The following is a 57671-nucleotide window of genomic DNA, read 5'->3' as shown; positions in this document are numbered from 1 at the left end:
CACCTTTTCCCCGCGCTGCCTTAGCCGTTCAAGCAACCATTGCCTGAGAACGCCGGCAACCGCAAGGCTGGACGCTGGCGGCGTGACCCAACCATCAGTCTTCCGAAGCAGTATATTGGTACGGGTACCTTCCACCAGGTTGCCCTCACGATCAGCCATGATGACCTCAAAAAGGGACGCTCCGAGCTCAGTAGCGGCCAATACCTGCTCAATCCGGTTCAGAGATTTGATACCTGCCAAAAAAGGGTTAACAGTCAGAGGAACTTTCGAAAAATCAATTACCTCTCCGTCAACATCCGGCATCGGAGGCAAGGGGGAAGCCGACACCAGCAGGTTTGGCTCCATTCCGGGAGAGGGCCGGTAACCCCGGCCACCACTCCCCCTGGTCAGAGTCAGTTTTAGAATCCAACCGCCTCCATTGAATTGACCGGCAAAGCGCTGCGCCGCTTCAATACAAACATTCGCGAGATCCCCGCGCGAAACCCCGATGTCCAATCGACCGGCATCACGAACCATGCGCTCCAGGTGTCGGGAAAGCAGGACTCCTTTCTGATCAGCCATGCGGATCGTTTCAAACAACCCGTCACCATAGGCCAACCCCCGGTCATCACCCGGGAGCCCGCCCTCATCGGCCCAGAATAAGCGAAACACGGGCAGGATCAGCCTTCGTAACGGCGGAAAATCAGGGTTCCGTTGGTACCGCCAAACCCAAACGAATTGGAGAGCGCTACCCGCACATCGGCCTGTCGGCTCTTGTGGGCAACGAAATCCAGGTCACATCCCTCATCAGGACTGTCCAGGTTGATGGTTGGCGGCAAGACTCCATCACGTATCGATAATACGGAGAAGATTGCCTCTACCGCACCAGCCGCACCGAGCAGGTGTCCGGTCATGGATTTGGTACTGCTCATAGCAAGCTTTTCAGCATGGTTACCATATACGCTGCGTACAGCTGCCACTTCCGCAATATCGCCCACCTGTGTAGAAGTGCCATGGGCATTGATATAGTCAATGTCTTCCGGTTTCAGACCGGCGTCCCGGATAGCGTTGGCCATGGAGCGGGCCGCGCCCTCTCCATTTTCCGGCGGCGCAGTAATGTGATGGGCGTCATCGCTCATGCCAAAGCCAACGACTTCGCCATAAATGGTGGCCCCCCTCTGCCTTGCATGCTCAAGCTCCTCCAGAACGACCACCCCGGCACCATCGCTGAGGACAAAGCCATCCCGGTCCTTATCCCATGGCCGACTGGCCTTCTCTGGCTCATCATTTCGGGTGGACAGCGCGCGGGCAGCTGAAAAGGCAGCCATGCCGGTCCGAGTGGTCGCCATTTCCGAGCCACCGGCAAGCATGACCTCGGCATCGCCGTAGGCAATAGTCCGGGCCGCATAACCGATATTATGAGTGCCGGTTGTGCAGGCGGTTACAATGGCAATATTGGGGCCGCGATAGCCAAAGCGAATCGCCGCATTACCGGAAATCATGTTGATAACCGAGGCCGGCACAAAAAACGGCGAAACCTTACGGGGCCCGGATTTGTCCATCGTGAGAACACTTTTCTCAATGTACTCGAGACCGCCGATGCCGGAGCCAATCGCGATACCCACGCGGTCCCTATCAAGCCTGTCGAACGATTCCAGTCCACTGTCGTCCACCGCCTGCTGGGCGGCAATCAGGCCATAATGAATAAATGCATCGAGTTTTCTGGCGTCCTTTGGCGAGAGGTAAGACTCCATATCCAGATCCCGGATGGCCCCTCCGATCCTTGTGTTATAGGCAGACGCATCAAAGCGGTCGATCATACCAATCCCGCTCCGTCCGGCCTGAATAGCTTCCCAGGACGACGCCACACTATTGCCGACTGGAGACAGCATACCCATACCTGTAATGACAACTCGCCGTTTAGCCATAACCTGTTGCACCTGAAATTGTCCGAATGAGTCTGAACGCAGATTGAAACTTATTTTCAGCCAATAAAAAAGCCGTCCCTCGATGTTTCACAAGGACGGCTTTTTGCCTAGCTTACTTAATTGCAGAGTATCAGGTGTGTGCGACGATATAGTCGATCGCGTCCTGAACACTGGCCAGCTTCTCGGCTTCCTCATCTGGAATCTCGGTTTCAAATTCCTCTTCCAGTGCCATTACCAGCTCAACGGTGTCCAGTGAGTCAGCGCCAAGATCCTCTACAAAAGAAGATGAGTTCTGAACTTCGGACTCTTTAACGCCCAGCTGTTCACAAACAATCTTCTTCACGCGCTCTTCAACTGTACTCATAATGTCCTCACTTTGTATGTCAACCAAGCAACTCTAGTGCTGGCAGTTTAGTTTAAACCCCACCTGCAAACAAGCAGGGATTCTGTTAAACATGTTGTGCGACAAGGAGTTGCGCACAAGCCCCTGTGCGGGGCCTTATCCCATGTACATTCCGCCGTTCACGTTAATGGTTTCACCCGTCACGTATCCGGCTGCATCTGATGCCAGAAACGCAACCACAGCTGCCACTTCGTCCGGCTCACCCAGACGACCCGCGGGTATGATTTCCAGCATAGCTCCGCGCTGCTTGTCGTCCAGTTTTTTTGTCATATCCGTATCGATAAATCCAGGAGCCACGCAATTCGCGGTAATCCCCCGATTCGACATTTCCTTGGCAAGACTTCTGGTAAAGCCTTCAACTCCTGCCTTTGCGGCACAGTAGTTGCCCTGCCCCGCATTGCCCATACCGGCCACAACGGAACTGATATTGATAATGCGGCCCCACTTAGCCTTTGCCATCCCCCTGAGTACCGCTTTACTGGTGCGATAGACGCTGGACAGGTTGGTTTCCAGAACCGAGGCCCAGTCATCATCCTTCAATCGCATCAAAAGATTATCACGGGTGATACCCGCATTATTGACCAGGATCAGGGGCGCACCGGATTTGTCCGAGAGCTCCTTCAGGCCCGACTCAATGCTCGACGGATCTGACACGTCCATGACCATGCCGTAGCCTTTGTAACCAGCCGACGTCAGATCGTTGGTAATAGACTCGGCACCGGCAGCACTGGTCGCTGTTCCGATGACTTCGGCACCCTGTGCAGCCAGCGCACGGGCTATCGCCTGGCCAATACCGCGGGTTGCACCGGTTACCAGTGCAGTTTTACCTTCCAGAGACATGAATAACTCCCTTTCGTTTCAGGACTGACTGAAGGCATCCAGCGCCTTCGCCAGCGAATCCGGGTCTTCGATACCATGAACCGTCAAGGCCCGGTCGATACGTTTGGTAAGCCCTGCCAACACCTTACCGGTGCCACACTCGACAGCAACTTCAACTCCGCTGGCAACCAGCGTGCGTACAGAATCCGTCCAGAGCACCGGCGAATAGAGTTGTTTGAGCAGATTGCTCTTCAGTGTAGCGGATTCAGTCTCGGCGACGGCGTTAACATTCTGTATAACAGGAATGACAGCATCATTAAAACGCACATCTTCCAGCGCTTTCGCCAGTTCCTCCGCAGCACCTTGCATAAGCGCGCAGTGAGAGGGCACGCTGACCGGCAACGGCATGGCCTTGCGAGCCCCTTTTTCCTTACAGATTTCGATGGCACGCTCAACCGCTACTGCCGAACCGGCAATGACCACCTGACCGGGGGCATTGAAATTGACGGCAGAAACCACATCACCCTGAGCAGCAGCCTCACAAGCTGCGATAACGTCATTGTCCTCCAGACCCAGGATAGCCGCCATTTTTCCCTCTCCGGCTGGCACCGCGTCCTGCATGAGCTCGCCGCGCAGACGAACCAGCTTTACCGCTTCCACAAAATCGAGGCTTTCTGCGGCGACGAGGGCGCTATACTCTCCCAGACTGTGACCTGCGAGGAAGCTCGGCGTGCCGCCACCAGCCACAAACCACTGCCGCCAAAGGGCCACGCTGGCCGTAAGCAATGCCGGCTGGGTAATCATGGTCTTATTTAGTTCTTCGGCCGGTCCTTTCTGGCACAAATCCCAGAGGTCGTAACCAAGTACATTGGACGCTTCGGCGAACGTTCTGTTGATAATGGGCCAGGCCTCCGCGGCAGCCGACAGCATGCCCACCGATTGCGACCCTTGTCCTGGAAAAATAAATGCTGATTTCATAAGCGGAATCTTATCGTCATTGGTTGGTTACGTGAGATTAGCCAAAAGTACAACTTAGGCCAATTATCAGGGAATGCGGGGCAAAACCGGGACAGACTTTAGTCTCAGGCTGTCAGAGCATGAGATCGTCGAGGCGCTCATTGATACGGCGAGGTACTTCCAGCTCTACCTCTCTGACGGCCTGCCGTATAGCTGATAACATGGCCCGATCGTTAGCATTTCCGTGACTTTTAATCACCACACCCTGGAGCCCGAGCAGACTGGCACCATTGTGACGGGAAGGGTCCATCAACTGCAGAAGCCGGCCAATAATCGGCTTTGCCAACAGTCCCACCAACCTGCTGTAAAGGTTTCGCGTAAATGCCTGCTCCATCAATTCCATGAGCAAACCCGCAACACCTTCACCGGTTTTGAGGGCAATGTTTCCGACAAAACCATCACAGACAACCACATCCGCCACATCGCGGAACAGGTCGCTACCTTCCACATAGCCGATGTAATTGACAGTGTCACACTGAGCCAGCATGTGAGAGGCCAGGCGGACCTGCTCATTGCCCTTGATCTCTTCCTCACCAACGTTCAGCAAGGCGACCCTCGGTTCCGCCTGACGGCAAATAGCTGATGCCATCAGGGAACCCATCAAAGCGTACTGATACAGGTTCTCGGCGGTTGAGTCGACATTGGCACCAAGATCGAGGACATGGCAACGCCCTCGTAACGAAGGAATCAATTTGGCAATGGCGGGGCGCTCAATGCCCGGATACATGCGGATGAGGGTACGACCGAAAGCCATCAGAGCGCCGGTATTGCCAGCACTAACACAGCCCTGAGCTTCGCCATCGCGAACAAGGCTCAGAGAGATGGCCATAGAGGAGTTTCTTTTATGGCGCAGGGCGTGTGACGGGCGCTCGTTCATACGAACAACATCGGCCGCCTCCACAATTCGGATTCTGGCGTGCCCCTCACGCAACAAGGCCTCAAGCTCGCTCCGGATTCCGACCAGAACGATGCTCAAGGCCTCGTTTTCTCGCACCGCCTGGAGCGACGCTGCAACCACCACAGCGGCTCCGCGATCGCCACTCATGGCGTCAATCGCGATGGTGACGGGATTCACCGTACTGCCATCCGATTCGGGGCGGTGCATAGCGGCAACGAGATTACTCGTCGCGTGCTTCGATTACCTGCTTACCACGGTAGAAGCCGTCCGGAGAAACGTGGTGACGACGATGAACTTCACCGGTGGTTGCGTCGGTGCTCAGAGCAGCAGTGCTCAGAGCATCGTGTGAACGGCGCATGCCACGCTTGGAACGGGTCTTTCGGTTTTGCTGTACAGCCATGATTATGCTCCTGACCTGTTAACGTAAACTTTGTCTTGCTGAATAAGTAACGTCTGTTCGTTGAATGTGCGCCGGCTTCCTGTGGGACACCCGCGCCCGGTTAATGTTTTGTCTTTTTGAGATCCGCCAGAACACTGAACGGGTTCTCACCCGACGTTCTCACCGGCTCGGCGGCAGAGCTGTCGGGCTCATAAGCTTCCAGATCTTCCCGGGCCGGACATTCGTCCCGATCATGAAGCGGAAACGGTGGCAGCACCAACAAAAGCTCGTCTTCCACCATCGACCAAAGATTTGCTGTGAAATCATTGGTCAGAAAAGGCTCAAGCTCTTTTGGTAGCTGCTGCGCCTGTTCATCGCTGGTTACCAGCCCCAGCGTAAACCGGGAAACCAATGTTGTACTCATGGCACCCATGCAACGCTGGCACTCTAACTCCACCGGCGCTTCCAGTTCACCCGAAACAACGCGGCGACGCTCGCCGTCCATAAAGAACGACAGTTTTACCCGGCACACAGCCCCTTCCGTGAACCCGAAGATGGCTTCGCAAAAACGGCCAAGCCCGCTGATGGGAACGACTCCCTCCAGTGTGCTGGCTTGCTCTGCCAACCGATAAGGGTCAACAGATTTGGGCAATTCGGCGTGTGACGCATTTGACATAGGCGCGCAATTTTAGGGGCGCAGCCCGCTACTGTCAAAGACTTCGTTGCTTTTTACACGGGGGTTCCGGTACAGATAGGTGTAATTTACGATAACCACCCCCCGGATACACTGCCCTAACCCTTACAGGATTCCATTGATGAACAGAAAACCAATTGTACTGGCTTCCTCATCACCGTACCGAAAAGCTCTACTAGATCGCCTGGAGCTGCCGTTCATTTGCGCCAGCCCGAACGTCGACGAGACAGCACAGCCGGGAGAGCCCGGAGAGGCGCTGGCCACACGACTGGCCGAAAGCAAAGCCCGTGCACTGGCACATCAATTCCCGGGTCACTGGATCATCGGCTCCGACCAGGTCGCTTGCCTGCCGGATGGCTCGGTTCTCAGCAAGCCAGGCAGCCACGAGCAGGCAGCAAACCAGTTGCGCCGGAGCAGCGGAAAAAGAGTAACCTTCCTGACCGGCCTCGCCCTGCTTGACGTGGATTCCGGGAGACTGGAACTCGCCTGCGAGACCTACAACGTCCAGTTCCGGGATTTAACCGCCGAAGAGATCGAAGCGTACCTGCTGCGGGAGACTCCCTATGATTGCGCAGGGAGCTTCAAGATGGAGGGCCTGGGCATTACGCTGTTCCGCGCACTGGAAGGTCGCGATCCGAACAGCCTCATAGGACTACCCCTGATCACCCTGAACGACATGCTGGTGCGGTGGGGCCGGAATCCTCTACTGGAACGCCGCCCCATTACCGAACAGGCCTAACGAAGCTCCAGGCGGGACTCGATCAGCTGGCTGGCGACACCTTCACCGAAAGCGACACCCAGCTGGTCAACAATGCCCTGAAAAGGTGACTCCCGACGACTGTAGTCGACCAACTCCTCCTGCCCGATTATCTGACGAGCCACATGCGATGCACTGCCAAGGCCATCGACCAGACCCATCTCAACGGCCTGCTCGCCACTCCAGACCAGGCCGCTGAACAAGCGCTCGTCATCGGCCAGGCGATCACCCCGCCCCTGCTTCACCGCTTCGATAAACTGCTGATGGGTATTCTCCAGCACACTCTGCCAGAACATCACCTCTTCTTCCTGTTCCGGAGAAAAAGGGTCCAGAAAAGCCTTGTTCTCACCAGCTGTATACAGCCGGCGATCCACACCAACTTTCTCCATCACATCCGTAAACCCGAAGCCACCGGCCACAACACCAATGGACCCCACCAGGCTCGCACGATTGGCGTAGATTTCATCCGCCGCAGCGGCGATATAGTAGGCCCCGGAAGCGCCGATATCCGAAATAACCGCATACACCTTCTTATCCGGGTACTCGCCCCGCAAACGCTTTATCTCATCGTAGACATAGCCCGACTGAACCGGACTACCGCCAGGACTGTTAATCCGCAGGATCACGGCCACAGAATTAGGCTCCTCAAACGCCGCACGCAAGGACCCTACAATATTGTCCGCACTTGCCAGCTCGTCCGAAGCTATCGGCCCCTCGATTTCCACCAGCGCAGTATGCTCACCTGCCATGCCGTCAAGGGAGTCGCCAAGAGGCACCTTGAACATGAACAGCAGTGCAATCAGATAACCAAAGGTCAGAAACTTGAAAAAGATCCCCCAACGCCGACTGCGGCGCTGCTCTGCCTGCAGCGACATAACCAGCTTTTCGATGAGCTTCCAGTCGCGACCGGACTCCGGTGGAAGTTTTGGCGATTTACGCCCCAGCAACGGCCGGCTTTCCTTTTCAGGCTCTACAGGCTTATCACCCCATTCCGGGGACTTATCAGATTCCCAGTCACTCATGCACGCATCCTGTCTGCAACGTCAACGAATTCGATCTGCTTACAACCCCAGAACTCGACGAAGGTCGGGCACAGAATCAACAATGGCGTGCGGGGAGTACTCGCCCAGCACATCCCGCTTATGCACACCCCACTCAACCCCGATGGATGGCATACCAATACGTTGAGCCATTTCCAGATCGTAACGGGTATCACCAATCATCACCGCCTCAGCCGGCTCAATGCCGTAGAAACGCATAATTTCTTCAAGCATGGTCGGATCAGGCTTGGAACGGGTTTCATCGGCGCATCGGGTTATTTCGAAATGAGCACCGAGCCCGCTGGAGGCCAGGGCAAAATCCAGCCCCCGCCGACTCTTGCCGGTGGCAACGGAACAGCTACGCCCGGAGCCTCGCAGGTCAGCAACCACATCGGCCATACCGTCAAAGATATTCTGTGGCGTGGTGACCTTGCTGAAAAAATAGCGACCGTAACCTTCCCGAATACTGTTCATCTCGTCCCGGCTGATCCCCGGATATAGCTTTTCGAGCGCTTCAACCATACCAAGGCCGATGATATCCCGGTAGGCCTCACGCTCCAGAGCCGGGTAGCCCAACTCGGTTGCGGCCTGGTGCAGACTGTCAGCAATGTGTTCTACGGAATCCACCAGGGTTCCGTCCCAGTCAAAAATAACCACTTTGACGTTCATTGACCTGTTCCTTTGCGACGCCCGGAAAGCTTCCGGATCACGTCGTTAAATGCATCGTCGTAAGGTGCCTCGAGGCGCATGGGCTCGCCAGAAACCGGCAAGCTAAACTCAAGCGCCCTGGCATGCAGCATTAATCGCTGACCGCCAATTGCCCGGAAAGCCTTGAGGCTGACATCATCCATATACTTGTCATCACCGGCAATCGGATGCCCCGCCCAGGCACTGTGGACCCGAATCTGATGTGTACGTCCGGTAATCGGGGAGGCTTCAACCAGGCTGTACCCCGCGTAACCATCGAGGCAGCGGAAGGTCGTCAGCGACGCCTTGCCGGACTCATCCACCTTGACCCGGCGCTCGCCGTTGGGCATTTCGTAACGCAGAAGGGGAGCATCAACCCGGTCGACACTTGCAGACCATTCGCCGGCAACCAGCGCATGATAGCGTTTCCGAATGCGCTTTTGGCGCAGTTCATCCTGCAGATAGCGCAGCGCTGATCGCTTTTTCGCCACCATAACCAGTCCAGACGTATCACGATCGAGACGGTGCACAAGCTCCAGAAATTTTGCCGACGGGCGGGCAGAACGCAACACCTCAATCAACCCGAAGCTCAAACCACTGCCGCCGTGGACGGCAATCCCGGATGGCTTATTGACGACCAGCATCTGATCGTTTTCGAAAACCACAGCAGACTCCATAACCCCTTGCACCCGCGAACCGGGAGCCGCCTGCTCAGGCTTTTCCTTTCGCGTTACAGGAGGAATCCGCACCTGATCCCCAGCCTTGAGCCGGGTGTCGGGTTTTACCCGCCCCTTATTGATCCGGACTTCGCCCTTTCTGACAATCCGGTAAATAATGCTCTTGGGCACACCTCGAAGCTGGGCCAGCAGGAAGTTATCCACTCTCTGCCCCTCATTGTCCTCATCCACAGTAACCCACTGAACACCCTGACGAACCTCGCCCCGCGGAGCCTCTTTCTCTCGCCCCCCTGCTCCTCTTGACCGGGCGGCACTTCCGGTCCTGACTTCAGCTGTTTTTTTGCTCACGGGCTTGCGCGACATGAAGTCCCCTAGGTGGTGGCGTAACTGCAGGATTGAACGGCTGCGTGAATACTGTTATATTCCGGCGTGATCTGCCGTTTGTCTACGGCCTGACCAACTCAAGTCAGAAGCCGGAGCGGCAGAAGTATACCGACACTATTCGAGAGTTTGAACGCCGTGCACCCAATCACTATCGGGATCGGCGAGAGAAATACTCCCGGAGGACCAGGACAGATCTTAAGAAGACTGCATTCTGTACCCGGGATAAGGAAAACCGCGCAGAAAACCGCGGGCGACATCGCGAAGAATCATTGCCACCCAGGGCCGGGCCGTCCAGCATACGAATACGACGTGAGACCCAGGCACCTGAGTGAACCTGAAAACGGATAACATGCGTCAACAGACACGAACCTTAAACGACCTCTCCCTGCCCACAGGCAGACGGATCGTCGGCATTGGTCACAGACCGAAAGGATCACACCCCCAAAGGGTCTGATTCGTCTGGCCGCCGGTCCTCTCTGATGTAACAGGGCCCGCGGAACGCACATCCTGCTTCGCTGATGCGAACCCCTCTGGTTTTCTGTCAAATTAAACGACAGGAACTCTTTCTTTCCATGAAAAGAATGCTCATCAATGCAACTCACCCTGAAGAGTTGCGCGTTGCTCTGGTTGACGGCCAGCGTCTGTTCGACCTTGATATCGAATCCAGCTCCCGGGAGCAGAAAAAAGCCAACATCTACAAGGGCCGCATTACCCGGGTTGAACCCAGCCTTGAGGCCGCCTTTGTAGATTTCGGCGCCGAGCGCCACGGCTTTCTGCCGCTGAAGGAAATCTCCAAGGATTACTTCAAGAAGTCCCCCGGACAGATCGAAGGCAAGATCAACATCAAGGATGTGGTTTCCGAAGGCCAGGAAGTCATCGTACAGGTCGATAAAGAAGAACGTGGCAACAAGGGCGCAGCCCTGACCACCTTTATTTCTCTGGCAGGACGCTACCTGGTGCTCATGCCCAACAACCCTCGTGCCGGCGGCATTTCCCGTCGGATTGAGGGTGAAGAGCGGGCCCAGCTCAAGGAAGCCATGAGCGATGTCCAGGTACCAAAATCCATGGGTATCATCGTTCGTACCGCTGGCATTGGCCGCAGTACCGAAGAACTTCAATGGGATCTAGATTATCTGGTGCAGTTCTGGGAAGCCATCACCCAGGCAGCCGGCGAGCGCAAAGCACCCTTCCTGATCCATCAGGAAAGCAACGTAATCATCCGTGCAGTTCGCGACTACCTTCGCCAGGATATCGGTGAGGTTCTGATTGACGCCAACAGCGTGTATGAAGACGTTCTGAATTTTGTTCGCGCGGTCATGCCCACCTTCGAGAACAAGATCAAGCTGTACAAGGATGAAATCCCCCTGTTCAGCCGGTACCAGATCGAAGGCCAGATCGAGACCGCATTCCAGCGGGAAGTGAAACTGCCTTCCGGCGGCTCCATCGTAATCGACCCTACCGAAGCACTGGTCTCCATCGATATCAACTCTTCCCGGGCCACAAAGGGACAGGACATCGAAGAAACGGCATTCCAGACAAATCTGGAAGCAGCCGAAGAAATAGCCCGTCAGCTTCGCTTGCGTGACATGGGCGGCCTGATCGTCATCGACTTCATTGACATGACACCGGCCAAGCACCAGCGGGAAGTCGAACAGAAAGTACGTGAAGCCCTGGAAATCGACCGGGCCCGGGTTCAGGTTGGCAAGATCTCCCGCTTCGGCCTACTGGAGATGTCCCGCCAGCGTCTGCGCCCCTCTCTTGGCGAAACCCGAAGCGAGGTATGCCCCCGCTGTGAAGGTCAGGGCACTATTCGCGGCATCGAATCCCTCGCCCTGAGCATCATGCGCCTGATTTACGAGGAATCTTCCAAAGACAAGACGGGTGAAGTACGGGCGGTGGTACCTGTGTCGGTCGCCACTTTCCTGCTTAACGAGAAACGCAAGCAACTGGCAGACATTGAAGCTCGCCAGGAAGTCAGCGTGGTGGTGGTTCCGGTACCGCACATGGAAACACCACACTTCGAAATCATCCGGATGCGTCAGGACGAAGCAACGCCCGAGCATATTGCAAGTCACCAGGTGGCTCAGGAATACAGCGAGCGTGAAGAAGAAATATTTGAGGCCCCTGCCCCTGAAAAGCCGGCTCGCGAGCAAGCTGCAGTAAAAGCCATTCGGCCCAGCGTGCCTGCCCCGACGACCGCAAAAATTGAAGAAACAGCCGATCAGGAAGACGGCCTGTTCCGCCGACTGGGACGCAAGATTGCCGGCCTTTTTGGTGGAGAAGAAGAGCAACCGTCAGAAAATCGTGAGAAAAGCAAAAGCCAGCGTGACGATCGTCGCAACCAGGGCCGTCAGGATCGCCGCAAATCCCGCGTAGCCCGCGAAGGCGAGCAGCGCTCAGGCAGCAACCGCAGTGGCAGCGATCGGCGCCAGGGCGGTCGTAATGAAGAGAACCGCGGACGTGGACGCAGCAACCGCGGTGATGACCAGAACCGTGGCAACCAGAATCGCCAGGGCTCAGATAACAAAACCCCTGATAACCGCGGGAGCGATAACAAAGGCGGAGAAAACAACAGCTCTGACAATCGCCGCGATAATCGTCGCGACAATCAGGGCCGGGGCCGTAACAAGCCTCAGCGGGATCAGAAGGACAACCGCGATCAGAAAGATCAGGGCCCGCAGGATAATGCCGCCAAATCCGGCACAACTGACAAATCCGGCTCTGACGAGAAGCGCCGCAAGCCACGTCGCCAACGTAACCGTGACGGCTCGCCATCTGAAGCACCGGCCTCTTCACCAGCGGATCGCAAAAGTGCTCGCAGTGAAAAGCACCAGAAAGACACCCAGCCGGAAAAGGGTCGTGACGATGTGAAGCCGGAGGCAAAAACCGAAGCAGCTAAGCAAACCGTCACCAAAGCGCCCGGAAAGCCCGAAGCCGGGGCAGAAACAGCACCTGCAACCAAAGAGGCGCCCAGAACAGCGGTTGCTCAGGAAGAATCCAGAAAGGAACTGAAACCTGAGCAGGCATCCTCAGACAAGGCACCTTCAGGCAATAAGCCTCAAGCGCAGTCGGAAGAGCCCCCCAAAACCGCAGAGAAATCCCCGGAGAAAGCGGCAACGGGTAAAGCTAACGCTGACAAGCCTGCAGACGCAGAACCCGCCGGGGCTGGCAAAAGCACGGGATCTCGTCAGAAATCCGACGATAAAGTCGAAAAGGCTGCCACAAAAACTCAGAAACCAGCCAAGGAGCCAGTCTCTGCCAAGAACCCGGACGACGCTGGCGAGCAAAAGCCGGTAACTGACCAGGCTGACAAAAAAGAGGCTGCTATCAAACCAGAGGCAGAGCCCAAGGCAGCGCCCGCGCCTGCAGCGGAACAAGCGCCGAAGGCCAAGACGCAGCCGAAAGAACCGAAAGCCACTCCAGTGGCAGCTGCCAAGCCTGACGTTGCGACCACGGGCGACAAGGCCGAACAGCCAGCGGAGAAACCAGCAACCGCGAACCGGACGACACCGAAAGCGGAAACTGAAACCAAGCAGCCGGAACCAACGAAGACCGATTCCGGGAAGGCTGAGCCTACCAAAGCCGAGCCTAAGAAGGCCGAGGCTGAGAAGGTCAAGCCTGCCAAAGCAGAGCCTGAGAAGGTCGAGACTGAGAAAGTCGAGAAGTCTTCCGAGCCAGAAAGCAAACAACCGGTTTCGTCAGACGAAACGCCGGCAACCGACGTTCCGGTGACACCGGGCCGCGCCTATAACGACCCCAGAGAGGTCCGGAAGCGCCAGAAGGCTGCGGAAGAGGCCAAAAATGCCGGGAGTAACTGATTGATGCTATCCAACTCGGACATCGAAGCGCTGGAAGACATCCTGTTTGCCGAGCCCTGGGGGGATGACGCCCTGGACTTCTTCGGCTTCCACGGGGTGGTCTGTGCCAGCGTGGTTGGCCCGTCTGAACTGAGTGCGGAAGATATCTTCCGCCTCGCCACAGGAGCCGGCCAAGTGCCCGATAAAGGGGTTCCGGATGTCTTCAGGCGCTGCGCCAGTCAACTGGCGAATGACATGGCTCACGCCCTGGACATGGGACAAGCTCTGCAGCTGCCAGAACCTGAGGACGGCGACCCTATGAACGCCCTTGAAAACTGGTGCGCCGGGTTCGTGGACACCTTCCTTGAACACGAAGAAGAATGGCTCGAAGCCGCCAGCGAGGAAGAAACAGCCGATCTGTTAGTCCCCATGCTGACACTATCGGGGTTGTTCGACGACGAGGACTTCCAGAAGGTTCGCAACAGTGAAAAACTGTCCCGGCAGATGGCCGACGCCATTCCGGACTCACTGACGGATCTGTACCTTCTGATCCATGCGCCGGACTAAACCGGCGCAGGATTCAGAACGGGGCGCCTGAATGAATGCCAGACCGGCTCAAGCCCGTCTGGCATTTTCATGATACGGCCAAGCTCACACCATGGAGCGCCTGGAAAGTGGAAATCGCTCCCCTGGGATGCAAGTAGCTTTTCTTTCCTGCACAACTCCGCCAAAAAGCCCATGTCACCGCTGGATTGCCCGGAAGTTGAAACTTCGATCGCCCGCCCCCCTGCCCTTCGAAAATCCGCAGTCAATTCCCTTAGCTTTGTCGCAGTAAGCTGGTACTTTCGAGGATGAGCAAGAACGGCAATGCCACCCGCCTCGGTAATCCAGCGTACAACTTCCGGAAGCTCCGGCCAGAAGGCTTTCACATCGCCAGGCTTGCCATTGCCCAGATATCGTTTGAACGCCTGAGCGGCATTCCGGACCACACCGGCTTCTATCAGAACTTTCGCAAAGTGCGGCCGCCCGGGGACATCACCACCGGCGACCTCGGACGCCTTGGCCAGCAGATCATCAATACCGAGTTTGGCCAGACGATCTGCTATCAAGCGCGCACGGGCCCAGCGATTGTCGTTCTGATGCTCCAGTGCCTTCCTGAAACCGTCCGTCTCAGGATCAAAATCCAGTCCAACTATGTGAATAGTACGGCTTTTCCAGAGACAGGATAGCTCGACACCCGGAATCAGCATAATTCCTTTGGCGCGCGCAGCTGCGTCGGCTTGGGCCAGTCCCGCGATGGTGTCGTGATCTGTCAGCGAAAGGTGGGTAACACCGCAACTGGCCGCCCGCTCCACCAGCTCTGCCGGTGATAGAGCACCATCAGAAGCTGTACTGTGGCAATGCAGATCAATGCACAAATGCGGGTCTTGCGGTATAGTCACAAAATATCCTGAATCATGAACTGGCGGTACGCCATGGCCTCACAGTGTAGCAGCCAACCCTTGCACAACACGACCATCGATTGTCTGACCAGTTACCCTGTTTATGAAAGCTATTTTGGAGAGCGGAATGTATTACGCCATTATCAGTGAAGACGTCGAAAACAGCCTGCCATTGCGCCAATCCGTGCGCCCTGCTCATATCGAGCGGTTACAGGCTCTGAAAGCCGAAGGCCGTTTACTTGTTGCTGGCCCTCATCCCGCTCTGGACACACCAGAACCCGGCGATGCCGGCTTTACCGGCAGCCTGGTTGTCGCCGAATTCGACTCTCTGGAAGCCGCACAGGCTTGGGCAGATGCCGACCCCTATGTTGACGCAGGTGTCTATGCAAAGGTTATTGTTAAGCCCTACAAGGTCGTTCTGCCGTAAGCGGAGGTCGATGTACCATGAGTTTATTGTAATGATGGCTCGCTTGCACGGCGGGGCATCTGTGACAAAATTGCGCTCTTGATCAGGCTCAGATTTCAACCGCAGAACTTCAGGGAACGTAACCAGTGACGCTTTTTCGTCTCGCCATAAGTGTGTTGTTCGCAGTTTCGTCCATTGCCGTTGCCCAGGCCAAAACCGTCTGGGTGGATGACCAGTTGTACCTTCCCGTAAGGTCTGGCGCCGGTTCCCAGTTTCGCATCATCGAGAACGCGGTTCCCAGCGGAACCCCACTAGAAGTGCTCGACGCATCCGATTCGGGATACACCCGCGTTCGAACCCCGAAAGGCACCGAGGGCTGGGTTTCCAGTCAGTATCTGAGCGAAACGCCCGTTGCCGCAGATCAGCTCCGGACAGCCAACCGCCAGCTGGAAGAGGCCCGCACGGAGCTGGCCCAGGTCAAGGAGCAACTCGCCAACGTCACCAGTGAACGAAACGCACTGGAAAACTCGGAATCCTCTCTGTCCAATCGATCCCAGAATCTTCAGGAAGAACTGCAGAGAATTAAGAGCATCGCGGCCGACTCGATCAACCTGGAGCGTCGCAATCGGGAGCTGCGCGAAGAGAATCAGAAAATTCGCAACGACCTTGAGGTTCTTACCGCCGAGAACGAACGCCTCGAAGCCAGCAAGGAACACGACTTCATGCTATTGGGTGCCGGTCTGGTTCTGGGCGGCGTGTTACTGGCATTGATTATTCCGATGCTCAAACCAACAAGAAAAACCGACAATTGGGCCTGACGCAATGAAAGATTACTCAGAGAAACGTGACTTTCACCGTATGCAACTGAACTCGGAGATCGAGATCAGCGACAGTCGGGGTTACCGCTTCAAAGGGGTCTGCCGCGACCTGAGTGCCACCGGCATGCAACTCTACGTTGAACAGGCCGTTGAGGTTGGCGAAGAGCTTCGCACGGTCCTCCATCCCAGCAATGAACAATTTCCGCCGCTGGAGACGGTTTGCGAGGTCATTCGCTGCGAACCGGAAGGGGACGGATTCCTGTTAGGCACAAACATCAGCGAAGTCACTCGCTGAGCATAAAAAAAGGCGGCCACTGGCCGCCTTTTTTCTGTCCCCGAAAAGCCTCAGACCAGAGGCTTTTCAGAAACAATAATGCCATTGTTGTCGGCATAGACGTAATGTCCGGGATGGAAGGTTACGCCATGAAAAGTGACCGGAACATTCAGGTCACCAAGACCTCGCTTTTCGCTCTTTCTGGGATGGGTGCCAAGGGCCTGAACACCGAGTGCTGTTTTGCCGATTTCATCCACATCTCGGACACAGCCGTAGATGATCAGGCCAGCCCAACCGTTACTCGCAGCCTTCTCTGCCAGCATGTCGCCCAGCAGCGCATGACGCTTTGAAGCCCCACCGTCTACAACCATTACGCGACCATTTCCCGGTTGGCCGACCTGCTCTTTCACCACGGAATTATCTTCAAAGCACTTTACGGTTACAATCTCTCCGCCAAACGCCTTGTTTCCTCCGTAGTTATTGAAGCCAGGCTCTGCAACAAGCACTTCGGGAAATTCATCACACAGATCCGGGGTAATTATCGTTGTCACGTTATCGCTCTCCTTATCCTCGAAACTCGCTCAGTCTATTTTTTCGTCGGCCAGGAAGAACCAGGTGTCCAGGACCGAGTCCGGATTGAGTGACACGGTATCAATGCCCTGGTCCATCAGCCATTTGGCAAGGTCCGGATGATCTGACGGCCCCTGGCCGCAGATACCAATGTACTTGTCGGCTTTCTTGCACGCCTGAATGGCATTGGACAGCAGAGCCTTGACCGCATCATTCCGCTCATCAAAGAGGTGAGCAATGATGCCGGAATCCCGATCCAGACCCAATGTCAGCTGGGTCAGATCGTTAGAGCCGATAGAGAAACCGTCGAAGTGCTCCAGGAACTGATCTGCCAACAGTGCATTAGCCGGCAGCTCGCACATCATGATAACCCGCAGGTTGTTTTCACCACGTTTGAGCCCATTCTCCGACAGAAGTTTGACGACCTGCTCCGCCTCACCAACGGTACGCACAAACGGAACCATCACCTCCACATTGGTCAGCCCCATTTCGTCACGCACTTTTTTCAGAGCCCGGCACTCCAGCTCGAAGCAATCCCTGAAGGTGTCAGAGATGTAGCGTGAGGCACCCCGGAAACCAAGCATCGGGTTCTCTTCATCCGGCTCATAAAGGGTGCCGCCGATAAGGTTGGCGTACTCGTTTGATTTAAAATCCGACAACCGAACAATCACTTTCTTCGGTGCGAAGGCGGCCGCCAGTGTCGAGATACCCTCTACCAGCTTATCGACGTAAAAATCCACTGGAGAGCTGTAACCCGAAATACGCTTTTCTACCGTCTGCTTGATGTCCCGGGGCAAACCGTCAAAATTCAACAGAGCCTTGGGGTGCACGCCGATCATCCGATTGATGATGAACTCCAGCCGGGCCAGACCCACACCCTCATTGGGCAAGGCCTGGAAATCAAAAGCCCGGTCCGGATTGCCAACGTTCATCATAATCTTGAATGGGATGTTGGGCATGGAATCCACGGTATTTTCCCGCAGTTCGAAATCCAGGGCACCTTCGTAAATCATGCCCGTATCGCCCTCGGCACAAGAAACAGTAACCTCCTGACCGTCTTTCAACAGTTCGGTGGCATCGCCGCAACCGACCACAGCGGGGATACCCAGCTCACGGGCAATAATAGCCGCATGGCAGGTCCGCCCTCCCCGATCAGTGACTATAGCGGAGGCGCGTTTCATTACCGGTTCCCAGTCCGGGTCAGTCATGTCGGTTACCAACACGTCCCCGGCCTGCACACGGTCCATCTCCTTGATACTGGTAATGATCTTGACCGGACCGCTACCGATCTTATGTCCGATGCTCCGGCCTTCCACCAGAACCTTTCCGGTTTCATTCAGCAGATAGCGCTCCATGACATTGGCAGATGCACGGCTCTTTACGGTCTCAGGCCGAGCCTGAACAATGTAAATTTTTCCGTCATCGCCGTCTTTTGCCCACTCGATATCCATCGGACGCTGGTAGTGCTTTTCAATGATCATTGCCTGGCGAGCCAGATCTTCCACCTCGGCATCGGAGACGCTAAAGCGATTCCGCTCTTCCTGCTCCACCTTCACTGTTTCAACAAACTCACCGTCATCAGGCTTGGTGTTGTAGACCATTTTGATGGCCTTGCTTCCCAGGTTGCGACGCAGAACCGCGGGCCGGTTGGCTTCCAGAGTGGGCTTATGGACATAGAACTCATCGGGGTTCACAGCTCCCTGAACAACTGTCTCGCCCAGCCCGTAGGAGGCGGTTACAAACACAACGTCACGGAAACCGGATTCGGTGTCCAGAGTGAACATAACGCCACTGGACGCCGTTTCACTGCGGACCATTTTCTGGATGCCTGCAGAAAGCGCGACCATTTTGTGGTCGAAACCATGGTGAACGCGATAGGAAATGGCCCGGTCATTAAACAGTGATGCAAAGACTTCCTTCACCGAGGTGCGAACCTGCTCAAGCCCCACCACGTTCAGGAAGGTCTCCTGCTGCCCCGCGAATGAGGCATCAGGCAAGTCTTCCGCAGTGGCAGAAGAGCGAACGGCAACGGCCATATGTTCATTGCCATCCTGCAGAACAGCAAAGGATTCCTTCAGAGCATTTTCCAGAACGTCCGGAAACGGCGTTTCAATGATCCACTGGCGGATTTGTGCACCAACCCGGGCCAATTCATTGACATCGTTGATATCCAGAACATCCAGTGCCTGGTCGATACGGTCTTTCAGGCCGTCGGTAGCCAGGAATTCACGGTACGCGTGCGCTGTGGTGGCAAAGCCCCCCGGAACGGTAACACCTGCGTTGGCGAGATTACTGATCATTTCGCCGAGTGAGGCGTTTTTCCCGCCTACCCGATCGACATCGGACATTCCCAGGTGATCAAACCAGATAATGTAATCTTCCAAAGCATGTCTCCCTTGAGTCTGTGAAGCAAAGAGCAAAACCGGACCAGCGGTATCGGGCAGTAAAAGCAGGAAAATTCCCCTGCGGAGTCTCGAACTGGGCGTGTATGATACTGTAACCTGCGGAAATTACCTAGGCCACTAAGTTATGGCATCAAGGAACCAAGGAATCGGACGGTACTGCATGAAACGCACTGCTTTTTTCATATCGGATGGCACCGGCCTTACAGCCGAAGCACTTGGGCACAGTCTGCTGGCCCAGTTTGAAAAGATTGAATTTGAACGGGTCACTGTTCCCTATATTGCAGACGAAGAAAAAGCCCGGGAAATGGTTAAGCGAATCAACAAGGCGGCCGAGACTGATGGGGCACGCCCGCTCGTGTTCGACACCATTGTAAACAGAGATATCCGGGAAATCATCTCCACCGCCAAAGGTTTCATGGTGGATATCTTCGGAACCTTCCTCAACCCCCTGGAACAGGAGCTTCAGTCCTCGTCTTCCTACACTGTAGGTAAGTCTCACGCCATCAACAACGAAGGAAGCTATGAGCGTCGCATCAATGCGGTCAATTTCGCGCTGGACAATGACGATGGCGCTCGAACGCGACATTACGATGAAGCCGATCTGATCCTGGTCGGTGCCTCCCGAAGTGGTAAAACGCCCACCTGCCTCTACCTGGCGCTGCAATACGGCGTAAAGGCTGCAAACTACCCGATTACGGAAGAGGATCTGGCAGACCAACAGATTCCGAAAGCTCTCAAACCTCACAAAGAAAAGATTTTCGGCCTGACCATTGAGCCGGAGCGTCTTGCAACCATACGCAATGAACGCCGACCGAACTCTCGCTACTCATCCATAAAACAATGCATGCACGAGATCGAGGAAATCGAGTTAATGTACCGGCGTGAGCGCATTCCGTTCCTCAACACCACAGCCTACTCTGTTGAGGAAATATCTACCCGAATCATGGTAACGACCGGGTTGAAAAGGCAGCGTTGATTGAATCCGAGACGCAGCGAAGCGTCCGCGTTGGCAGGGCCCAGACGAATCGGGGTCAGCTGAATTTCTCAACTGACCCCGTATTGAAGGCCTAAGCTAGAGTTCCTGAATATCCAGGCCGAGGCTCTCAGCCCTCGCCCGGTTCTCAGGACTGGTTACAACGGCGGTGCTGGCTCTCTCCGGCACCAGCCAGGTTCTTGCCACACGCTTAAGATCATCCAGCGTGACCGAAAGCACCCGCTCTCGGAATCTGGCCCGCTGCTCAGGCGTCCGACCAAACAACTTGTTATGGAAAGCATGACGAGCGGCACCGGCAGGCGAGCGAGGCTTGTCGAGTTGACCAATAACACCCAGAATCGACTCCTCAAGTTCCTGGTAGTCATGATCGTTGTCCTGCAGCCACGAAAGGGCTGCGTCAAAATCGTCCAGCGTTTCCTCCAGGCGAGGATCACGGTAGGAGAAAAACCTGAAAGTCCCGTTCACGCTATCCTGACCGGCACCACCACCGTAGGCACCACCCTTTTCACGGATGGCACGGTGCAGGTAGCCGTTACGCAGGAAGCCGCCCAGCACGGTCAGTGCCGCAGCATCAGGATGATCAACCGGGACAGTACTATAGGCTCTGGCACAGAAGTTCACCTGAGTAGACGTCAGCCAGGCCTCACGGGTCGTGTAGTTCACCGGTTGTATACGCCACTCCGATACTGAAGCTCCGCTGGCATCAGACCAGCAGGACTTCAGATCATCAACCATCGGCGGAAGCTGCTCCTCCTCGCCGATAACCAGGAATTCCCGACTCTGGTTACGGATCTTCGCGTGCAATGCGGACAGTTTTTCACACAGAGCCGTCAGCTCAGCGGGATCTTTCAGAGCTTGATCCAGCTCTTTGGTACCCCGGATGCCGGCAAGCCCTCCCAGCCGGAACGACAACCACGCTCCCGGACTCATCCCCTGAGAAGCGGCCCCCATGGCCAGGGCATGACCGCTACCGGTTACCGCCTGCTCGCGGCGGGCACGTATCTGAGCAATGATCTCACGGATGCGCTCTTTTTCATCAAAGCGGGCATCTGTGTACAGGTCTTTCAGAAGACGTGTCAGTGCACTGCGATTGCGGGACAGCGCCTTACCATTGAAAATGATATACCCTGACAACTCCTGTACATCATCAATACGCCCTTTGGCACTGAATGCCGCGCCAATACCACCGGATTCCGCTGAAATACGATCCTGCATCTGCAGGTAATCCAGCTCACCGCAGCCCACCTCGGAAATCAGCGTGGTGTAATAAGGCACCAGAAGCAGCTCTTCTTCCGTCAGCTTCGGTACCGGAACAACAACCTGTTCATAGACCAGACCATTGGTGCCCCGGGCATAGACCGTTGCCGGAATTTCGCCGTCATATCGGGCTTCCGGCTCCGGCATTTGCAGCGGCACGTCGGACAGATCCACTTTTGGCAGAATGGAATCATCATCCTTCTGCATCTGCCTCTCTTCCAGCGCCTTCGCCCGATCAACAATCATCCTGACTTCGTCGTCGTTCAGCTCGGCCTTACGACGGGCGAGGGCCTCACGGATAGCCTCCTGCCGCCGGGATTCAAGTTTGTCATCCGGTCGCAGGGTCAGGGTGACCCGGTGAGGATTGTCCAGAAGCTTACGGCGAATAAGATCTGGAACATACTGAGGGTCCCGGATTTTATCCCGGAGCGTTGCCAGAACCGGCTCCAGGTCAAGCAGTTCAACAGGATCACCACCGTGCACCATAGGAGCAATGGCACTCATGATCAGCTGCAGACCGTAAGGGAACTGATCACCGGCAATTTCGCGCTGGTGCAGTTCGAGTTGGTGCAGGATAGCTTCGAGCCGCTCCTCGCTGACACCGTCTTCCACGATCTGCTCAAGTGTGGATTCAATCAGCGCTTCCAGGTTTTTATGCTTTTCCGGTTCACTGCCTTCAACCCCACAGACAAAGGTCATTTCGCGATTGGAATCTTCCAGTCCGCACATCGGTGATGGCGCATGCCCCAGGTCCGTCGTTTCCAAAGCACGCATCAGGGGAGAGGCGCTGTTTTCAAGCAGCACGGCAGACAGCAGCTGACCTTCCAGATTTTCCTGCAGATCAAAACTGTGACCGAGAAGCCAGCCCACCACGATATGAGTCTTGTTGTCAGTGCTCTCGCCTTCGTTGACCGCGTAGCCCTGCTCGACCCGAACCGGCGCGAACATGCGTTTCTCGTCGCGAACGGGCAGATCAATGTCCAATCGGTCGAAGCGTTTCAGCGCCAACTCTTCAAACTTCTCATGGTGCTCGGAAGCCGGAATATTGCCATAGGTGGCAAAAATCGCGTTGCTGGGGTGATAGTGGTGGCGATAGAACTGCAACAGATCGTCGTAGCCAAGGTCGACAATATGATCAGGCTCACCGCCACTGTTGTAGTGATAGGTCGTGGTCGGAAACAGGTGGCTACTCAGGTTCTGCCACAACTGGGAAGACGGCGAACTCATGGCGCCCTTCATTTCGTTGTAGACAACGCCTCGATACACCAGATCGGTTGAAGGATCATCGGGTTTGTCGAACTCCAGACGATGACCTTCCTGCGCGAAGTCCAGCGGATCCAGCTTGGAGAAGAAAACGCAGTCCAGATACACCGACAACAGATTATCGAAATCTTTCCGATTCATGCTGGCGAACGGATAAGCCGTCCAGTCACTGCTGGTAAAGGCGTTCATAAAAGTATTCAATGAGCGCCGGATCATCATGAAGAACGGGTCACGGACCGGATAACGCTCACTGCCACACAGTGCGGTGTGCTCCAGAATATGAGCTACACCGGTGGAATCCATAGGAAACGTCCGGAGTGCCACGAAAAACACATTCTCATCATTATCTGCAGCAAGATGCAGGTGCCGGGCGCCGGTCTTCCTGTGGCGATATTCCTCAACCCGGAGATTGAGCGTGTCGATCCGGTGACTGCGAAGCTTCTCAAAGGCCGGATGGGTTGCGTTGTCGATCACTGCAGCCATTCAAACTATCCTGTCTTTAAACGATTGGAGAATTGTAGGGTAACACGTAGTATCGACTATCATGCATCACTCCAGAAGCTATAAGGTATCACTCCCATCCATGACAACCCCTGCATCTCAATCAAAGGCTGTTGACGCACCGGAAGTAGCCGCCTATTGGGCAGAAAGACGACGTTACCTTGAACGGATCCGTAACGTTCCGGAAATCAGACAGCGATTCTGGCGAGAAGCGGCCATGTATCTCCTTCGCCGCCTGCTTTGGTCGTTCGGATTCTTCCCTGTCTTTATCGCCTTCTGGATCACCTTTGTACTGGCCAGTTTTAATCCAGTGGTGATGGCATCGGATCTGATTCCTCTACTGCAGGACTTCGTAAACTCCAACCCTGAAGTGCAAGCAACCACCATCAGCACAATGATCATCGCCTGGGCCTCCATCGGATTCTTCTTTCTGGTGTTTGATTTCGTGCTTACCCCGTTCAAATCACCCTATGAATACGAAGCCGATGTGTATATGAGATCGTGGGAGCAACTCAACCATGATCAGCTTCCGGATAAAGTGTGATTTGGCCTGCATTCTCACCAACTCCCGGACACTTTCTGTTACATAGCCTTCCACTCACTAGGTAAGATGGAGCCGTAGACAGCAACCCAAGAATGCAGAGTCAAGAGGTTCCTCCATGGTCGATTTCAGACCACTTCTGTTCGTTAACGCCCTGGCGATTATGCTGCTGGTAACCGCCGGGTTCGCATCGGTCAGGGATAACCTTCGTATGACTGAAGCCTTCGAACCACCCGCCGTTGATCAGGTCGCAGCCTCAAAGCCTGCGCCCCCCCAGAACAGCACAGTCTCTGCCCCAGCCCCCCCCGCACCGGTTAAAAGCCTGCGACAACCCCCGGCTTCTGTGTCACCCCGGGTTGATGCCACCCCATTTACCGTTCCGGATATGCCGCAGAATCCGGAGGTGCTTGCGGTGGCTGAACCTTCAGTGACAATGACAACCCGCGCAGCCTCAGCACCGCCAATTCAGAAGAAGCCGGCAACTCAGGCGGCACTGGTGCTAAGGTCGAATGTTATCGGCGACCAGGTCACCATCAACGGCACGGATTACGGCGCTACCCGCCTTGATCTGAAGCTGGACCCTGGTCGGTACGATGTCGCCATCAGCAAGCCCGGCTTCAAGACCTGGAATCACACAGTTACGCTGCAAGCCGGCAATGAAATAACACTTGTCGGAGAGCTGGATGCCATCACCACCGTCAATTTCCGTGACGGCAACTGGGTTGGCGAGGTGAAGACCGGTGATGGGACGTATCAGGATACCGATGGCTTGCGTTATGAGGGCCATTTCGTCGACGGAGAATTCCACGGTCACGGGACTGCCTGGTATCCCAACGGTAACCGTTATGAGGGAGACTGGTCGGGCGGTAAACGGCAAGGTGAAGGTGAATGGCGCAGTGCCGACGGGGCCCTCTACTCTGGTGAATTTCTCGCTGACCAGTTCAATGGCAAAGGCACCCTGACCTTAGCAAACGGGGACATCCTGACAGGGCACTGGCAAGACGGGCAGCTTAATGGTCACGGCTCTCTGACCACCGCCGACGGCAGGCTGTATGTCGGCGGTTTCCGAAACAACGAATTCCATGGCAGTGGCACACTCACCTATTCCGATGGTCGCCATTATGAAGGCGAATTTTCCAACGGAGCCTTCCACGGCCAGGGGGCCGAGGTCTTTGCCAATGGCAAGAAATACGAAGGTCAATACATCGAAGGGAAGTTCCATGGCAAGGGGTTACTGAAAAACCCCAATGGCAGCTCGATCAAGGCCACTTTCCGACATGGCGAGCCCTACGGACAAGTTCGTCTGACCACGGCGGCAGGGGAAATCTTCACTGCCCGAACCACTGAACCCGGTGTGTGCTATCGGGACAAGAGCTACCGGGCCACAGAATGCCCAAAACTGGAAGGCTGGTGAACTCAGCAGCCCGATAACAACCGTGTTTGCAGTAAACGATTGAGGTAGTGAGATGGCGATCAAGAACGCTTTGCTGGTAGATGACTCCAAGGTGGCACGATTTGCCCTGAGCAAGATGCTGGAAAATCGGGATATGGAGATCAATATGGCCGGCTCGGCCGAAGAGGCTCTAGATTTTCTTACCAGTCACAGCCGCCCGGATGTCATCTTCATGGACCATTTAATGCCCGGAATGAATGGCGTCGAGGCGGTCAAGCTCATCAAGGGTAACCCCGAGACGGCCGATATCCCGATCATCATCTGCACCTCCAAGAAGTCATCGTCGTTCATCGAAGAAGCGAGGAACTTTGGTGTTTATAACATTCTCACCAAGCCACCGCAGTCCGAAGGACTCGCAGACGTTCTGGACAATTTGGCCAGTGATGTTACAGACGGAACGTTACCCGAACCTCCGGCTGAGCCTGCGAGGCCCGCCGTGGATGATGACGAACCGCTAAATGTTCCTGCCGATGCCTCGGTCCAACTGTCTCAGCAAACAGATGACCCGGCCCAACAATCCAACCCGCAAGCCAATGTTGTTCCCCTGACCAGCGAACTCATTGAACAGATTGCCCGATCAGCGGTTAAAACCCATATAAACAATCGCCTGCACGAACTCCTCAGTTCGCTCTTTGACGAGCAGTTTGATCATATGAAACGGGCTTTGGACGAGTCCCGCAGCAAACAGGATTCGGCAATTGAAGAGCGCCTGAGCGCCATAACCGATATGGTCGATGAGCGCACCAGAAATCTGCGCGACGACGTTGCGTCCGAGGTCAACCTCAACCTCGGGAGCGAACTTGCAGTTCTCAGAAAGGAACTGCAAAAGAATTCAGGCTTCACTGGCGAACACATGGCCGAACTGAAGGATCACATCACCAGTGTCCAGACGATTGATACGGAATTCTGGCAGACCCTGCAATCCGAGGCCATTCAGCAAGCTCACGAGATATCCCGGGAAACGGCAGAAGACATTGCCCAACGCACGATAGACCTGTACGTCGCCCAGCAGCGCTCTGCGTCTTCCAGGATCTACACCATCGGCCTCGCCCTGAGCCTTGGCATCTTCAGCGTCGGGATTGCCTGGCTGTCGGGCCTGTTTGGCTGAGCTGGGCCCTGATTCTGCGCCAGTCAGCCTGGGTGTCCACATCGTCGAGAACCCCCGGAATCTCCACCCGGGTTGCCCGCACCTCTGCCAGCAATCGCCCCGCGCCCTGGTCGCCTTCCAGCTCCAGTGCCCATGGCCAGAGCCAACGCGGCAGATAGGCCGGAACTCCCGGCCGGCCGCCGTAGTCCGCGGCAATCGGTTGCCCAGGAACGGAGCGTGCAGCCACGCCAAAAGCCTCAAGGGCGTTCAGATCCAGTAGCGGCTGATCAGCTACCAGTACAAAAACGCCTTTCACCTTAGGGCCAAGGCTCCGAAGACCCGCTGACAAGGACGCTGATATACCCTCACGCCAATCCGGCGCCCTCACCCATGCCGATGGCTGACGCTGGCTACGAAACCGTATCAGGGGATACCATGCCCCGCACACCACCCGGACATCCCGACTCAGAACCCGGCCCTGTCCAATCGCAGCGTCCAGGACGATATGGTTACCGGAACCCGGCGCCGCGCCGTTGCAGGAAACCAGTGGCAACAGGGCCTTGGGTCTGCCAAGCCGGCTGGAGGCACCGGCAGCCAGCACCAATGCCGGAAATTGCGGATCGAAGCTAGAAGTAAAGTCCAGGATGATAAACCCATTGATAAAGTGAAATGGAGCAGCGGCCAACCGCCAGACTGCTGTACTCAGTGATTTTTGCTAGAATCCGGCCATCAATCAACCATACCCGCCTGGAAATCTGATGAACCATCTGTTTGTAGACAACCTGACCGTTATAGATTTCGCCTATATGGACCCGACCCGAGGGCTGGTGGGTGAGAGCTGGATTGCGGATGTGGTGCTTGGTGGTGAGCTGGACGAACAGGGAATGGTGTTCGACTTCAGTAACGTGAAGCGCACTATCAAGCGGGTTATCGACGAGCGCGTTGACCACCGACTGGTTATTCCTGGCAACTACCAGGGACTGGCCCGGAACGACGAACAGCCTGATGCCTTTACCTGGGCGCTGACCGACGGCAGCCAAATACGTCATCGCTCGCCGGACGAAGCCGTCGCCTGGCTACCCACCGACCGGGTTGTGCCCTCCGCCGTTGCCTCCTTGCTGGAACAGGAAATCAAGGCGGTGCTTCCGGCCAACGTTACTTCCGTAGAGGTTCATCTCAGGGAAGAACAAATCGACGGGGCCTATTATCACTACGTACACGGACTGAAAAAGCATTTAGGCAACTGTCAGCGCATCGCGCATGGCCATCGCTCACCCATCCGTATTGACCGGAACGGGCATCGGGATTATGACCTTGAACGCCGCTGGGCAAAGCTCTGGCGGGATATATACGTGGGTTCTGAGGAAGATGTAGTGCGACGCCATGTGGGCGAAGACGGTGTTCGCTATGTGACCTTCGAGTATGAGGCCAATCAGGGTGAGTTTGCACTGAGCCTTCCCGAAGAGCGGGTTTACATGCTGGATACCGATACGACGGTAGAGCTGATTGCGGCCCATATGGCCGACAAGCTCAAAGTGGAATTTCCTACCGACACCATTCGCGTCAAGGCCTATGAAGGTGTTGGCAAGGGAGCAATCGCAGAACGCTAAATAAAAACGGGTGCCGGCGCACATCCCGGCGGCACCCGTTTTCAGGCACAAAAAAACCGCCCGAAGGCGGTTTTTTTGATGGCTTGCCGGTGGACTAAACCGTCAAGCCGTATTGGCGTCCCCTAGGGGGTTCGAACCCCTGTTGCCGCCGTGAAAGGGCGGAGTCCTAGGCCACTAGACGAAGGGGACTAGAAATTGGTGGAGCCAGGCGGGATCGAACCGCCGACCTCAACACTGCCAGTGTTGCGCTCTCCCAGCTGAGCTATGGCCCCTCAACGGCTGCGTATATTAAGGATCCACCCTATGGGCGTCAACCTTTGATATGCACTTTTTTTCAGTTTTCTGAACATCCTTGTTCAAGCCGTTTATTAAACCACCAAATCGGTCACTGAATACCCAATGCCGCGTATTCTTTTTCCACTTTCTTGGTTTCTTTCTTCGAAAACCCGCCAATGACGTCCAGGGCATACCGCAACCGGGAGCGAGTCATGTCAGGCCCGAGTATCGCCATAGAGTCCATCACCGACCAGGAGTTGGGAGTGCCTGCGATGGCGACAAAAATGGAAAACATGAAATCACCCATTTTCAGGTCCATGGCTTTTGCAAGAGCCTTGATGTCAGTGAAGATAGCCTCTTTGCTCCAGTGACGCTGAGCTTCAAGCTTCCACAGCGTGAACTGCAGAACCCGCTTGATCTGACCCTCTTCGAGCTTGTTGTGAGCAAAATCCTCCGGCTTCAGGTTAAGCATGCCAGAGAACATGAACTGAGCCATGGGTGCCACATCGGAAAACACATCTGCCCTGCCCTTGATGTGAGGCACCAGAGCACTCAGAGCATCTTCGTTAAACCACCATTGGCGCATGCGCTCGATAAATTGCTCTTCCGTCAGCTCTTCGCGGAGCCACTGACCGTTGAGCCAACGAAGCTTCTCCACATCGAAAACGGGCCCACCAAGGGATACACGCTGGATATCGAAATTCTCGATCATCTCATCAAGAGTGAACTTCTCCCGCTCGTCAGGCATGGACCACCCCATGCGCCCGAGATAGTTGGTAACGGCCTCTGGCAGGAAACCCATGCGCTCATAGAAGTTGATACTGGTCGGGTTCTTGCGCTTGGACAGCTTGCTCTTGTCGGGGTTACGGAGCAGCGGCAGGTGACAGAGCACCGGCATATCCCAACCAAAGTACTGATACAGCAACTTGTGCTTGGGCGCAGAATTGATCCACTCCTCGCCACGCAGAACGTGGGTAATCTCCATCAGATGATCGTCCACCACGTTGGCCAGATGGTAGGTTGGCATGCCGTCAGATTTGAGCAGGATCTGGCAATCCACCTGGGCCCAATCGATTTCAATGGTGCCACGGAGCATGTCCTCAATCTCGCAGATTCCCTCCTCAGGCACTTTCATCCGAATCACATACGGGTCGCCCGCATCGAGACGCCGCTTCACCTCATCCTCGGGCAATTCCAGGTCGCCTTTGATCCCGGGATTCAGTCCCTGGGCTTTTCGCTGCTCCCGAATGGTTTCCAGTTCTGCCGGAGTCCGGAAACAATAGAATGCATGCCCGGCCGTCACCAGGTCTTCAGCATACTGACGATAAGAGTGTTTGCGCTCGGATTGACGATAAGGGCCGTGAGGGCCACCGACATCGGGACCTTCATCCCAGTTCAGACCCAGCCAGCGCAGGGCTTTGAATATGTCCTGCTCGGATTCTGCGGTACTCCGGGCCTGATCGGTGTCTTCAATCCGAAGGATAAACTGACCGCCATGCTGGCGGGCGAAACACAGGTTGAACAGGGCCACGTAGGCGGTACCAACGTGAGGATCACCGGTTGGTGATGGGGCAATTCGGGTACGTACAGTCATGAAACCTTCCTGAAAAATCGGTGGCCGTTTGATAAAGCCGGCATTATACCGGCCATCGTCAGGTTTCGCATGACCATGAGCTCGTCTGTTAGTCACACCAGGTCAGTCGCAAGATACCTTTGCCGAATACCAAAGCGTCGTTATATTATAACGTTTCATACTACAACTCAGGATTTCTTACCCATGCGCATTCCCGGAAAAGCCCTTTCCCTGGCACTGGGTGCCAGCACCCTTTTTGCCAGCGGCGCTTTGCAAGCCGAAACCCAAATTGCCGCCTCTATCAAGCCGGTTGAACTGATTATCCGGGCCATTGCCACCGAGGACATGGTGACAACGACCATCGTTCCCCCTGGGTCCAGCCCTCACACTTACACCATGAAGCCCTCTCAGCGCCGGGCACTGGAGCAGGCGGATCTGATTTTCTGGGTAGGCCCTGAGATGGAAACCTTCCTCAATCGCCTGCTGAACGGGCAGGAATTTCGTGATCGGGCAATTGCCCTGGCAGACGCGCATCACGAAGCCGGAGAGGATGTCCACGAGGAACATGATGGTCACAGTGATCATAGTCATGAAGAAGAGGCCGGACATGACACCCATCACCACGAAGACCACGAAGACCACGAAGACCACGAAGACCACGAAGACCATCATGAGCATGAGGCGCATGAGGAGCACCATGACCATTCGAAGGATGAATCAGGGCACGAGGAACATCACGACGACCATCACGGGGCCCACAACCATGATCATGGTGACGGAGAAGACCCTCACATCTGGGTAGATCCCGAGCTCGCGCTCGAAATGGCGGAAACCATTCGTGATGCCCTTTCAGAACTGGATAATGCAGACGTAGCCGCACTGAACCAGAACCTTGAACTGTTCGAGGCCAAGCTACAGCAGGCAGACCTGGACACGCGCAAACGACTTGCCCCGGCAGAAGAGATCAGCCTGTTCGCTTACCACCAGGCCCTGACTCGTTTTGCGGACCACTACGACCTTAAACTGGATGGCGTACTTACGCTGAACCCTGAACTGTCTCCGGGAGCTCGCCACATAGCTGAAGTACAGGACAAGCTTCGGGCCGCCAACCACCCGTGCCTGCTCACCGAGCCTCAATTCAACCGCCAGTGGTGGCGCTCGATCACTGAGAATCTCGATGTCACCTTCAGCACCTGGGATCCGCTGGCCACAGATATTGACGTAACACGTGACGGCTACATCAACTTCCAGAAAAGTATCGTTGACGCGGTACTCACGTGCTTACCAGAGCACACTCAGCATTAAAGGAATGGTCACAATGGCCAGCAGGGTCTGGCCACTGATGATGCCCGCCATCAGGGGGGCATCGCCTCCTAGCTGGCGGGCAAGAATATAGGCTGAGGTGGCGGTGGGAAGTGCCGCCAGGAGCACTGCAACCTGAACCATCAAGCCATCGAGACCAAGCATCACCGCCAGCCCCGCAGTCATCACAGGGAAAGCCAGCAGTTTCAGTACGGATGACACGATAAACGGTCCGGATGCACCCTTCAGCGCCTTGAGCTGAAGACCTGCGCCAACCGTCATCAATCCCATAGGCAACGCCAGATTACTCAGCGGCTCGAGAATGCCTCCGATCAGAGGGTGGAAGCCGATCTCGAAGAAACTCCAGATAACACCAATCACCGAGCCCACGATCAACGGATTCGTCACTATCGCCTTGAATACCGGCACCAACCTGACAGGCCCTTCGCTGGCCACCAGAGAAAACATCAGAATGCAAAGCAGGTTCAGCAACGGCACCATCACGGCAACGGCGATCGCCGTCAGAGACAGGCCCGGATCCCCCAGCAGCATGCCGCCCGCCGCCAGACCCACGTAGGAATTGAACCGGATAGCGCCCTGATAAACTGAGGAGAACACCGGGCCGCTCCAACGCCAGAACCACTGAGCCAGCGCCAGAACCAGTGTCATGGCTACCAGCATGGCGCCAATGATAAGGACGATGTCGCCATAGGCCGACGCAGGCAACCTGGCCTGCCCCAGCTTGAACACCAGCATCGCCGGGAACAGTACGTAGTAGGTGAATCGCTCCGCCCGGGGCCAGAAATCGCCTCCCGGAAAGTCAATACGGCGGAAGACATGTCCTAACATAATCAGGACAAATACTGGCAACAGGGCCTGTAAAATCACTAAAACCTCACCACTCTCGCCCGAAACAGAAGAAAGCCTAGGATAAACAGATTGTTGGTATTGCGGCAACAGAAACGAAGGGTAAACAGGAAAGGGTATCAGCTTATTGATGACAAGCTTTCAGTCTTGATGCCAGGCTATTGCGCGACCATGCACAATAGCCTGCAGAACGAGCCGCTCCCGGAAACATGAATTAACCGGGGCGGCTCCATCCAGTAACCAGCAAATGAACCCGAATCTCTCAGATTGACTCAACAATCAAAAGACAGGCCGCTCATTAAACCGCGCTGGAAGATTTTCTCCTGCGGGCGACACCCAATCCCAGGAGCCCAAGACCGAACAACGCAAGGGAGCCTGGCTCCGGAACACTGACAGGATCGCCAGGGTTGTTTTCCGAACGGCCAAAGCGAAGGTCGTCAAATCCGAGAATATCGTTTGTCGCATTAAACGTAACGCTTGAAATCAGCTGGCCAAAATCAATGAAACCAACAAATGCACCGCCCCCATTAACAGATGAAGGGAAGTTGATAACTTGACTTGACTGGGATCCATCTACGTATTCAATCGTTTGCTGCGGGACTATGTCCGTTTGCAGACCGTTTACATAGAAACCAAATGCGTCAACCGGATTTGTGAAAGTGAATGTCACCGAACCACCAAATACCTCGCGGTGGTTTGAGCCCCCGGACGTAGTATTAAAGCCGCAAAGAGCTCCACACGATGAGCCGGTTACTGTGCTTCCGCCAGTAACCGTGAGGTTGGCGGGCGTGGCCGACTCAAAATCGAAGACGTTCAAATTGCCAGCCACAGAGAGAAAATTATTGGCCGCCGCTTGAGAATTTACCATTTGCGCAAGCGAAGAGACGTTGTCGTCCGTACCGATGTATGTCACTGGCACCGCGTGGGCGGATAGGCCCATCAGGGACAATGATACCGCTGCCACTAGCTTGAGTTTCGTTTTCATATTGTCTTGCTCCATTAAACCACGTTAGAGGCCCGTCCCTCTGCTGCCATCTTCATTGGTCGCACGGTAAAGACCTTGATCCGAAACTAAGCAAAAAAGGGCCCACAATTCTGTTATCTATATTTTTTCGTAGGTTAGAGCCAACGCGCCTGTTTGACCTCGGCGCGTGTGTCAATTTTTTCGACACCTCACGAAGCGTATGGTTGCCGCGCAGACATTGCCGAATGCCAATAACTTTCCGGAACGCGACTGCAGCAAACAACCCGACAGTCTTCAAGAACCCTGCTGTCGGATGGTAAACTCCTGCAGGAATAGGAAACCGTATCTGTTGCCAGCCTCGCCGGCGGCACTCCGGACAATGATCCGCAGCCCCATGACAGAACAGATCCTAGAATCATTCAGCAAAGACCACATCTTCCGGGTGAACTGCCGAAGTGACCGATAACGACCACAAACACTCCAGCCGTCGCTTCTGCGTGGCCCCGATGATGGATTGGACAACCAGCCACTACCGGTATCTCGCAAGGCAGCTAAGCCGCCACACCCTGCTCTACACCGAGATGGTAACCACAGGCGCGCTGATCCACGGTGATACCGCCCGCTTTTTGCGGCACGACGAGGCCGAATACCCATTGGCGCTGCAGCTCGGCGGCAGTGATGCCGGCGAACTTGCCCATTGCGCCAGGCTGGCGCAGGAATACGGCTTTGATGAGGTTAACCTGAATGTAGGCTGTCCCAGTGACCGGGTTCAGAACAACATGATCGGTGCTTGCCTGATGGGCCACCCCGACAAGGTGGCTGACGGCGTGCGCGCCATGATTGAGGCTACCGACCTGCCGGTCACCGTTAAACACCGGATAGGTATTGATGGTCGGGAGTCCTGGGACGATCTTTGCGAATTTGTTGAAAAGGTCTCTGACGCTGGCTGCCGGTCCTTCATCGTGCATGCCCGGATCGCGATTCTTGAGGGCCTGAGCCCCAAGGAGAACCGCGAGGTGCCGCCGCTGAAATACGACTGGGTATACCGACTGAAAGCGAAATATCCGCACCTGGAAATCATCATCAACGGCGGCATCAAAACCTTCGAGGAGTGTCACGAACATCTGCGGCACACCGACGGTGTCATGCTCGGCCGGGAGGCGTATCACAACCCCTGGCTGCTGGCGGGCGTTGATCCGGAGTTTTTCGGGCAGCCCCCTCCTGTACAGACCCGACATCAGGCACTTCGTGCCATGCTTCCGTTTATCCAGAGCGAACTTGAACGAGGCGTGTTTCTTACGCACATGTCCAGGCACCTGCTAGGCCTGTTCCATGGCCAGCCCGGGGGCCGACAGTTCCGTCGCTACATCAGCGAAAACGCCCATAAATCCGGCGCTGGCCTGGAAGTCATCGAAACCGCACTGGAAAAGGTGCACGAACCTTCAGAGCCGGAAATTGCCGAAGCTTAATCCCCGGCAATGGCCACCATACCTTTTGTTGTCTTGTTCCTGTCAGAGCGGCCCGTTATTGTAGGCATATAGCCAGTGCCCGGGATTCGGGCGCGCCAATAACAAATCAACCGGGACGACCGAACGAATGACCAGCAAGCTCGACCAACTGAAAACCATGACCACGGTAGTGGCCGATACCGGCGATATCGAAGCGATCGCAAAATGGCGGCCGGAGGATGCCACCACCAATCCATCTCTGGTGCTCAAGGCGGCTGCCTCCGAGGCTTATCGCCCTATGCTGGACAAAGCCGTAGCCGAGGCGCGCCGGCACGGCGGCTCAGACGCCGAGCAGCTGACCATGGCCACGGACATGCTTGCTGTCCTCGCCGGACGTGAAATTCTGAGTCTGATTCCCGGCGTGGTGTCTACCGAGGTTGATGCGCGGCTGTCGTTCGATACCGCGGGCACTCTGGATCGCGCCCGCCGCCTGGTTGAGCTTTACAACCAGCAGGGAGTGGATACCAGCCGCGTTCTGATCAAGATTGCTTCCACCTGGGAAGGTATCCGGGCCGCCGAGCAACTCGAAAAGGAAGGCATTCGCTGCAACCTTACGCTTCTGTTTTCTTTCATCCAGGCAGCCGCCTGCGCCCAGGCCGGTGCGTTCCTGATCTCGCCCTTTGTCGGGCGGATTCTCGACTGGCATCTGGCCAGTACGGGCCGGGACAGCTATCCGGCCGCAGAAGATCCGGGGGTGCTTTCAGTCTCCCGCATCTATAATTACTACAAGGCCAACGGCTTTCAAACGGTGGTGATGGGCGCCAGCTTCAGAAACACCGGCGAGATTGAGATGCTGGCGGGCTGCGACCGTCTGACCATCAGCCCTGCCCTGCTACAGGAGTTGCAGGACGATCATGGCGATCTACCGCGCCGATTGGTCGCCCATACAGCCAGTTCATCAGATAAGTTTGGCGCCATTGATGAAAAACTGTTCCGCTGGGAATCCAATGAAGACGCCATGGCCACAGAGAAGCTGGCCGATGGCATTCGCCGATTCACAGCCGACCAGATCGAACTGGAAAACCGGGTCCGGCAGCTGGCCAAGGCCGCCTGACTCTTAGCCTGAAACCCATTAATGGAGCAAGACTGTCCAATCATGATCGAGCGCCTTAAGAAACTGTTTGCTGCACCGGACGCCGAAAACGAGAAACCGGACTCTCATCAACTGGCCGTCGCGGCCACTGCTCTTATGGTTCAGCTTTCACGCGTCGACCAGGATGAAGATGAGCGAGAGCTGCAGGCCATTGTCGATGGTGCAGTGAAGGCACATCAGGTCACGCGGGCCGACGCAGAAGAGATTCTTCAGGATGCTCTGAGCCATGCGGACGACGCGACCTCACTCTATGAATTTACCGGCCAGATTAACGAGCACCTGGATCAGGACGGTAAGCAGGTATTACTTGAGAGTATCTGGCGCGTGGCATTCGCGGATGGCCGCATCGACAAATACGAAGAACACCTTATTCGCCGCATGGCAGACCTGCTCCACCTTAACCACCGGGAGTACATGCAGGCACGGCACCGGGCACAAGATGCCGGTTCTTAAAAAGGAGACAGCATGTTAGCCATCCTTCATCCGAATACCGCTCTGGACAGTGACGAATACCAACAGACCATGCACTATCTCGAGAACCTTCCGAACGTCTCGGTTCGGGTTCACGAGGTTCAGGGAGCCACCCAGCGACTGACAGAAATCTACCTTCTTGGCGATACCAAACCCCTCGACAAGGAGGAAATTGAAGCCCTGCCGGCGGTGGAACGTGCCATTCGGATTTCGGACGACTACCGAATTCTTGGCCGTCACAAAGATGACCGCCGGCAAAACGGCTTCACCTACAACGGCGTTGACTTCAACCAGTCCAACCTGAACATCTTTGCAGGCCTTTGCGCGGTTGACGTGCCTGAGCATGTGGACATGATGATGCGAGCCCTGGAAGACCATGGCGAGCCTTGTACCCGTATGGGCGCTTACAAGCCGCGCACCAACCCGTATTCATTCCAGGGCCATGGCAAAGGCTGTCTGCCATGGGTATTCGAGAAAGCAGGCAAGCACGGTATCAAGGTGATCGCTATGGAGATCACCCATGAGAGTCACGTCGAGGAAATTGACACCTGCCTTGAAAAGCTGGGCCGACCAACCGGTGTGATGTTGCAGGTGGGCACCCGGAACACCCAGAATTTTGAGCTACTGAAGGCCATCGGCCGCCAGAGCACCTACCCGGTGCTGCTCAAGCGTGGCTTTGGCATCACACTCAATGAGTCCCTGAATGCCGCGGAGTACCTTGCCAGCGAAGGTAACGCCAATGTTGTTTTTTGTCTCAGGGGTATGAAAACCGAAGCCGGCCAGCCGCATCGCAACATGGTGGACTTCGCCCATGTACCAGCGGTCAAACGCCTGACCCGTATGCCAGTGTGCGTGGATCCATCCCACTCTGTCGGAAGCCGCGAACAATCTCCCGATGGCATTCTGGATGTCATGCACGCAACGGCTCAGGGCGTGATTGCAGGCGCAAACATGGTATTGGTGGACTTCCATCCGAAACCGGAAAAAGCCCTTGTTGACGGCCCCCAGGCACTGCTCATGCATGAATTGCCAGCTTATCTGGAAGATATTCGTCTTTGCCACGACACCTGGAAGAAACGCCAGGCCATCTATCAACGCCTGAACGATGACGCAGCAACATGATTGTCTACGGACACAGGGGCGCAAAGGGCGAGGCCCCCGAAAACACCCTTTCAGGATTCATCCATGCCTACCGGCATGGCATCCGGCATTTCGAGCTGGATCTGGTGCTGTCCAAAGACGGCAAGCCGGTTCTGATTCATGATCTGTCCGTAGACCGGACAACCCGTCACAAAGGCAGCATCAGCCAATTTACGGCCGACGAACTGGCGGCCATGGATGCTCGTCACAACACCGCTTCCTGGCCCACGGCAACAGGGATCCCGGAGTTGGAGGATCTTCTGGACCAGTTTGACGATCTCGAACATCTGCAACTGGAAGTCAAAAAGGATAGCCGCCAAAGACTGAACATCCTCAGCAACCGGCTGACCGAAGTCATTCAGCGACGCAACCTTTGCCAGAACGTTGCCATAACCTCCGCTGACACCTGGTTCCTGAAACAGATCCGGCGACGGAATAAGAACATTCGTATTGGCCTGGTGGCCGAGCGCAAGTTTCCACGTCCCCTCAGTGTGGCCAGCCGGCTGGGCTGCGAGTATCTCTGTATCAACTGGAAACTGTGCTCAAAAGCGCTGGTTGAACAGGCCCATCGACGCGGCATGCACGTGTCCACATGGACCGTGAACCGGATTCACGACATGTTGCAACTGGAAGAAATGGGGGTAGATAGCATAATTACCGATTACCCAACCAGCACCCGGATGTTTTTTGACAACAGGGCCAGGTCGTTTCTTGCGCTTCCCCAGAGTCATGAAACTGTGCTGGGAAACAAAACCAGCCTGTCGGTAGGATGAATCCGGGCGTCTGAATGATCAATCCGGAAGCAGATACACACTTCCATCTGCTTCCGGCATTGGCTTGGCGACCCGTTAGAAGATTCGGTTCAGTCCGTTCAGTGCCGCAACACGGTAGGCTTCGGCCATCGTAGGATAGTTAAACGTGGTATTGATGAAGTAATTCAGAGAGTTTGCCTCACCCTCCTGATTCATTATTGCCTGACCGATATGGACGATCTCTGCTGCCTGGTCTCCAAAGCAGTGGATTCCGAGAATCTGACGGGTCTCCCGATGGAACAGAATTTTGAGCATGCCTACGGCTTCACCCGTAATCTGCGCACGAGCCAGATCCTTGAAGAAGGCCTGACCGATTTCGTACGGCACCTTGGCTTCCGTCAGTTCACGCTCGGTTTTACCAACCGAACTGATTTCCGGAATGGTGTAAATACCGGTAGGTACGTCTGAAACAAAGCGGAAATAATCATCATCAACGATATCCGAGGATGCCGAGCGCCCCTGGTCATAAGCCGCACTTGCCAGACTCGGCCAGCCAATGACATCTCCGGCAGCGTAGATGTTTTCTACCTCAGTACGATAGTGTTCATCAACGGCGAGCTGACCGCGCCCATTGGGCACCAGCCCAACAGTCTCCAGGCCCAGTTTTTCAGTATTGCCGCTGCGGCCGTTGCACCATAGAAACGCATCTGCCCGGATTTTCTTGCCGGACTGCAGCGAAAGAACCACCCCGTGGTCATCACCCACCACCGACTCGTACTGCTCGTTATGACGTACCAGAACACCGTTATTGCGCAAATGATAGCTCAGCGCATCGGAGATCTCGTCATCCAGGAACGACAACAGACGGCTACCCGGGTTAATCAGATCTACCTTCACCCCCAACCCGGCAAAAATCGAGGCGTACTCTGAGCCAATGACACCGGCACCATAGATAATCAGGGTCCTGGGCGTGTGAGACAAATTCAGAATAGTGTCCGAGTTATAGATCCGGTGGTGACGGAAGTCCACATCCGGTGGCAGATAGGGCCTGGATCCGGTGGCGATGATCGCTTGCTTGAAGTGCAGAATGTCCGAGGACTTGCTGCCACGAACTTCAATCCGGTTGTGATCAATGAAGTAGGCCCGGCCATTAATCAGGTCGACCCGGTTCCGAGAGTAGAACTGAGTCCTCAGCTTGACCTGCTTGCCAATCACCTTCTGGGCATTCTGAAGAACCCGGGGGAAAGAGAACCAGCGAGGCTCACCAATATCCCGGAACATCTGATTGGTGTTGAACGTAATGATCTGCTTGACGGAATGACGCAACGCCTTGGAGGGAATCGTGCCCCAGTGAGTGCAGTTGCCGCCGACCGTTGGCTTGTCTTCGATGATCGCGACACGCTTACCGTGTTTCGTCGCATTCATCGCCGCGCCTTCGCCGGACGGACCAGCCCCGATAACGACAACGTCGTAATGATGCTCTGCCATGCGCGCAGTGACTCCTTATCTACGTCGTGAAATGGTGGTTATGATTTTCAGAATCCGATCAATGCCTGGTGGCATCGTAACCAAGAGACTCGGGCTCTTTGCCTTCATTCGCCAGCCGCTCATTTTCTTCTTCGCACTTCTGGGTATTGCCACCGCAAATATCACATGACTGATTAATACCGAGAGCGCCGATTCCGCCGCAAGTCCCACTAATGGGCTTACGCCCGAACATCACGCCGACAGACATGGCTGCAACCAGCAGCACGACAATCAACAGAACCAAAAGAAAGGTACCCATGTTGCCCCCTCATTGAGTCACGTAGGACGAAAAGGCCGGCGTCTGATGCGTCTCGAAACCTTGATCTGTCCTGACAATAAAATAAGCCGGGATATTCTCCCTAACCGCAAGCGCATAGGCTGGCTGGAAGCCCATCACATTAAAACCGGTCGCGAGAGCGTCTGCCGTCATACAATCATCCGCAATAACGGTAACCGATGCCAGTTTGTGAGCAATCGGCTCACCAGTCGCAGGGTCTATTGTATGAGAATACCGCCGGCCTTCCGATTCGTAATAGTTACGATAGTCCCCGGAGGTCGCCATTGCGCGTGCGTCCAGCGCCACCACCCGGTTTACCTCCCGGGCTTCAGACACTGGCCTTTCGATGGCCAGCCTCCAGGTGCTGCCGTCGGGCTTGCGACCATTAACTCGAACCTCACCGCCTATCTCCACCAGATACGCCTGAACGCCCTGCTCGTCAAGGAAACGGGCAACCGCATCCACACCATACCCCTTGGCAATGGCTGACAGATCAACATATTGCGGCGGAACGGCTCGCACTGCAGGCGGATCACTCCGGAGCTCAAGCTTTTCAAACCCTGTCTCGGACAGAGATTTTGCAAGTAATGCCTCCGAAGGCACCTGTTCCGGTCGCGCCTGTGGCCCGAAGCCCCATAGATTAACTACCGGCCCGATGGTTACATCAAAGGCACCGTCAGTGAGTGTTGAAATCTCTTCGGCCTTCAGTAGAACCTCATACAATTCATCGGACACCGACACCCAGTCAGACTGGTCTGTCCGTTGATTGAAACGAGACAGCTCCGAATCCTCTCGCCAGGTGGACATTGATGCGTCCACACCGTCAAGGACCCCCTCAATGCCCTGTGCCAGAGTTTCAAGCCTTCCCTGATCCTCCGTCAATACAACATTGATGTGGTAGCTGGTCCCGAAGACAGGACCGGAGATTTCCCAGATTTTTTCTTCTGGCTCAAACGAACAACCCGCCAGAATGGCAAAGGCCAGCGCTGTAAAAGCACTGACCAGGGCCACCCTGGCGGGTCGAATCATGCTGAATGTCATCAGGACTGCTTAGCCTCCAAAGTCATCCAGCATGATGTTTTCGTCTTCAACACCCAGATCCTTGAGCATCTTGATGACGGACGCGTTCATGATCGGGGGCCCACACATGTAAAACTCACAGTCTTCAGGAGCCGGGTGGTCCTTCAGGTAGTTCTCATACAACACGTTATGGATAAAGCCGGTTGGCCCTTCCCAGTTATCTTCTGGCAGCGCGTCAGAGAGAGCGACGTGCCACTCGAAGTTGTCATTCTCTTCGGCCAGCCCGTCAAAGTCCTCTACATAGAACATCTCGCGGACGCTTCGCGCGCCGTACCAGAAGCTGATCTTGCGCTTGGAATTCAGACGCTTGAGCTGGTCAAAAATATGGGAACGCATGGGTGCCATACCCGCACCACCGCCGATGAAGACCATCTCGGCGTCGGTCTTCTTCGCGAAGAACTCACCGAATGGCCCCATTACGGTCACTTTGTCACCCGGCTTCAGGTTGAACACGTAGCTCGACATGATGCCCGGGTTGTGATCGGTTCCGGGGGGCGGCGTAGCAATACGGATATTGAATTTGAGAACACCTTTCTCTTCCGGGTAGTTCGCCATGGAATAGGCCCGGATGGTTTCTTCCTTGTTAATGGCCTTGTAACGCCAGATGTCATGCTTGTCCCAGTCTTCGTGGAACTCCTCCTCGATATCGAAATCCTTGAAATTGATTTCATAGGGAGGGCATTCAAGCTGAACGTAACCACCGGCACGGAAATCCACTTCCTCGCCTTCGGGCAGTTTGAGCACCAGTTCTTTGATGAAGGTGGCCACGTTGTGGTTGGAGACAACCTCACATTCCCACTTTTTGACGCCGAAGAACTCTTCCGGCACTTCCACCTTCATATCCTGCTTTACAGGAACCTGGCAGGACAGACGCCAGCCTTCTTTCTCTTCACGATTGGTGAAGTGGGTCTTTTCCGTTGGCAGCATGGCGCCGCCGCCATCCAGTACCTTGCACTTGCACTGGGCGCAGGTACCCCCACCACCACAGGCAGAGGACAGGAAAATACCGCTGTTCGCCAGAGTACCGAGCAGCTTGCCGCCGGCTTCGGTCTTCAGCGTGTGTTCAGGATCGTCGTTGATCTCAATGGTCACATCACCGGTGCTTACCAACCTGGACCGGGCCGCAAGTATCACTGCGACCAGAGCCAGAACGATAACGGTGAACATGACCACGCCGAGAATAATTTCTGTATTCATGGTCTCGCCTTTTCGTTAAACCGAATCACCGGGTGAGTTACAGTGAGATACCGGAGAAGGACATAAAGCCCAGGGACATCAGACCCACCGTAATGAAGGTGATACCCAGGCCACGCAGACCTTCCGGAACGTCACTGTACTTCAGCTTCTCGCGGATACCCGCCAGTGCAATGATCGCCAGGGCCCAGCCGAGGCCGGCACCGAAGCCATACACCAGGCTTTCGCCAAAGGTGTAATCACGCTCGACCATAAACAGCGAGGCACCCAGAATGGCACAGTTCACTGTAATCAGTGGCAGGAACACGCCCAGAGCGGCATAAAGAGCCGGGATATACTTGTCCAAGACCATTTCCATGATCTGGACAATTGCCGCGATTACACCGATATACGTCAGCAATCCGAGAAAGCTCAGGTCTACGTTAGGTAGCCCAGCCCAGCCCAGAGCGCCTTCGCGCAGAATGCTGTTGTACAGCAGATTATTGACCGGAACGGTGACAGTCAGCACGACCACGACGGCAATACCAAGCCCCGTTGCAGCCTCGATCTTCTTGGAGATCGCCAGGAAGGTACACATCCCCAGAAAGAATGCCAGAGCCATGTTTTCAACGAAAACGGCCTTCAGAATCAAACTGATATAGTGTTCCATCAGAAGGCCTCCTTGGCTACGTGGCGAGACATTTTATAGTCCGGATCCTCAACCTGCTCCGGCTTCCAGGTCCGCAGACCCCAGATTGCCAGGCCGATAATGAAGAACGCACTCGGTGGCAGCAACAGCAGACCGTTCGGGATATACCAGCCACCTTCGTTAACTACCGGCATCAGGGAAACACCGAACAGAGAACCGGCACCCAGAAGCTCACGGAAGAAGGCAACGAAGATCAGAAGTACAGAGTAACCCAGACCGTTACCAACGCCGTCCAGGAAGCTCATCCAGGGACCGTTCTTCATCGCAAAGCCTTCCGCGCGGCCCATAACGATACAGTTGGTGATGATCAGACCAACGAATACCGACAGCTGCTTGGAAATCTCATAGGCGTAGGCTTTCAGTAGCTGGTCAACCACGATAACCAGAGAAGCAATGATGGTCATCTGGACGATAATCCGGATACTGCCCGGAATCTGGGTTCGCACCAGAGACACCGCAAGGTTGGAAAATGCGGTGACGGCGGTAACAGCCGCACACATCACGAGAGTAACGTTCATGCTGGTAGTTACCGCCAGCGCTGAACAGATGCCCAGGATTTGCAGGGCAATCGGGTTATTGCTGAAGATCGGTTCGAAGAGAACCTGTTTGGCTGATGCATCTGCCATGATCAGACCTCCCCTTCACGAAGTTTTTTCAGGAACGGCGCGTAACCGCGGTCGCCCATCCAGTAATTAACCAAATGTTCAACGCCACGACTTGTCAGAGTTGCACCGGAGAGGGCATCAACCTTGTGCTCCTTGTCCTGTGCGTCTGCGCTCACACCCCCTTTGACCAGGCGAACCTGAGGCTCGGAACGGTCTTCATTATAGACCTCCTTGCCAACCCACTGGCGCTTCCAGCGCGGGTTGTCCACCTCACCACCCAGGCCAGGGGTTTCTGCGTGAGCATAGAACCCGAGCCCTTCGATGGTGTTAAGGTCGCCCTCGAGGGAGATGAAGCCATACAACGTAGACCAGAGACCGTAACCGTGGATCGGAAGAACCACGCGATTAATCTGGCCGTTCTCACTCATGGTGTAGACCTTGGCAACATTCGGCCGACGCTTGATACCGGCTTTGTCTTCCGAGGAAGGAATGTTGGTCGACATCTGGGGATCCGAAGCCGCCTTGTACATATCGTACTTCATGGGGTCCTGGACGCCCACAGCGGAAGGATCAACAAACTCACCGGTATCCAGATCAACCAGTCGGACGTCAAAACGCTCGAACGCATCTTCAATTTGTTCGGCGCTTGAGCCAGGTTCCAGCATGCCAGCGGCAGACAGAATATTGCTCTTGATATCCAGGTTCTGGTTCTGGATCTGCGCCGGACGAAGCATTACCGCCGCGGTGGAAACCACCACAGAGAACGCAATACTCAGCACCAACGCGACGACCAGCGTGCGGGAGACGGTTTCTTTAGCTTTAGCCACGAGCAAGCCTCCGTTTGATGTTGGCCTGAACCACATAGTGGTCCATCAGCGGCGCGAACAGGTTTGCGAACAGGATGGCCAGCATGATGCCCTCCGGAAAGGCCGGGTTAACCACCCGGATCAGCACCGTCATAACACCAACGAGAATGCCAAAGCACCACCGACCGGTGTTGGTCATTGCAGCAGAAACCGGATCGGTTGCCATGAACATCATACCGAAGGCAAAACCACCCATGACCAGATGCCAGTGCGCCGGAATGGCGAACATCGGATTGGTTTCAGAACCAACGATGTTCAATAGCAGGGACATACCAATCATACCGATCAGTACACCACCAACAATCCGGTAACTGGCAATCTTCATGGCCAGCAAAATCAGGCCGCCGATCAGCACTGCCAGAGTGGAGGTTTCACCCATGGAGCCCTGAATGGTGCCCACGAAGGCATTCATCCAGCCAATCTGAGCCTCCAGAGCTTCCAGGCCGCCGCTCGCAGCCCAGCTGAGCGCCGTGGCGCCACTGAAACCATCAACAGCGGTCCACACTGTGTCACCGGAAATCTGCGCCGGATAGGCAAAGTACAGGAACGCACGGCCAGTCAGCGCGGGGTTCAGGAAGTTTTTGCCGGTACCGCCAAACACTTCCTTACCGATTACAACACCAAAGGTGATGCCCAAAGCCACCTGCCACAGAGGGATGGTGGGCGGGCAAATCAGAGCGAACAGGACCGATGTAACAAAGAAGCCTTCGTTCACTTCGTGGCGACGCACGGTGGCAAACAGCACTTCCCAGAAGCCACCAACCACGAAAGTCACGAAGTAGATGGGCACGAAGTACGCCATACCGTAAACGAAGTTATCCCAAAGACCCGCACCGGCACCGGTGACGGCAAGTGCCTGGATAAAGGCAGTCCGCAGGCCTCCGTCAGCAACCATGGCATCCGGATTGGACGCAAGGAAGCTGTTAGCCTGAAAACCAATGTTCCACATACCGAAGAACATGGCCGGGAAGGTACACATCCACACCGTGATCATGATGCGCTTCAGGTCTACGCCGTCGCGAACATGCGCTGTAGTGGAGGTTACCTTGCCCGGTGTGTAGAAAATGGTGTCTACGGCCTCGTACAAAGCGTACCAACGCTCGTACTTGCCACCCTTTTCAAAGTGATGCTCGATTCCATCGAGAAACTGTCTGATAGCCATCGTATTAGCCCTCGATCTCGATTCGGGTCAGGTTCTCGCGGAGAATCGGACCGTATTCATATTTGCCGGGACACACAAAGGTGCACAGCGCCAGATCTTCTTCATCCAGTTCCAGCGCACCAAGCTTTTGTGCCATCTCTGTGTCACCGACAATCAGGGAACGCAGCAGCTGTGTCGGAAGAATGTCCAGGGGCATGATCTGTTCATACGCTCCGACCGGCACCATCGCCCGCTCACTACCGTTCGTCGTGGTAGTGAAGTTGAAGAGCTTGCCGCTGGTCAGTTTGGACAGATAAATATTCAGCACCGAGAACCTGTTCGGGCCCGGAGACAGCCACCCCATGAACTCGCGCTTGTGGCCTTCCTCAAGCACCGATACCTGGTTGGCAAACCGGCCAAGGTAGGCGCACGGACCGTCACCACGGCGACCGCCGAACACAGAGCCGGAAATCGCGCGAACGTCACAATCTGAAGCAACCTCGCCCTCCAGAAGTTCCTGAAGGCTGGCTCCGAGACGCGTACGCACCAGGCGTGGCTTCAGCGCCTTGGGGCCACCGATTGCCACGACACGTTCGACCGGCACTTCTCCGGATTCAAACAGCTTGCCGATATCGATAACGTCCTGGTAGTTGATGCTCCAGACAGTTTTACTGCCGGATACCGGATCCAGGTGATGAATATGGGTACCCACGTTACCGGCCGGGTGCACACCATCGAACTGATGCACTTCAACGGCGTCGGTCTTTGGAACTGCAACGTTGGATCCCGGCTTGCCGGTGACAAACACCTTACCGGTGGTCAGCTTGGTCAGGAGCGTAAGGCCTTTTTCGAATGCCTGACTGTTCTCACCAATAATGACTGTCGGATCCGCTGCCAGCGGATTGGTGTCCATAACGGACACGAAAATGGAGTGGGGAGCGGAATCAATCTCGGGAACCTTGCTGTAGGGGCGTGTCTTGAACGCCGTCCACAAACCGGATTCCACCAGATTATCAACAACCTGCTGGCGTTCAAGGCCGGCAAGATCCGCTTCGCTGTAGCGTGCAAAGGTCTCAGCCTCATCGCCATCAACTTCGATAACGATCGACTGGAATACCCGACGCTCACCGCGATTAATCTCTTTCACTACGCCGGCGGCGGGTGAAGTATAACGAACGCCTTCGGTCTTCTTGTCCGTGAACAGCAGCGTACCGCGCTTGACACGGTCCCCCTCTTTCACAGCCATCGTCGGCTTCATGCCGTTGTAGTCAAAACCGATCAACGCCACATGACGAACGGGTTTGCCATCTGTAATGGTCTGTTCGGGAGCGCCACTGATGGGAAGATCCAGGCCTTTTTTGATCTTGATCATTAGCCTCATCCAATCATCAGAAACTTGTCTATGGATTCGTAACGCCCGACACATGCGGCCCAGAAACACTATGAGAAACGTAGTGCCAGACGTACCCAAAATCGCGCCAATTATAGAGATTAAGGAATTCTATTTCCACCAGAAACCGGAACGGGTTTCGCGCTGACTTAAAACCGCCCTGAGTGCGAGGCCGGAAAAGAAAAAACCCCGACAGCAATGCTGTCGGGGTTTTTCAGAACATCCACTTCACCAAATCGGTGCGATACGCTCAGTCTCGCGCACGTTTGGGGAAGATCGGGTAATTTACGCCAGCCATCTGACTGACCACGCGAACCACCTGCGCGCTGTAGCCGAACTCATTATCGTACCAGACGTACAGAATCAGGCGCTTACCACTGGCAATCGTTGCCTGCGCATCAACAATACCCGCATGACGCGAACCAACAAAGTCTGTGGAAACCACTTCCGGAGAATTTACAAAGTCGATCTGCTTCTGCAGCTCCGAATGCAGCGCCATATCGCGCAGATATTCGTTTACACCATCCACATCAACGTCTTTCTTGAGGTTGAGGTTAAGAATCGCCATCGAGACATTCGGCGTCGGCACCCGGATAGCGTTACCAGTCAGCTTACCCTTCAGAATCGGCAATGCCTTGGCGACGGCCTTGGCAGCCCCCGTCTCGGTGATAACCATGTTAAGGGCCGCACTGCGTCCACGACGACTGCCTTTGTGGTAGTTATCAATCAGGTTCTGATCGTTCGTGTAGGAATGAACAGTCTCAACGTGACCATCTTCGATGCCGTACTCGTCTTCAATCGCTTTCAGGACCGGCGTGATGGCATTGGTGGTACATGAGGCTGCCGACAGGATCTTGTCGTCATCAGTAATCCAGTCGTTGTTAATGCCAAAAACAATGTTCTTGATGTCGCCCTTGCCAGGTGCCGTCAGCATAACCCGACTCACGCCCTTTGACTTCAGATGCAGACCAAGACCTGCCTCATCGCGCCACTTACCGGTATTGTCGACCACGATGGCGTTGTTGATGCCATACTCGGTGTAATCCACCTTGTCTGGGCCGTCGGAGTAGATCACCTTGATGTAGTTGCCATTGGCAATCAGCGCAGATTCCTGCTCGTCAACGGTGATGGTGCCATCGAACGGACCGTGAACGGAATCGCGGCGCAGAAGACTGGCACGCTTCTCAAGATCGTTCTCAGCACCACCCTGGCGAACCACAATCGCCCGGAGGCGCAGGTTATTACCACCGCCGGCTTTCTCGATCAGAATGCGCGCTAGAAGCCGACCGATACGACCAAAACCGTAGAGCACCACGTCTTTGGTATCGTTGTTCGCATCTTCCTCGGATTGGGCCGCGTACTGCCCCACGACCGTTCCGATTTCACGCTTCAGGAACTCGGTCAGGTCGCCGCCCTCTTCCTTGAACTTGACCGCCAGCTTGCCAATGTCCACATGAGCGCGGCCAAGGTCCAGCTTGTCCATCGCCTGAAGGATCGGCAGGGTGTCATGAACGGAAAGCTCACTGTTTTCAACCTGGCGCACAAACCGGTGGGCACGGATGATGTCGATCACAGACTGGTTAATGATGGCGCGACCGTATACAGAAGTAACCACATTGTTCTTGCGGTAGAGGCGGCCGATCAGCGGAATCATGGCTTCCGCGGTGGATTCTCTTTCTGTCCAGTGGGACAGGTGCTGATTGATCTGTTCGTGACTCACGCTAGGACCTCTGCAGTTGGCACTTGGAAATTGGGGGCGCACATTATCCAACGTAATGCGGTTGACCGCAAATACACACTACTGAGATGTTCGTATAGCCTGCACCGGAGAACCTTGCAAACGTCTTCCGAAACAGCCTCGCCATGACAGTAGCCATGGCGAGCGTTAGAATACGCGCCTTATCGCCTCCCGGACATCCTCAGCAGGAGAACCAGACCACCCATGAGCCAAGGTGCCAGCACACGCCCGTCACCCTCAAACATGATTGCGCCGGCATTCCCGTCCCGGCCAGCCGATCACCGTACCTGGGGTCAACTGAACGGCAGCAGTGACGCGCTGGCCATCTGCGAGAGCGCACGAGCGCATCTGGGCTTGACCCTGGTCATAACTCGCAGCACCGCCGATGCCATCCGGCTTGAGCAGGCCATGCGCTTCTTCCTCGGACTACCCCCGGAAGAAGATGGTGCCGCCGTCAGCGAAGACGGGCTGGAGCTGCTTTCTTTGCCAGACTGGGAAACACTGCCCTATGACCTGTTTTCCCCCCATCAGGACATCATTTCCCGGCGAATCCGGACACTGCACCGTCTGCCGTCAACAAAACACGGCGTACTGGTGGTTCCGGCACGAACCCTGATGCATAGATTGCCTCCGGTAGACTACCTTCAGGGCAACACCCTGCTCCTCGAAGTCGGACAGTCCCTGGACATTGAAACCTGGCGACTGCAACTGGAAGCAGCGGGATACCGTCACGCCGAGAACGTATACGAACACGGCGAATATGCTGTTCGCGGGGCGATACTGGACATCTTTCCCATGGGTGCCGGGCAGCCCTACCGGATTGACCTGTTTGATGATGAGATAGAGACTCTCAGAACCTTCGATCCCGAGACTCAGCGCTCTATAGACCGTATTGAAAGCATCGAGCTGCTACCCGCGTTCGAATTCCCCTGGCACAAGGAGGCTCGCTCCGGATTTCGTAGCCGCTGGTTCGAACAGTTTCCCGATGCTGACAAAGACACCCCCATATACCAGGACGTAACACACGGCATCACCCCGCCCGGGATTGAGTACTACCTGCCTCTGTTCTTCGACGAGACGGCAACCCTGTTCGACTACCTGCCTGGAGCAACCCACGTTTTCACCGCTGACGGGTTGAATGAGGCGGTAAGCCACTTTGACAGCGAAACCCGGAGCCGGTACGAAGACCGTCGCCACGATCGCCTGCGGCCGATACTGCCACCCACCCGCCTGTTCCTGCAGCAAGAGGAATTATTCGGGCACCTGAAAACCTTCCCCAGGGTAACCGTGTCACACAGCCCCAACGATTCAGCTGGCTCGGTCAACTGCCCAACGGAGAGCCTACCGGATATCGCCATGGACGGTCGGGCGGCCGATCCCGCCGGACGCCTGAAACGATTTATCGCAGACTTTGAAGGCCGCATTCTGATATGCGCCGAATCCTCAGGACGGCGCGAAGCCCTGCTGGAAAACCTGGGAGAACAGGGCCTTGAACTCAAGACTCTTACTGGCTGGCAAACGTTTCTCGACGATAAGAGCACACCCCTGGGCATCACCATCGCCCCCATGGAGCAGGGCCTGGTGCTCCCTGAGCATTCCGTCGCACTGATTACCGAGACAGCACTCTTTGGTGAACGCGTGCTTCAGCGGCGGCGGCGCGACAAGCCCACCGAGACCGATGAAGCAGGCTTCCGGGACTTGTCAGAGTTGCGACTCGGTGCGCCAGTCGTCCACATAGACCACGGCGTCGGCCGCTATCTGGGACTGGAAACCATTACCGTTGAAGACGAAGCCAGCGAATTCCTGATGCTGGAATACGCAGGTGGCTCCAAACTCTATGTACCCGTTTCCAGCCTGCACCTGATTTCCCGCTATGCCGGCAATGACACCGAACACGCGCCACTGCATAAGCTCGGCACCGACCGTTGGAGCACAGCAAAGCAAAAAGCATTGGAGAAAATCCGCGACACTGCCGCGGAACTTCTGGATGTTTACGCTCGCAGGGAGGCCCGCAAAGGCTTCAGCTTCGAAGACCCGAAAGAAGCCTACCGGGCCTTTGCTGCCGGATTTCCGTTCGAGGAAACACCGGATCAGCAGATTGCTATCCAATCGGTGTTCGAGGACATGACCAGCGAGCAGCCCATGGATCGTCTGGTGTGTGGTGATGTCGGATTTGGAAAAACCGAGGTCGCCATGCGCGCGGCATTCCTGGCCACATGGTCAGGCAAACAGGTCGCGGTTCTGGTGCCCACCACCCTGCTTGCGCAACAACATTATGAATCCTTCCGGGACCGTTTCTCCGACACCGCGGTACAGGTCGAGCTACTCAGCCGATTTCGCACCTCAGGCCAGACCAGCAAGGCCCTGGAGGCGCTGGAAAATGGCAAGGCGGACATCGTCATTGGAACCCACAAGCTTCTCCAGGGAGACATCAAGTTCAAAAACCTGGGACTGGTCATCATTGACGAAGAACACCGCTTCGGTGTGCAGCAAAAAGAAAAACTCAAAGCCTTGCGCGCGGAAGTCGACATGCTGAACCTGACCGCGACGCCGATTCCCCGAACGTTGAACATGGCTATGGGTCATCTCCGGGACCTATCGATTATCGCAACACCTCCAGCTCGGCGACTCTCTGTCAAAACCTTCGTGCGCCAGAAAGACAACGCCATGGTCAAGGAGGCGATTCTGCGGGAGATTCTCCGGGGCGGTCAGGTTTACTTCCTGCATAACGATGTGGCGACGATCGAGAAAACCGCCGAAGATCTGCGCTCGCTGATTCCCGAGGCTCGTGTCGGTGTCGCCCACGGTCAGATGCGGGAACGGGATCTGGAAAAGATCATGTCGGACTTCTACCACAAGCGTTTCAACGTTCTGGTATGCACAACAATCATAGAAACCGGCATTGACGTTCCCAGCGCCAACACCATCATTATCGAACGTGCTGACAAATTCGGACTGGCACAATTGCATCAGCTTCGGGGCCGTGTGGGCCGCTCCCATCACCAGGCATACGCCTATCTGCTGACACCACCACCGAAATCAATTTCAACAGACGCCCGGAAGCGGCTCGACGCTATCTCTGAGTCCCAGGACCTGGGAGCAGGTTTCATGCTCGCCACCCATGACCTGGAAATCCGGGGCGCCGGAGAACTGCTGGGGGAAGAGCAGAGCGGCCAGATCGAGAGCATCGGTTTCACCCTTTACATGCAACTACTGGATGAAGCCGTCAAGGCCATCCAGGAAGGTCGAACGCCCAATGCCGACCTGCCCCTGAGCCATGGCACCGAGATGAACCTCAGAATTCCTGCGTTGATACCCGAAGACTATCTGCCGGATGTCCATAACCGACTGATGCTCTACAAACGGATTGCCAGTGTTGATACTCCGGAAGCATTACGTGAACTTCAGGTTGAAATGATTGACCGGTTCGGATTATTACCAACGCCAGCCAAGAACCTGATCCGTCAGACAGAACTTCGGCTCCGTGCGGAGGCCCTGGGTATCGTAAAAGTGGATGCCGGCAAGGAATGGGCGCGGCTCGAGTTTGGCAGCTCGACAACTGTCGATCCTCTCGTCCTGGTTAAGAAAGTGCAATCCGCCCCGGACCAATATCGACTCGAAGGTGCTAACAGCTTCCGTTATCGGCTGAAGGATGCCACAACGGATGGTAAACTCGACGGCATTTCCCGAATGCTTGGCGAGCTGGAGCCTGAAAAAAATAAAGCATCCGGCTCATGAACAGCCGACCAACTTGTGGAGTACGACCCTTGCAGATTAATGGAACTCGCTGGTGCCGATATCCGATCCGGGCAATCCTTGCAGCTGCCCTGCTGGGCTTTTCAGCCACCGGCGCAGCCCAACAGGCTGATCAGACAGCGTCGTCGCCCGGATCGGGGTCGTCCGTTCCAAATGACTATTACCGGGCCGAGTTCGTGATCCTTGAGCGGATTGTAGAACCCGGGGCTGTGAACGAGCATATGTCCGTCAAGGCGGTAGAAGAGCCGACAGTCACGGATGAGATTCTTTGGTCAGAGCTTGAAAACGGCACCACGAAAAGCACTCTGAAGCTGGTACCCCGGAACAGACTACACCTTGCCAATGCCGCGGCCAGACTTGAACGCAGCGGGGGCTACCGGGTACTCGCGACTGCCGGCTGGTACGAGACGTTCCCGCAGGATTACAAAGGCACCCCTTTGCGGGTTGAAACCGGAAATTGGATCAATGATGCCGGCACCCGCGAAGTTGAGGGGCACATCACCATTGACCGGAAGCGCTACCTGCACGTCAATGTACATCTGAATCACTGGCAATTGGCGGATGGAACAGCAGCGATGCCGGCGGCCAGCACCGAGACCGACAACGCCGAGAAAGGAGCTTCAGCGACGCAGGAGCGTGACAGTGCAAGCACAACGGAAGCGCCAGCGACAACGGATGGAGCAGTGTCTCAACCGCTCACTCTGAGTCCAGCGCCCGCCCCTCTGGAACTGGTAACCTGGATCCGGGAGACACGGCGGATGCGGAGCGAGGAAATCCACTTCCTGGATTCCCCCACCATTGGCGTTCTGGTCTTCTTCAGGAAGGTTGAGGCAAGGGAGTAAGCACACCAAGACCGGCCATCGAGACCTCAAGGATCCGTTTGATACCGGACATCCCCTGCTCAATGGCCGCCTCGATTTCTGCCATGGTAATAATGGCGTCGGACTTACCGGCAGCCCAATTAACCACTAACCCCAGGCAGACATAGCGCATTCCCAGCTCGGCGGCGAGAGCTGCCTCCGGCATCCCGGTCATACCCACCAGATCACAACCGTCTCTCTCCATACGGACGATTTCCGCCGCTGTCTCCAGCCTCGGCCCCTGGGTGGCTCCATACACGCCGAAATCCGAGAAAGGCACACCTTCTGCACCCGCCGTACCGATGAGAATCCGGCGCGCACTTTCATCGTAGGGCCAGGTGAAATCCATGTGGGTAACAGACTCCAGATCACCCTCGAAAAAGGTACTGGCACGCCCCCAGGTGTAATCAATAATCTGATCGGGAATGACAACGTGGGCAGGCCCCATATCCGGATGAATGCCACCCACAGCATTCACACCAATCACTGTTCTGACGCCAGCGTCATAAAGGGCCTTCAGGTTGGCTCGGTAGTTCACCTGATGGGGTGGAATACGATGAGGATTGCCGTGGCGAGACAGAAAAATCACCGGCTGCTCTCCCAGACGCCCTTCCATCAATGGCGCAGACGGTTGGCCCCAGGGGGTGTCGACCTGCCTCTCGCCGGTAATTTCCAGGCCTGACAGGGTAGTCAGCCCGGTGCCGCCGATGATACCAACAGGATGGACTTTCTGCGACGACGTCATTCTGAATCTCCTGATTCCTCGGCATCCCCAGTGGTCTGGCGATGCCGCGATTTTTCAACGGTTTTTCCGGAAGAACTACCTTTATCTACCTCTGAGGACTCATCGGATTGCGACCCGGACAGACGAACGCTTTCCGGCACATGCAGAGTCCGGGTCGGGAACGCCACCTCGGAATCATAGCCTTCAATAATGTCGCTGATCTTAAGCAGTACATCCTGCTTCACTTCATGAAACAGTACCCACTGGGTCGTTTTGGTAAAGGTATACACCATGATATCCAGCGACGACGCATTGAACGCGAGGAAGTTCACGATCAGAGTCTGCTCGCTGTCGATGTCTTCATGCTCCCGCAGCATGGCCTTGATGTCCTCAACGATGGACCCCATCTGGCCGACATCAGCATAACGGATACCAATGGTTTCATAGATTCTGCGGTTGGTCATGCGGGACGGATTTTCCACCGCAATGGTCGTAAACGTGGCATTCGGGACGTACAGCGGACGCTTGTCAAACGTCCTTATGGTGGTCAGTCGCCAGCCAATGTGCTCTACCGTCCCTTCAATATTCCGGTCCGGCGAACGCACCCAGTCTCCGACTTTGAACGGTCGATCGAGGTGAATGATAAAGCCGCCGAAAAAGTTCGCCAGCAGATCCTTGGCAGCAAAGCCCACAGCAATGCCACCCACGCCACCGAAGGCCAGAACCCCGGAAATACTGTAACCAAGCGACTGCATCGAAATCAGTACGGCGGTAATGATAACAACGGCCCGGGACATTTTGCTCACCGCGTTCACGGTGGTGTAGTCCATGGGCTGTCTCATTTTCAGAGGCGACGTGAGAATGCCCTCCCCCGCCTTGATCAGACGCAGAATGGCCCACACCAACACAAACACGAACCCAAGCTGCAGAACGGCGTCATTCGCCTTGAAGATTTCGGCGCTCGAGTAGTCATGAGCTACTTCTGCAGCCCAGTAAACGCCCTGCAGCCAGACAAAGGCTACTACCGGTTTTCGGGCCGCATGCAACACGGCGTCGTCCCAGAGATTTCTGGTCTGGCTGAACTTTCTCTCGAGTGCACTGATGATGTGGCTGGCAACATATGCCACCGCTGCCGTTCCAAAAACCAGCGCAAACACAACAATGCCAACGCGCCATGCTTCAGACAGCAGTCCGAAATTTTCAATCCAGCCATTCACCGTGGCCATGAAATCTCCGATCATCGAATCCCTCAGATATAAAAGGTTTAACGAATAAACACAGTCGTTCCCGGCCCAACGCGATCAAACAAGTCAACAAGATCTGCGTTGCGCATCCGGACACAGCCATGGGAACGCGGCACGCCCATGGGTTCGCTGTCTGGTGTGCCGTGAATGTATATGAAGCGCCGGAAAGTATCGACACCCGGTCCCCGGTTTCTGCCACTCTCTCGCCCACATAACCAGAGAATCCGGCTAAGGATCCAGTCCCGATCCGGGTTCTGTCGGGCAAGCTGGGGACTGTAGGTTTCACCGGTAGGACGTCTGGCCCGGAACACGGTCCCGATGGGAAGCCCTGCGCCGACACTGGCCCGGATATAGTGCACACCCCGGGGTGTGCAGCCGCTCCCATTGGTTTCACCAGGCCCATTGAGCGCCGTGGAGACCGGATATACAGCAAGGACCTGTCCATCGCCGCTTTTGAGCCGGAGACTCTGAAGAGTCAGATCGATATCGATGTGGACTGAGGCAGAATGAGTCAAAGACAGCCAGGCTCCCTTGCAAGTTCAAAAGGAAGCCTAACCGAGAGAGAGGAGCTCAGGCAACCGAGACGTTGCTCCCGGCCGGCGGAATCAGCACGGTATCCTCAGCCTGCATACCGGCGGCGAGGAACGGAACCAGACGGGCAGCAATTTCCTGGACGGTCGTTTCAACACCCAGCTTGTTCTGAAGAATATCCCTCAGTGCATCGCTGCTGGACATGGTGAACGCCGTTGCGCCCAGCATGAACTGAATACGCCAGTACCGGTCTACCGAGGACAACTGTGGCGTCGCCTCCTTGAGCAGTCGCATGAAGCGACTGAAGGATTCCGTGTATTCCTGTTCCAGAAACTTCCGCAAATGCCCCTGGGACTGGGTATAGGCAAGCCCGAGCAGACGCATGAAAATCGATATGCCCTTTTCATTGCGCTGGGGCATGCGCACTGCGCTTTCAGTAAGCGCCCAGAGCGTTTGATTCAACGTTGGCGGTTTTCCGTCGCACCGTTCTTCGAGATCATCAAAGGCGCTTTCCAGGGTTGCCGAGAACGGCGTCAGGAAGCGCGCAAATACGGCGTGAATCAGCGCGTTCTTTGAACCAAAGTGGTAATTGACAGCCGCCAAATTTACTTTAGCCTTACTGGTAATCATCCGGAGCGAGGTTTCCGAAAAACCCCGGTCGGCGAACAGCTCTTCGGCTGCATCGAGAATCCGGTCAACGGTATCAGACTGCGCCATTATGTTTACAAAGCCTCTAGCAAACGTCTGTTTGAAACATACGTTTGAAATCGACTCCTGTCAAGCTCTGACCTCAGGCTCCGCAGCCACTTCATCCCACCCCTGATCAATCGCCTCCTGATTCCCCTCGAAGAACGCTGTCTGAACCCGGCTATAGGCCTTTTCGGCTTCCAGCAGATAGATAAGATAAAGACGCACATGCTCACGGCGTGTCATCTGCCGGGAAAGCACGCGATTCTCGGACAGTGTCAGTAAATGGCTGAACCGGGTGTTCTTCAGAGCAGGGTTATGATCAGCCATCCGCGCACATTGCCAGATCAGACCATCCGAGCCTTCTAGGTGGGCAATATGCTGGCGTGCCTCACGAAGCATCCTCTGGCGGGTCATAATCAGGTCAAGATAGGAAGGTTTGGTCGTGTAAATTCTGCGTACCGCCGGCACCCCCAGGAGGATAATGATAACAACAGCACCAAAGCCCCCGCCGGCAATCCAGGCCGGCACGAACCCGCTCAAACCGCTCAGGAATATGGCCGCCGCAATCAATGCACTGAACAACCAGAGATCCCGACTCCGACGCGCTTCAGCTATAGTAAAATTGTCAGGCCAGCCATTCATCGCCAGCAGCTCGAAATCCATCAGCAGCACCCGATCACACTGTCGCAGCATCAGTCGGAGTGTTCGCTGCCGGGATTCCGCCCGCACCCTTTCGGGCCGGCCACTGCTTCGGCCCTCCCCCACCTCTTCAGTGGCGACTTTATCAGGCCTGGCGCTGGTATCTGGCTCTGGATTGGATGCCACAGTGTCGGCAGCCTGACTCGCCGGCGCTGGCGCCGACTCCGGGGCATTTGACGCTGCAGGCGCTGGCACCGGGTCTGCCGCCCTGCCAGGTCGCAGCACCGGCGCCTGCACAGTACTCTGGGCAGCGGACGTACTCTGATTTTCGGCCATGGTAAAATGTCCGGATTAAAGGGTTTTGAAGGGTATCGACCATCACACCCGATACTTGAATTCGCTGCCCTTTACCTTGGCATCGGTCAGCCCACTCGCTATCCTTGGCGCACCCAGCCAGAAAGGCACCCGCACACCATACCGAATGAGGTCAGGCGTATGTTCACAGGCATTGTCCAGGGTATCGCAACCATCGAAGATGTCTCTGTCGCACCCGGACTGAGCACGTTTGCCATCCGGCTCCCGGCAGACAAGGCCGGCGATGTCGCTATTGGCGCATCAGTCGCAATCAACGGCACCTGCCTGACCGTAACTCGCCAGGAAGAAAGTGTTCTTTATTTCGATGCCATGCAGGAAAC

55 protein-coding genes and 2 tRNA genes (2 of these 57 running past the window's edge) are annotated in these 57671 nt (G+C 55.6%); 21 read left to right on the top strand and 36 right to left on the bottom strand.

Going from position 1 to position 57671, the window contains the following annotated elements:
* From KO499_RS16180 to KO499_RS16145, 8 genes are all read right to left on the bottom strand, one after another.
* Positions 1-651, bottom strand: the 5' portion of a protein-coding gene (locus KO499_RS16180; RefSeq protein WP_215984799.1) for an aminotransferase class IV. The gene continues 168 nt to the left of window position 1, outside the view; 651 of the gene's 819 nt are visible here — the first part of the coding sequence; the start codon lies at positions 649-651; the stop codon falls past the left edge of the window.
* An 8-nt stretch (positions 652-659) separates the two neighbouring features.
* Positions 660-1907, bottom strand: a complete 1248-nt coding sequence (gene fabF / locus KO499_RS16175; protein ID WP_215984798.1) for a beta-ketoacyl-ACP synthase II — start codon at positions 1905-1907, stop codon at positions 660-662.
* A gap of 130 nt (positions 1908-2037) precedes the next feature.
* Positions 2038-2271, bottom strand: a complete 234-nt coding sequence (gene acpP, locus KO499_RS16170; protein ID WP_012136033.1) for an acyl carrier protein — start codon at positions 2269-2271, stop codon at positions 2038-2040.
* 135 nt (positions 2272-2406) lie between these two features.
* A complete protein-coding gene (fabG, locus tag KO499_RS16165; RefSeq protein WP_215984797.1) occupies positions 2407-3150 on the bottom strand; it encodes a 3-oxoacyl-ACP reductase FabG in 744 nt (247 codons plus the stop codon).
* An 18-nt stretch (positions 3151-3168) separates the two neighbouring features.
* A complete protein-coding gene (gene fabD / locus KO499_RS16160; protein ID WP_215984796.1) occupies positions 3169-4107 on the bottom strand; it encodes an ACP S-malonyltransferase in 939 nt (312 codons plus the stop codon).
* A 112-nt stretch (positions 4108-4219) separates the two neighbouring features.
* The gene (gene plsX, locus KO499_RS16155) at positions 4220-5221 is read right to left on the bottom strand and encodes a phosphate acyltransferase PlsX (protein ID WP_416240401.1); all 1002 of its coding nucleotides are present in this window, start codon (positions 5219-5221) and stop codon (positions 4220-4222) included.
* 43 nt (positions 5222-5264) lie between these two features.
* Entirely contained in the window at positions 5265-5444 is a 180-nt protein-coding gene (gene rpmF, locus KO499_RS16150) for a 50S ribosomal protein L32 (protein ID WP_048495018.1), read from the bottom strand.
* A gap of 100 nt (positions 5445-5544) precedes the next feature.
* Positions 5545-6099 (bottom strand): YceD family protein, encoded by a 555-nt coding sequence (locus KO499_RS16145; protein ID WP_215984794.1) that lies wholly within the window; start codon positions 6097-6099, stop codon positions 5545-5547.
* A gap of 139 nt (positions 6100-6238) precedes the next feature.
* Between KO499_RS16145 and KO499_RS16140 the strand changes: the two genes are divergently transcribed.
* Positions 6239-6856, top strand: coding sequence for a Maf family protein (locus KO499_RS16140; RefSeq protein WP_215984793.1), 618 nt, complete (start codon positions 6239-6241; stop codon positions 6854-6856).
* On the opposite strand, the gene KO499_RS16135 is transcribed toward KO499_RS16140, so the two are convergent.
* From KO499_RS16135 to rluC, 3 genes are read right to left on the bottom strand one after another with little or no spacing between them, the layout of a single operon-like run.
* Positions 6853-7896, bottom strand: a complete 1044-nt coding sequence (locus KO499_RS16135; RefSeq protein WP_215984792.1) for a S49 family peptidase — start codon at positions 7894-7896, stop codon at positions 6853-6855. The genes KO499_RS16140 and KO499_RS16135 overlap by 4 nt on opposite strands.
* Before the next feature lie 39 nt (positions 7897-7935).
* Positions 7936-8583: an HAD family hydrolase gene (locus KO499_RS16130; RefSeq protein WP_215984791.1), complete on the bottom strand. Its 648-nt coding sequence runs from the start codon at positions 8581-8583 to the stop codon at positions 7936-7938.
* Positions 8580-9641, bottom strand: a complete 1062-nt coding sequence (gene rluC / locus KO499_RS16125) for a 23S rRNA pseudouridine(955/2504/2580) synthase RluC (protein WP_215984790.1) — start codon at positions 9639-9641, stop codon at positions 8580-8582. The genes KO499_RS16130 and rluC overlap by 4 nt, the downstream gene beginning before the upstream one ends.
* Before the next feature lie 44 nt (positions 9642-9685).
* On the opposite strand from rluC, the gene KO499_RS16120 reads away from it, so the two are divergent.
* The 3 genes from KO499_RS16120 (at position 9686) to KO499_RS16110 (ending at position 14026) form a co-directional block, all read left to right on the top strand.
* Positions 9686-9994, top strand: a complete 309-nt coding sequence (locus tag KO499_RS16120) for a hypothetical protein (protein WP_215984789.1) — start codon at positions 9686-9688, stop codon at positions 9992-9994.
* 240 nt (positions 9995-10234) lie between these two features.
* A complete protein-coding gene (gene rne / locus KO499_RS16115) occupies positions 10235-13480 on the top strand; it encodes a ribonuclease E (RefSeq protein WP_215984788.1) in 3246 nt (1081 codons plus the stop codon).
* 3 nt (positions 13481-13483) lie between these two features.
* The gene (locus tag KO499_RS16110; protein WP_215984787.1) at positions 13484-14026 is read left to right on the top strand and encodes a YecA family protein; all 543 of its coding nucleotides are present in this window, start codon (positions 13484-13486) and stop codon (positions 14024-14026) included.
* On the opposite strand, the gene KO499_RS16105 is transcribed toward KO499_RS16110, so the two are convergent.
* A complete protein-coding gene (locus KO499_RS16105) occupies positions 14023-14901 on the bottom strand; it encodes a PHP domain-containing protein (protein ID WP_215984786.1) in 879 nt (292 codons plus the stop codon). The genes KO499_RS16110 and KO499_RS16105 overlap by 4 nt on opposite strands.
* Before the next feature lie 127 nt (positions 14902-15028).
* Here KO499_RS16105 and KO499_RS16100 point away from each other — a divergent pair, with 127 nt between their 5' ends.
* From KO499_RS16100 to KO499_RS16090, 3 genes are all read left to right on the top strand, one after another.
* Complete coding sequence (locus KO499_RS16100; protein WP_215984785.1) at positions 15029-15328, top strand: YciI family protein; 300 nt, start codon at positions 15029-15031, stop codon at positions 15326-15328.
* Positions 15329-15453: 125 nt separating this feature from the next.
* On the top strand, positions 15454-16125 hold the full coding sequence (locus KO499_RS16095; protein WP_215984784.1) for a TIGR04211 family SH3 domain-containing protein: 672 nt from the start codon (positions 15454-15456) through the stop codon (positions 16123-16125).
* Between the two features lie 4 nt (positions 16126-16129).
* Positions 16130-16420 carry a PilZ domain-containing protein gene (locus KO499_RS16090; protein ID WP_215984783.1) on the top strand — a complete coding sequence of 97 codons (291 nt, stop codon included), beginning with the start codon at positions 16130-16132 and terminating at the stop codon, positions 16418-16420.
* Between the two features lie 50 nt (positions 16421-16470).
* Here KO499_RS16090 and rraA read toward each other — a convergent pair whose 3' ends face one another.
* Together rraA and ppsA are read right to left on the bottom strand one after the other, a co-directional pair.
* Positions 16471-16950, bottom strand: coding sequence for a ribonuclease E activity regulator RraA (gene rraA / locus KO499_RS16085; protein ID WP_215984782.1), 480 nt, complete (start codon positions 16948-16950; stop codon positions 16471-16473).
* A gap of 30 nt (positions 16951-16980) precedes the next feature.
* Positions 16981-19317 (bottom strand): phosphoenolpyruvate synthase, encoded by a 2337-nt coding sequence (gene ppsA / locus KO499_RS16080; RefSeq protein ID WP_416240400.1) that lies wholly within the window; start codon positions 19315-19317, stop codon positions 16981-16983.
* 217 nt (positions 19318-19534) lie between these two features.
* Between ppsA and KO499_RS16075 the strand changes: the two genes are divergently transcribed.
* Positions 19535-20350: a pyruvate, water dikinase regulatory protein gene (locus tag KO499_RS16075; protein ID WP_215984780.1), complete on the top strand. Its 816-nt coding sequence runs from the start codon at positions 19535-19537 to the stop codon at positions 20348-20350.
* Between the two features lie 96 nt (positions 20351-20446).
* On the opposite strand, the gene KO499_RS16070 is transcribed toward KO499_RS16075, so the two are convergent.
* Positions 20447-23371, bottom strand: a complete 2925-nt coding sequence (locus KO499_RS16070) for an insulinase family protein (protein WP_215984779.1) — start codon at positions 23369-23371, stop codon at positions 20447-20449.
* A 100-nt stretch (positions 23372-23471) separates the two neighbouring features.
* Between KO499_RS16070 and KO499_RS16065 the strand changes: the two genes are divergently transcribed.
* The 3 genes from KO499_RS16065 (at position 23472) to KO499_RS16055 (ending at position 26491) form a co-directional block, all read left to right on the top strand.
* Positions 23472-23933, top strand: a complete 462-nt coding sequence (locus KO499_RS16065) for a hypothetical protein (RefSeq protein WP_215984778.1) — start codon at positions 23472-23474, stop codon at positions 23931-23933.
* A gap of 115 nt (positions 23934-24048) precedes the next feature.
* Positions 24049-25344 (top strand): MORN repeat-containing protein, encoded by a 1296-nt coding sequence (locus KO499_RS16060; RefSeq protein ID WP_215984777.1) that lies wholly within the window; start codon positions 24049-24051, stop codon positions 25342-25344.
* Between the two features lie 52 nt (positions 25345-25396).
* Positions 25397-26491 (top strand): response regulator, encoded by a 1095-nt coding sequence (locus tag KO499_RS16055; protein WP_215984776.1) that lies wholly within the window; start codon positions 25397-25399, stop codon positions 26489-26491.
* On the opposite strand, the gene KO499_RS16050 is transcribed toward KO499_RS16055, so the two are convergent.
* Positions 26451-27155 carry a nucleotidyltransferase family protein gene (locus KO499_RS16050; protein ID WP_215984775.1) on the bottom strand — a complete coding sequence of 235 codons (705 nt, stop codon included), beginning with the start codon at positions 27153-27155 and terminating at the stop codon, positions 26451-26453. The two genes, KO499_RS16055 and KO499_RS16050, sit on opposite strands and share 41 nt — an antisense overlap.
* A 73-nt stretch (positions 27156-27228) precedes the next feature.
* On the opposite strand from KO499_RS16050, the gene KO499_RS16045 reads away from it, so the two are divergent.
* Positions 27229-28080, top strand: a complete 852-nt coding sequence (locus tag KO499_RS16045; RefSeq protein ID WP_215984774.1) for a 6-carboxytetrahydropterin synthase — start codon at positions 27229-27231, stop codon at positions 28078-28080.
* Positions 28081-28193: 113 nt separating this feature from the next.
* On the opposite strand, the gene KO499_RS16040 is transcribed toward KO499_RS16045, so the two are convergent.
* From KO499_RS16040 to gltX, 3 genes are all read right to left on the bottom strand, one after another.
* A tRNA-Glu gene (locus KO499_RS16040) sits at positions 28194-28269 on the bottom strand.
* Between the two features lie 7 nt (positions 28270-28276).
* Positions 28277-28352: transfer RNA gene (locus KO499_RS16035), tRNA-Ala, on the bottom strand.
* Positions 28353-28465: 113 nt separating this feature from the next.
* Complete coding sequence (gene gltX / locus KO499_RS16030; protein WP_215984773.1) at positions 28466-29950, bottom strand: glutamate--tRNA ligase; 1485 nt, start codon at positions 29948-29950, stop codon at positions 28466-28468.
* 183 nt (positions 29951-30133) lie between these two features.
* On the opposite strand from gltX, the gene KO499_RS16025 reads away from it, so the two are divergent.
* Positions 30134-31234, top strand: a complete 1101-nt coding sequence (locus KO499_RS16025) for a zinc ABC transporter substrate-binding protein (RefSeq protein WP_215984772.1) — start codon at positions 30134-30136, stop codon at positions 31232-31234.
* On the opposite strand, the gene KO499_RS16020 is transcribed toward KO499_RS16025, so the two are convergent.
* Positions 31211-32080 (bottom strand): AEC family transporter, encoded by an 870-nt coding sequence (locus tag KO499_RS16020; protein ID WP_215985427.1) that lies wholly within the window; start codon positions 32078-32080, stop codon positions 31211-31213. The two genes, KO499_RS16025 and KO499_RS16020, sit on opposite strands and share 24 nt — an antisense overlap.
* A gap of 316 nt (positions 32081-32396) precedes the next feature.
* Entirely contained in the window at positions 32397-33083 is a 687-nt protein-coding gene (locus KO499_RS16015; RefSeq protein WP_215984771.1) for a PEP-CTERM sorting domain-containing protein, read from the bottom strand.
* Positions 33084-33517: 434 nt separating this feature from the next.
* Here KO499_RS16015 and dusA point away from each other — a divergent pair, with 434 nt between their 5' ends.
* From dusA to KO499_RS15990, 5 genes are all read left to right on the top strand, one after another.
* Positions 33518-34531, top strand: a complete 1014-nt coding sequence (gene dusA / locus KO499_RS16010; RefSeq protein WP_215984770.1) for a tRNA dihydrouridine(20/20a) synthase DusA — start codon at positions 33518-33520, stop codon at positions 34529-34531.
* A gap of 127 nt (positions 34532-34658) precedes the next feature.
* Positions 34659-35624 (top strand): transaldolase, encoded by a 966-nt coding sequence (gene tal / locus KO499_RS16005; protein WP_215984769.1) that lies wholly within the window; start codon positions 34659-34661, stop codon positions 35622-35624.
* 42 nt (positions 35625-35666) lie between these two features.
* The gene (locus KO499_RS16000) at positions 35667-36116 is read left to right on the top strand and encodes a TerB family tellurite resistance protein (RefSeq protein WP_215984768.1); all 450 of its coding nucleotides are present in this window, start codon (positions 35667-35669) and stop codon (positions 36114-36116) included.
* A gap of 12 nt (positions 36117-36128) precedes the next feature.
* Positions 36129-37256 carry a 3-deoxy-7-phosphoheptulonate synthase gene (locus KO499_RS15995; protein WP_215984767.1) on the top strand — a complete coding sequence of 376 codons (1128 nt, stop codon included), beginning with the start codon at positions 36129-36131 and terminating at the stop codon, positions 37254-37256.
* Positions 37253-38047: a glycerophosphodiester phosphodiesterase gene (locus KO499_RS15990; RefSeq protein WP_215984766.1), complete on the top strand. Its 795-nt coding sequence runs from the start codon at positions 37253-37255 to the stop codon at positions 38045-38047. Before KO499_RS15995 ends, KO499_RS15990 begins: the two co-directional genes overlap by 4 nt.
* 75 nt (positions 38048-38122) lie before the next feature.
* On the opposite strand, the gene sthA is transcribed toward KO499_RS15990, so the two are convergent.
* The 10 genes from sthA to KO499_RS15940 all read right to left on the bottom strand — a co-directional run bounded on the left by sthA (position 38123) and on the right by KO499_RS15940 (position 48514).
* The gene (sthA, locus tag KO499_RS15985) at positions 38123-39514 is read right to left on the bottom strand and encodes a Si-specific NAD(P)(+) transhydrogenase (protein ID WP_215984765.1); all 1392 of its coding nucleotides are present in this window, start codon (positions 39512-39514) and stop codon (positions 38123-38125) included.
* A 58-nt stretch (positions 39515-39572) separates the two neighbouring features.
* Positions 39573-39812 (bottom strand): (Na+)-NQR maturation NqrM, encoded by a 240-nt coding sequence (gene nqrM / locus KO499_RS15980; protein ID WP_215984764.1) that lies wholly within the window; start codon positions 39810-39812, stop codon positions 39573-39575.
* Positions 39813-39821: 9 nt separating this feature from the next.
* Positions 39822-40871 carry an FAD:protein FMN transferase gene (locus KO499_RS15975; protein WP_215984763.1) on the bottom strand — a complete coding sequence of 350 codons (1050 nt, stop codon included), beginning with the start codon at positions 40869-40871 and terminating at the stop codon, positions 39822-39824.
* Between the two features lie 9 nt (positions 40872-40880).
* Positions 40881-42107 (bottom strand): NADH:ubiquinone reductase (Na(+)-transporting) subunit F, encoded by a 1227-nt coding sequence (gene nqrF, locus KO499_RS15970; protein WP_215984762.1) that lies wholly within the window; start codon positions 42105-42107, stop codon positions 40881-40883.
* A gap of 37 nt (positions 42108-42144) precedes the next feature.
* The gene (gene nqrE / locus KO499_RS15965) at positions 42145-42753 is read right to left on the bottom strand and encodes an NADH:ubiquinone reductase (Na(+)-transporting) subunit E (protein WP_215984761.1); all 609 of its coding nucleotides are present in this window, start codon (positions 42751-42753) and stop codon (positions 42145-42147) included.
* Positions 42753-43418 carry an NADH:ubiquinone reductase (Na(+)-transporting) subunit D gene (locus tag KO499_RS15960; RefSeq protein ID WP_215984760.1) on the bottom strand — a complete coding sequence of 222 codons (666 nt, stop codon included), beginning with the start codon at positions 43416-43418 and terminating at the stop codon, positions 42753-42755. The genes nqrE and KO499_RS15960 overlap by 1 nt, the downstream gene beginning before the upstream one ends.
* Before the next feature lie 2 nt (positions 43419-43420).
* Positions 43421-44224 (bottom strand): Na(+)-translocating NADH-quinone reductase subunit C, encoded by an 804-nt coding sequence (locus KO499_RS15955; protein ID WP_215984759.1) that lies wholly within the window; start codon positions 44222-44224, stop codon positions 43421-43423.
* Entirely contained in the window at positions 44217-45425 is a 1209-nt protein-coding gene (locus KO499_RS15950) for an NADH:ubiquinone reductase (Na(+)-transporting) subunit B (RefSeq protein ID WP_215984758.1), read from the bottom strand. The genes KO499_RS15955 and KO499_RS15950 overlap by 8 nt, the downstream gene beginning before the upstream one ends.
* 4 nt (positions 45426-45429) lie before the next feature.
* Positions 45430-46776, bottom strand: coding sequence for a Na(+)-translocating NADH-quinone reductase subunit A (locus KO499_RS15945; RefSeq protein ID WP_215984757.1), 1347 nt, complete (start codon positions 46774-46776; stop codon positions 45430-45432).
* 268 nt (positions 46777-47044) lie between these two features.
* Positions 47045-48514: a glyceraldehyde-3-phosphate dehydrogenase gene (locus KO499_RS15940; RefSeq protein ID WP_215984756.1), complete on the bottom strand. Its 1470-nt coding sequence runs from the start codon at positions 48512-48514 to the stop codon at positions 47045-47047.
* Positions 48515-48736: 222 nt separating this feature from the next.
* Between KO499_RS15940 and mfd the strand changes: the two genes are divergently transcribed.
* Complete coding sequence (gene mfd / locus KO499_RS15935) at positions 48737-52270, top strand: transcription-repair coupling factor (protein ID WP_215984755.1); 3534 nt, start codon at positions 48737-48739, stop codon at positions 52268-52270.
* A gap of 29 nt (positions 52271-52299) precedes the next feature.
* Positions 52300-53130 carry a CsiV family protein gene (locus KO499_RS15930; protein WP_215984754.1) on the top strand — a complete coding sequence of 277 codons (831 nt, stop codon included), beginning with the start codon at positions 52300-52302 and terminating at the stop codon, positions 53128-53130.
* Here the strand turns inward: KO499_RS15930 and KO499_RS15925 are convergent.
* The 5 genes from KO499_RS15925 to KO499_RS15905 all read right to left on the bottom strand — a co-directional run bounded on the left by KO499_RS15925 (position 53105) and on the right by KO499_RS15905 (position 57312).
* Complete coding sequence (locus KO499_RS15925; RefSeq protein WP_215984753.1) at positions 53105-53893, bottom strand: S-methyl-5'-thioinosine phosphorylase; 789 nt, start codon at positions 53891-53893, stop codon at positions 53105-53107. The genes KO499_RS15930 and KO499_RS15925 overlap by 26 nt on opposite strands.
* A complete protein-coding gene (locus tag KO499_RS15920; protein ID WP_215984752.1) occupies positions 53890-55113 on the bottom strand; it encodes a mechanosensitive ion channel family protein in 1224 nt (407 codons plus the stop codon). The genes KO499_RS15925 and KO499_RS15920 overlap by 4 nt, the downstream gene beginning before the upstream one ends.
* A 23-nt stretch (positions 55114-55136) precedes the next feature.
* Entirely contained in the window at positions 55137-55601 is a 465-nt protein-coding gene (locus KO499_RS15915) for a L,D-transpeptidase (RefSeq protein WP_323133374.1), read from the bottom strand.
* Between the two features lie 85 nt (positions 55602-55686).
* The gene (locus KO499_RS15910; RefSeq protein WP_215984751.1) at positions 55687-56364 is read right to left on the bottom strand and encodes a TetR/AcrR family transcriptional regulator; all 678 of its coding nucleotides are present in this window, start codon (positions 56362-56364) and stop codon (positions 55687-55689) included.
* A gap of 60 nt (positions 56365-56424) precedes the next feature.
* Positions 56425-57312, bottom strand: coding sequence for a hypothetical protein (locus tag KO499_RS15905; protein ID WP_215984750.1), 888 nt, complete (start codon positions 57310-57312; stop codon positions 56425-56427).
* A gap of 159 nt (positions 57313-57471) precedes the next feature.
* Between KO499_RS15905 and KO499_RS15900 the strand changes: the two genes are divergently transcribed.
* Positions 57472-57671 carry the 5' portion of a riboflavin synthase subunit alpha gene (locus tag KO499_RS15900; RefSeq protein WP_215984749.1) on the top strand. Its footprint extends 421 nt past the window's final position, so the window shows 200 of its 621 coding nt (coding positions 1-200); it begins with the start codon at positions 57472-57474; its stop codon lies off the right edge, out of view.

The sequence above is a fragment of the Marinobacter sp. F3R08 genome (assembly GCF_018860425.1).
Classification (GTDB): domain Bacteria; phylum Pseudomonadota; class Gammaproteobacteria; order Pseudomonadales; family Oleiphilaceae; genus Marinobacter.
The sequence above is the reverse complement of the archived record's forward strand: the minus strand, read 5'-3'. Positions and strand labels throughout refer to the sequence as shown.

Excerpts from the sequence above, each read along its gene's own strand:
- KO499_RS16070 (WP_215984779.1), bottom strand. The coding sequence starts at position 23,371 with ATGGCTGCAGTGATCGACAACGCAACCCATCCGGCCTTTGAGAAGCTT.
- KO499_RS15925 (WP_215984753.1), bottom strand. The coding sequence starts at position 53,893 with ATGACGTCGTCGCAGAAAGTCCATCCTGTTGGTATCATCGGCGGCACC.
- KO499_RS16145 (WP_215984794.1), bottom strand. The coding sequence starts at position 6,099 with ATGTCAAATGCGTCACACGCCGAATTGCCCAAATCTGTTGACCCTTAT.
- rne (WP_215984788.1), top strand. The coding sequence starts at position 10,235 with ATGAAAAGAATGCTCATCAATGCAACTCACCCTGAAGAGTTGCGCGTT.
- KO499_RS15995 (WP_215984767.1), top strand. The coding sequence starts at position 36,129 with ATGTTAGCCATCCTTCATCCGAATACCGCTCTGGACAGTGACGAATAC.
- KO499_RS16135 (WP_215984792.1), bottom strand. The coding sequence starts at position 7,896 with ATGAGTGACTGGGAATCTGATAAGTCCCCGGAATGGGGTGATAAGCCT.
- sthA (WP_215984765.1), bottom strand. The coding sequence starts at position 39,514 with ATGGCAGAGCATCATTACGACGTTGTCGTTATCGGGGCTGGTCCGTCC.
- KO499_RS16055 (WP_215984776.1), top strand. The coding sequence starts at position 25,397 with ATGGCGATCAAGAACGCTTTGCTGGTAGATGACTCCAAGGTGGCACGA.
- KO499_RS15945 (WP_215984757.1), bottom strand. The coding sequence starts at position 46,776 with ATGATCAAGATCAAAAAAGGCCTGGATCTTCCCATCAGTGGCGCTCCC.
- mfd (WP_215984755.1), top strand. The coding sequence starts at position 48,737 with ATGAGCCAAGGTGCCAGCACACGCCCGTCACCCTCAAACATGATTGCG.
- KO499_RS15950 (WP_215984758.1), bottom strand. The coding sequence starts at position 45,425 with ATGGCTATCAGACAGTTTCTCGATGGAATCGAGCATCACTTTGAAAAG.
- fabG (WP_215984797.1), bottom strand. The coding sequence starts at position 3,150 with ATGTCTCTGGAAGGTAAAACTGCACTGGTAACCGGTGCAACCCGCGGT.
- KO499_RS16090 (WP_215984783.1), top strand. The coding sequence starts at position 16,130 with ATGAAAGATTACTCAGAGAAACGTGACTTTCACCGTATGCAACTGAAC.
- KO499_RS16020 (WP_215985427.1), bottom strand. The coding sequence starts at position 32,080 with ATGTTAGGACATGTCTTCCGCCGTATTGACTTTCCGGGAGGCGATTTC.
- rpmF (WP_048495018.1), bottom strand. The coding sequence starts at position 5,444 with ATGGCTGTACAGCAAAACCGAAAGACCCGTTCCAAGCGTGGCATGCGC.
- KO499_RS16110 (WP_215984787.1), top strand. The coding sequence starts at position 13,484 with ATGCTATCCAACTCGGACATCGAAGCGCTGGAAGACATCCTGTTTGCC.
- KO499_RS15960 (WP_215984760.1), bottom strand. The coding sequence starts at position 43,418 with ATGGCAGATGCATCAGCCAAACAGGTTCTCTTCGAACCGATCTTCAGC.
- KO499_RS16140 (WP_215984793.1), top strand. The coding sequence starts at position 6,239 with ATGAACAGAAAACCAATTGTACTGGCTTCCTCATCACCGTACCGAAAA.
- KO499_RS16065 (WP_215984778.1), top strand. The coding sequence starts at position 23,472 with ATGACAACCCCTGCATCTCAATCAAAGGCTGTTGACGCACCGGAAGTA.
- KO499_RS15905 (WP_215984750.1), bottom strand. The coding sequence starts at position 57,312 with ATGGCCGAAAATCAGAGTACGTCCGCTGCCCAGAGTACTGTGCAGGCG.
- KO499_RS16000 (WP_215984768.1), top strand. The coding sequence starts at position 35,667 with ATGATCGAGCGCCTTAAGAAACTGTTTGCTGCACCGGACGCCGAAAAC.
- KO499_RS15975 (WP_215984763.1), bottom strand. The coding sequence starts at position 40,871 with ATGACATTCAGCATGATTCGACCCGCCAGGGTGGCCCTGGTCAGTGCT.
- KO499_RS15910 (WP_215984751.1), bottom strand. The coding sequence starts at position 56,364 with ATGGCGCAGTCTGATACCGTTGACCGGATTCTCGATGCAGCCGAAGAG.
- KO499_RS16060 (WP_215984777.1), top strand. The coding sequence starts at position 24,049 with ATGGTCGATTTCAGACCACTTCTGTTCGTTAACGCCCTGGCGATTATG.
- nqrE (WP_215984761.1), bottom strand. The coding sequence starts at position 42,753 with ATGGAACACTATATCAGTTTGATTCTGAAGGCCGTTTTCGTTGAAAAC.
- gltX (WP_215984773.1), bottom strand. The coding sequence starts at position 29,950 with ATGACTGTACGTACCCGAATTGCCCCATCACCAACCGGTGATCCTCAC.
- KO499_RS16130 (WP_215984791.1), bottom strand. The coding sequence starts at position 8,583 with ATGAACGTCAAAGTGGTTATTTTTGACTGGGACGGAACCCTGGTGGAT.
- tal (WP_215984769.1), top strand. The coding sequence starts at position 34,659 with ATGACCAGCAAGCTCGACCAACTGAAAACCATGACCACGGTAGTGGCC.
- nqrM (WP_215984764.1), bottom strand. The coding sequence starts at position 39,812 with ATGGGTACCTTTCTTTTGGTTCTGTTGATTGTCGTGCTGCTGGTTGCA.
- KO499_RS16015 (WP_215984771.1), bottom strand. The coding sequence starts at position 33,083 with ATGAAAACGAAACTCAAGCTAGTGGCAGCGGTATCATTGTCCCTGATG.
- KO499_RS16075 (WP_215984780.1), top strand. The coding sequence starts at position 19,535 with ATGAAACGCACTGCTTTTTTCATATCGGATGGCACCGGCCTTACAGCC.
- nqrF (WP_215984762.1), bottom strand. The coding sequence starts at position 42,107 with ATGAATACAGAAATTATTCTCGGCGTGGTCATGTTCACCGTTATCGTT.
- fabF (WP_215984798.1), bottom strand. The coding sequence starts at position 1,907 with ATGGCTAAACGGCGAGTTGTCATTACAGGTATGGGTATGCTGTCTCCA.
- fabD (WP_215984796.1), bottom strand. The coding sequence starts at position 4,107 with ATGAAATCAGCATTTATTTTTCCAGGACAAGGGTCGCAATCGGTGGGC.
- rluC (WP_215984790.1), bottom strand. The coding sequence starts at position 9,641 with ATGTCGCGCAAGCCCGTGAGCAAAAAAACAGCTGAAGTCAGGACCGGA.
- acpP (WP_012136033.1), bottom strand. The coding sequence starts at position 2,271 with ATGAGTACAGTTGAAGAGCGCGTGAAGAAGATTGTTTGTGAACAGCTG.
- KO499_RS15920 (WP_215984752.1), bottom strand. The coding sequence starts at position 55,113 with ATGATCGGAGATTTCATGGCCACGGTGAATGGCTGGATTGAAAATTTC.
- KO499_RS16025 (WP_215984772.1), top strand. The coding sequence starts at position 30,134 with ATGCGCATTCCCGGAAAAGCCCTTTCCCTGGCACTGGGTGCCAGCACC.
- KO499_RS15990 (WP_215984766.1), top strand. The coding sequence starts at position 37,253 with ATGATTGTCTACGGACACAGGGGCGCAAAGGGCGAGGCCCCCGAAAAC.
- KO499_RS16045 (WP_215984774.1), top strand. The coding sequence starts at position 27,229 with ATGAACCATCTGTTTGTAGACAACCTGACCGTTATAGATTTCGCCTAT.
- ppsA (WP_416240400.1), bottom strand. The coding sequence starts at position 19,317 with ATGTCCGATGTCGATCGGGTAGGCGGGAAAAACGCCTCACTCGGCGAA.
- KO499_RS16100 (WP_215984785.1), top strand. The coding sequence starts at position 15,029 with ATGTATTACGCCATTATCAGTGAAGACGTCGAAAACAGCCTGCCATTG.